This window comes from Achromobacter sp. Marseille-Q4962 (genome assembly GCF_943737005.1).
GTDB lineage: Bacteria > Pseudomonadota > Gammaproteobacteria > Burkholderiales > Burkholderiaceae_B > Achromobacter.
Window position 1 is genome coordinate 1 of sequence record NZ_CALSFU010000009.1, and the last position, 55,917, is coordinate 55,917.

Annotated in this window: 55 protein-coding genes (1 of these 55 only partly in view); 38 read left to right on the forward strand and 17 right to left on the reverse strand. The window is 68.4% G+C overall.

The window, feature by feature from the left end; translation table 11 throughout:
* Positions 1-1,604, reverse strand: a 1,604-nt coding sequence (locus NGJ44_RS09390) for an Rne/Rng family ribonuclease (protein ID WP_251863774.1), incomplete at its 3' end; no start/stop codon positions are given.
* 515 nt (positions 1,605-2,119) lie between these two features.
* Between NGJ44_RS09390 and NGJ44_RS09395 the strand changes: the two genes are divergently transcribed.
* From NGJ44_RS09395 to msrQ, 4 genes are all read left to right on the forward strand, one after another.
* On the forward strand, positions 2,120-3,085 hold the full coding sequence (locus NGJ44_RS09395; protein WP_053246789.1) for an RluA family pseudouridine synthase: 966 nt from the start codon (positions 2,120-2,122) through the stop codon (positions 3,083-3,085).
* A 1-nt stretch (position 3,086) separates the two neighbouring features.
* The gene (locus NGJ44_RS09400; protein ID WP_053246790.1) at positions 3,087-3,746 is read left to right on the forward strand and encodes an HAD family hydrolase; all 660 of its coding nucleotides are present in this window, start codon (positions 3,087-3,089) and stop codon (positions 3,744-3,746) included.
* 150 nt (positions 3,747-3,896) lie between these two features.
* Complete coding sequence (msrP, locus tag NGJ44_RS09405; protein ID WP_251863775.1) at positions 3,897-4,859, forward strand: protein-methionine-sulfoxide reductase catalytic subunit MsrP; 963 nt, start codon at positions 3,897-3,899, stop codon at positions 4,857-4,859.
* 6 nt (positions 4,860-4,865) lie between these two features.
* Positions 4,866-5,507: a protein-methionine-sulfoxide reductase heme-binding subunit MsrQ gene (gene msrQ / locus NGJ44_RS09410; protein ID WP_053246381.1), complete on the forward strand. Its 642-nt coding sequence runs from the start codon at positions 4,866-4,868 to the stop codon at positions 5,505-5,507.
* A 15-nt stretch (positions 5,508-5,522) separates the two neighbouring features.
* Here the strand turns inward: msrQ and NGJ44_RS09415 are convergent, their stop codons facing one another.
* Genes NGJ44_RS09415 through NGJ44_RS09425 form a run of 3 tightly spaced genes read right to left on the reverse strand, consistent with a single transcriptional unit; the run spans position 5,523 to position 7,624 of the window.
* Positions 5,523-6,308 carry an N-acetylmuramoyl-L-alanine amidase gene (locus NGJ44_RS09415; RefSeq protein WP_053246380.1) on the reverse strand — a complete coding sequence of 262 codons (786 nt, stop codon included), beginning with the start codon at positions 6,306-6,308 and terminating at the stop codon, positions 5,523-5,525.
* A 3-nt stretch (positions 6,309-6,311) separates the two neighbouring features.
* Positions 6,312-7,022 carry an SAM-dependent methyltransferase gene (locus NGJ44_RS09420; protein WP_053246379.1) on the reverse strand — a complete coding sequence of 237 codons (711 nt, stop codon included), beginning with the start codon at positions 7,020-7,022 and terminating at the stop codon, positions 6,312-6,314.
* Complete coding sequence (locus tag NGJ44_RS09425) at positions 7,019-7,624, reverse strand: Maf family nucleotide pyrophosphatase (RefSeq protein WP_251863776.1); 606 nt, start codon at positions 7,622-7,624, stop codon at positions 7,019-7,021. Before NGJ44_RS09425 ends, NGJ44_RS09420 begins: the two co-directional genes overlap by 4 nt.
* Positions 7,625-7,930: 306 nt before the next feature.
* Between NGJ44_RS09425 and NGJ44_RS09430 the strand changes: the two genes are divergently transcribed.
* From NGJ44_RS09430 to NGJ44_RS09520, 19 genes are all read left to right on the forward strand, one after another.
* A complete protein-coding gene (locus tag NGJ44_RS09430; protein ID WP_053246377.1) occupies positions 7,931-8,497 on the forward strand; it encodes a YceD family protein in 567 nt (188 codons plus the stop codon).
* A gap of 52 nt (positions 8,498-8,549) precedes the next feature.
* Positions 8,550-8,732 carry a 50S ribosomal protein L32 gene (gene rpmF, locus NGJ44_RS09435; RefSeq protein ID WP_006389284.1) on the forward strand — a complete coding sequence of 61 codons (183 nt, stop codon included), beginning with the start codon at positions 8,550-8,552 and terminating at the stop codon, positions 8,730-8,732.
* A 59-nt stretch (positions 8,733-8,791) separates the two neighbouring features.
* Positions 8,792-9,859 (forward strand): phosphate acyltransferase PlsX, encoded by a 1,068-nt coding sequence (plsX, locus tag NGJ44_RS09440; RefSeq protein WP_053246376.1) that lies wholly within the window; start codon positions 8,792-8,794, stop codon positions 9,857-9,859.
* Positions 9,859-10,845 (forward strand): beta-ketoacyl-ACP synthase III, encoded by a 987-nt coding sequence (locus NGJ44_RS09445; RefSeq protein ID WP_053246375.1) that lies wholly within the window; start codon positions 9,859-9,861, stop codon positions 10,843-10,845. Before plsX ends, NGJ44_RS09445 begins: the two co-directional genes overlap by 1 nt.
* Before the next feature lie 91 nt (positions 10,846-10,936).
* The gene (gene fabD, locus NGJ44_RS09450; RefSeq protein ID WP_251863777.1) at positions 10,937-11,872 is read left to right on the forward strand and encodes an ACP S-malonyltransferase; all 936 of its coding nucleotides are present in this window, start codon (positions 10,937-10,939) and stop codon (positions 11,870-11,872) included.
* A gap of 4 nt (positions 11,873-11,876) precedes the next feature.
* Positions 11,877-12,626 (forward strand): 3-oxoacyl-ACP reductase FabG, encoded by a 750-nt coding sequence (fabG, locus tag NGJ44_RS09455; protein ID WP_251863778.1) that lies wholly within the window; start codon positions 11,877-11,879, stop codon positions 12,624-12,626.
* Positions 12,627-12,805: 179 nt separating this feature from the next.
* On the forward strand, positions 12,806-13,045 hold the full coding sequence (gene acpP, locus NGJ44_RS09460) for an acyl carrier protein (RefSeq protein ID WP_003813816.1): 240 nt from the start codon (positions 12,806-12,808) through the stop codon (positions 13,043-13,045).
* A gap of 200 nt (positions 13,046-13,245) precedes the next feature.
* Positions 13,246-14,475 carry a beta-ketoacyl-ACP synthase II gene (fabF, locus tag NGJ44_RS09465; protein WP_053245481.1) on the forward strand — a complete coding sequence of 410 codons (1,230 nt, stop codon included), beginning with the start codon at positions 13,246-13,248 and terminating at the stop codon, positions 14,473-14,475.
* A 1-nt stretch (position 14,476) separates the two neighbouring features.
* Positions 14,477-14,971: a hypothetical protein gene (locus NGJ44_RS09470; protein WP_251863779.1), complete on the forward strand. Its 495-nt coding sequence runs from the start codon at positions 14,477-14,479 to the stop codon at positions 14,969-14,971.
* Positions 14,968-15,567, forward strand: coding sequence for an RNA polymerase sigma factor RpoE (gene rpoE / locus NGJ44_RS09475; RefSeq protein ID WP_053245480.1), 600 nt, complete (start codon positions 14,968-14,970; stop codon positions 15,565-15,567). The genes NGJ44_RS09470 and rpoE overlap by 4 nt, the downstream gene beginning before the upstream one ends.
* Before the next feature lie 12 nt (positions 15,568-15,579).
* The gene (locus tag NGJ44_RS09480) at positions 15,580-16,098 is read left to right on the forward strand and encodes a sigma-E factor negative regulatory protein (RefSeq protein WP_053245479.1); all 519 of its coding nucleotides are present in this window, start codon (positions 15,580-15,582) and stop codon (positions 16,096-16,098) included.
* Positions 16,098-17,177, forward strand: coding sequence for a MucB/RseB C-terminal domain-containing protein (locus NGJ44_RS09485; RefSeq protein WP_251863780.1), 1,080 nt, complete (start codon positions 16,098-16,100; stop codon positions 17,175-17,177). The genes NGJ44_RS09480 and NGJ44_RS09485 overlap by 1 nt, the downstream gene beginning before the upstream one ends.
* Positions 17,178-17,221: 44 nt before the next feature.
* Positions 17,222-18,688, forward strand: coding sequence for a DegQ family serine endoprotease (locus NGJ44_RS09490; protein ID WP_053245478.1), 1,467 nt, complete (start codon positions 17,222-17,224; stop codon positions 18,686-18,688).
* Positions 18,689-18,926: 238 nt separating this feature from the next.
* Positions 18,927-20,720 (forward strand): translation elongation factor 4, encoded by a 1,794-nt coding sequence (gene lepA, locus NGJ44_RS09495; protein WP_053245477.1) that lies wholly within the window; start codon positions 18,927-18,929, stop codon positions 20,718-20,720.
* Positions 20,721-20,743: 23 nt separating this feature from the next.
* The gene (gene lepB, locus NGJ44_RS09500) at positions 20,744-21,628 is read left to right on the forward strand and encodes a signal peptidase I (RefSeq protein WP_053245476.1); all 885 of its coding nucleotides are present in this window, start codon (positions 20,744-20,746) and stop codon (positions 21,626-21,628) included.
* Positions 21,629-21,639: 11 nt separating this feature from the next.
* Positions 21,640-22,401 (forward strand): ribonuclease III, encoded by a 762-nt coding sequence (gene rnc / locus NGJ44_RS09505; RefSeq protein WP_053245475.1) that lies wholly within the window; start codon positions 21,640-21,642, stop codon positions 22,399-22,401.
* Positions 22,398-23,288, forward strand: coding sequence for a GTPase Era (gene era, locus NGJ44_RS09510; RefSeq protein WP_053245474.1), 891 nt, complete (start codon positions 22,398-22,400; stop codon positions 23,286-23,288). The genes rnc and era overlap by 4 nt, the downstream gene beginning before the upstream one ends.
* Positions 23,281-23,868 carry a DNA repair protein RecO gene (gene recO, locus NGJ44_RS09515; protein ID WP_053245473.1) on the forward strand — a complete coding sequence of 196 codons (588 nt, stop codon included), beginning with the start codon at positions 23,281-23,283 and terminating at the stop codon, positions 23,866-23,868. Before era ends, recO begins: the two co-directional genes overlap by 8 nt.
* A 6-nt stretch (positions 23,869-23,874) precedes the next feature.
* On the forward strand, positions 23,875-24,813 hold the full coding sequence (locus NGJ44_RS09520; protein ID WP_251863781.1) for a LysR family transcriptional regulator: 939 nt from the start codon (positions 23,875-23,877) through the stop codon (positions 24,811-24,813).
* Here NGJ44_RS09520 and NGJ44_RS09525 read toward each other — a convergent pair.
* The 9 genes from NGJ44_RS09525 to NGJ44_RS09565 all read right to left on the reverse strand — a co-directional run bounded on the left by NGJ44_RS09525 (position 24,788) and on the right by NGJ44_RS09565 (position 33,557).
* Complete coding sequence (locus tag NGJ44_RS09525; protein WP_251863782.1) at positions 24,788-25,891, reverse strand: pyridoxal-phosphate dependent enzyme; 1,104 nt, start codon at positions 25,889-25,891, stop codon at positions 24,788-24,790. The genes NGJ44_RS09520 and NGJ44_RS09525 overlap by 26 nt on opposite strands.
* The gene (locus tag NGJ44_RS09530; RefSeq protein WP_251863783.1) at positions 25,882-26,874 is read right to left on the reverse strand and encodes a M14 family metallopeptidase; all 993 of its coding nucleotides are present in this window, start codon (positions 26,872-26,874) and stop codon (positions 25,882-25,884) included. Before NGJ44_RS09530 ends, NGJ44_RS09525 begins: the two co-directional genes overlap by 10 nt.
* A gap of 18 nt (positions 26,875-26,892) precedes the next feature.
* The gene (locus tag NGJ44_RS09535; protein WP_251863784.1) at positions 26,893-27,858 is read right to left on the reverse strand and encodes a Bug family tripartite tricarboxylate transporter substrate binding protein; all 966 of its coding nucleotides are present in this window, start codon (positions 27,856-27,858) and stop codon (positions 26,893-26,895) included.
* 128 nt (positions 27,859-27,986) lie between these two features.
* Complete coding sequence (locus NGJ44_RS09540; protein WP_251863785.1) at positions 27,987-29,285, reverse strand: NTP/NDP exchange transporter; 1,299 nt, start codon at positions 29,283-29,285, stop codon at positions 27,987-27,989.
* Positions 29,286-29,296: 11 nt separating this feature from the next.
* On the reverse strand, positions 29,297-30,205 hold the full coding sequence (locus NGJ44_RS09545; protein ID WP_053244818.1) for an aldo/keto reductase: 909 nt from the start codon (positions 30,203-30,205) through the stop codon (positions 29,297-29,299).
* Between the two features lie 148 nt (positions 30,206-30,353).
* The gene (locus tag NGJ44_RS09550; RefSeq protein ID WP_053244819.1) at positions 30,354-31,064 is read right to left on the reverse strand and encodes a Bax inhibitor-1/YccA family protein; all 711 of its coding nucleotides are present in this window, start codon (positions 31,062-31,064) and stop codon (positions 30,354-30,356) included.
* Between the two features lie 152 nt (positions 31,065-31,216).
* Entirely contained in the window at positions 31,217-31,531 is a 315-nt protein-coding gene (locus tag NGJ44_RS09555) for a hypothetical protein (protein ID WP_053244820.1), read from the reverse strand.
* Positions 31,532-31,567: 36 nt separating this feature from the next.
* Positions 31,568-32,029 carry a DNA polymerase III subunit chi gene (locus tag NGJ44_RS09560; RefSeq protein ID WP_251863786.1) on the reverse strand — a complete coding sequence of 154 codons (462 nt, stop codon included), beginning with the start codon at positions 32,027-32,029 and terminating at the stop codon, positions 31,568-31,570.
* Positions 32,030-32,051: 22 nt separating this feature from the next.
* A complete protein-coding gene (locus NGJ44_RS09565) occupies positions 32,052-33,557 on the reverse strand; it encodes a leucyl aminopeptidase (RefSeq protein WP_053244822.1) in 1,506 nt (501 codons plus the stop codon).
* Positions 33,558-33,622: 65 nt separating this feature from the next.
* On the opposite strand from NGJ44_RS09565, the gene lptF reads away from it, so the two are divergent.
* A complete protein-coding gene (gene lptF, locus NGJ44_RS09570) occupies positions 33,623-34,729 on the forward strand; it encodes an LPS export ABC transporter permease LptF (protein ID WP_053244823.1) in 1,107 nt (368 codons plus the stop codon).
* 103 nt (positions 34,730-34,832) lie between these two features.
* Here lptF and NGJ44_RS09575 read toward each other — a convergent pair whose 3' ends face one another.
* Positions 34,833-35,753: a LysR family transcriptional regulator gene (locus tag NGJ44_RS09575; protein WP_053244834.1), complete on the reverse strand. Its 921-nt coding sequence runs from the start codon at positions 35,751-35,753 to the stop codon at positions 34,833-34,835.
* A gap of 170 nt (positions 35,754-35,923) precedes the next feature.
* Between NGJ44_RS09575 and NGJ44_RS09580 the strand changes: the two genes are divergently transcribed.
* From NGJ44_RS09580 to NGJ44_RS09595, 4 genes are all read left to right on the forward strand, one after another.
* Positions 35,924-37,141: an ABC transporter substrate-binding protein gene (locus NGJ44_RS09580; protein ID WP_251863787.1), complete on the forward strand. Its 1,218-nt coding sequence runs from the start codon at positions 35,924-35,926 to the stop codon at positions 37,139-37,141.
* A gap of 93 nt (positions 37,142-37,234) precedes the next feature.
* The gene (locus tag NGJ44_RS09585) at positions 37,235-38,728 is read left to right on the forward strand and encodes a CoA-acylating methylmalonate-semialdehyde dehydrogenase (RefSeq protein WP_053244825.1); all 1,494 of its coding nucleotides are present in this window, start codon (positions 37,235-37,237) and stop codon (positions 38,726-38,728) included.
* A 96-nt stretch (positions 38,729-38,824) separates the two neighbouring features.
* Positions 38,825-39,769 carry a CysB family HTH-type transcriptional regulator gene (locus NGJ44_RS09590; RefSeq protein ID WP_053244826.1) on the forward strand — a complete coding sequence of 315 codons (945 nt, stop codon included), beginning with the start codon at positions 38,825-38,827 and terminating at the stop codon, positions 39,767-39,769.
* A gap of 196 nt (positions 39,770-39,965) precedes the next feature.
* Entirely contained in the window at positions 39,966-40,277 is a 312-nt protein-coding gene (locus tag NGJ44_RS09595; protein WP_053244835.1) for a DUF2325 domain-containing protein, read from the forward strand.
* 170 nt (positions 40,278-40,447) lie between these two features.
* Here NGJ44_RS09595 and NGJ44_RS09600 read toward each other — a convergent pair whose 3' ends face one another.
* Positions 40,448-41,110 carry a C40 family peptidase gene (locus tag NGJ44_RS09600; RefSeq protein ID WP_053244827.1) on the reverse strand — a complete coding sequence of 221 codons (663 nt, stop codon included), beginning with the start codon at positions 41,108-41,110 and terminating at the stop codon, positions 40,448-40,450.
* 290 nt (positions 41,111-41,400) lie between these two features.
* Here NGJ44_RS09600 and NGJ44_RS09605 point away from each other — a divergent pair, with 290 nt between their 5' ends.
* The 6 genes from NGJ44_RS09605 (at position 41,401) to ltaE (ending at position 49,327) form a co-directional block, all read left to right on the forward strand.
* Positions 41,401-43,290 carry a propionate--CoA ligase gene (locus NGJ44_RS09605; protein ID WP_251863788.1) on the forward strand — a complete coding sequence of 630 codons (1,890 nt, stop codon included), beginning with the start codon at positions 41,401-41,403 and terminating at the stop codon, positions 43,288-43,290.
* On the forward strand, positions 43,287-43,694 hold the full coding sequence (locus tag NGJ44_RS09610) for a heme-binding protein (protein WP_053244829.1): 408 nt from the start codon (positions 43,287-43,289) through the stop codon (positions 43,692-43,694). The genes NGJ44_RS09605 and NGJ44_RS09610 overlap by 4 nt, the downstream gene beginning before the upstream one ends.
* A 137-nt stretch (positions 43,695-43,831) precedes the next feature.
* On the forward strand, positions 43,832-45,058 hold the full coding sequence (locus NGJ44_RS09615) for an MFS transporter (RefSeq protein ID WP_251863849.1): 1,227 nt from the start codon (positions 43,832-43,834) through the stop codon (positions 45,056-45,058).
* 211 nt (positions 45,059-45,269) lie between these two features.
* Positions 45,270-47,249 (forward strand): acetate--CoA ligase, encoded by a 1,980-nt coding sequence (gene acs / locus NGJ44_RS09620; RefSeq protein ID WP_251863789.1) that lies wholly within the window; start codon positions 45,270-45,272, stop codon positions 47,247-47,249.
* Positions 47,250-47,388: 139 nt separating this feature from the next.
* Entirely contained in the window at positions 47,389-48,276 is an 888-nt protein-coding gene (locus NGJ44_RS09625) for a DMT family transporter (RefSeq protein ID WP_251863790.1), read from the forward strand.
* A gap of 37 nt (positions 48,277-48,313) precedes the next feature.
* A complete protein-coding gene (gene ltaE / locus NGJ44_RS09630) occupies positions 48,314-49,327 on the forward strand; it encodes a low-specificity L-threonine aldolase (protein ID WP_053244832.1) in 1,014 nt (337 codons plus the stop codon).
* A 7-nt stretch (positions 49,328-49,334) separates the two neighbouring features.
* On the opposite strand, the gene aptA is transcribed toward ltaE, so the two are convergent.
* Positions 49,335-50,660, reverse strand: coding sequence for an omega-aminotransferase AptA (gene aptA, locus NGJ44_RS09635; protein WP_053244831.1), 1,326 nt, complete (start codon positions 50,658-50,660; stop codon positions 49,335-49,337).
* A gap of 140 nt (positions 50,661-50,800) precedes the next feature.
* Complete coding sequence (locus NGJ44_RS09640; RefSeq protein WP_053244830.1) at positions 50,801-51,682, reverse strand: GntR family transcriptional regulator; 882 nt, start codon at positions 51,680-51,682, stop codon at positions 50,801-50,803.
* A gap of 140 nt (positions 51,683-51,822) precedes the next feature.
* Between NGJ44_RS09640 and NGJ44_RS09645 the strand changes: the two genes are divergently transcribed.
* The 4 genes in view from NGJ44_RS09645 to NGJ44_RS09660 are tightly spaced (at most 50 nt apart) and all read left to right on the forward strand, a layout consistent with a single transcriptional unit that may run on beyond the window.
* Positions 51,823-52,929, forward strand: a complete 1,107-nt coding sequence (locus NGJ44_RS09645) for a C45 family autoproteolytic acyltransferase/hydrolase (protein ID WP_251863791.1) — start codon at positions 51,823-51,825, stop codon at positions 52,927-52,929.
* 50 nt (positions 52,930-52,979) lie between these two features.
* Complete coding sequence (locus NGJ44_RS09650) at positions 52,980-54,554, forward strand: ABC transporter substrate-binding protein (RefSeq protein WP_251863792.1); 1,575 nt, start codon at positions 52,980-52,982, stop codon at positions 54,552-54,554.
* A gap of 6 nt (positions 54,555-54,560) precedes the next feature.
* Positions 54,561-55,505, forward strand: a complete 945-nt coding sequence (locus tag NGJ44_RS09655; protein WP_053245232.1) for an ABC transporter permease — start codon at positions 54,561-54,563, stop codon at positions 55,503-55,505.
* Positions 55,506-55,512: 7 nt separating this feature from the next.
* Positions 55,513-55,917 carry the 5' end (the start) of an ABC transporter permease gene (locus NGJ44_RS09660; protein ID WP_251863793.1) on the forward strand. It continues 420 nt past the right edge of the window, so only the first 405 of its 825 coding nucleotides appear in the window; it begins with the start codon at positions 55,513-55,515; the stop codon falls past the right edge of the window.

A 55,917-nucleotide genomic window follows, 5' to 3' on the forward strand; every position in this document is an offset into this window, starting at 1 on the left:
GGTTGCGACGGGGTGATGCCCTTGACCAGCGCCTCCGGACGGCTCTTCACCTCGTGTTCGCGCGGCTGCCAGGCGGCGTCGGTGGCGGGGGCTTCGGCCAGCTCGAAGCTGGTCTTCACCTCTTCGAGGCGCGGATCGTCGTGGCGCAGGCGCTCGATGTGGTGGTGCGGGGTTTCCAGGTGCTTGTTGGGGATGAGCACTAGGTTGACCTTCAGGCGGGCTTCCATCTTGGTGATGTCGGCGCGCTTTTCGTTCAGCAGGTAAGTGGCCACTTCGACGGGCACCTGGGCGTGGACCGCCGCGGTGTTCTCCTTCATGGCCTCTTCCTGCAGCAGGCGCAGCACGTGCAGGGCGCTGGATTCCGCGTCGCGGATCACGCCGGTGCCGTTGCAGCGCGGGCAGGTGATGTGCGAGCCCTCGTTCAGGGCGGGACGCAGGCGCTGGCGCGACAGTTCCATCAGGCCGAAGCGCGAGATCTTGCCCATCTGGACGCGGGCGCGGTCGAAATGGAGGGCGTCGCGCAGGCGCTGTTCGACGGCGCGCTGGTTCTTGCTGTCCTCCATGTCGATGAAGTCGATGACGATCAGGCCGCCCAGGTCGCGCAGGCGCAGCTGGCGGGCGACTTCGTCGGCGGCCTCCAGGTTGGTGCGCAGCGCGGTTTCCTCGATGTCGGCGCCGCGCGTCGAGCGGGCCGAGTTCACGTCCACGGACACCAGCGCTTCGGTGTGGTCGATGACCACGGCGCCGCCGGACGGCAGCTGCACGGTGCGCGAGTAGGCCGTCTCGATCTGGTGCTCGATCTGGAAGCGGGAGAAAAGAGGGATGTCGTCGCGGTAGCGCTTCACGCGCTGGACGTTGTCGGGCATCACCACGCTCATGAACGCGGTGGCCTGGTCGGCGATCTCGTCGGTATCGATGAGGATTTCACCGATTTCCGGGGAGAAGTAGTCGCGGATGGCCCGGATGACCAGGCTGGATTCGAGGTAGATCAGGATGGGCGCGGCGTTGTCGCGGGCGGCGCCGTCGATGGCCGTCCAGAGCTGCAGCAGGTAGGACAGGTCCCATTGGAGCTCTTCGACGCTGCGGCCGATGCCGGCGGTGCGGGCGATGATGCTCATGCCCTGGGGCAGGTCGAGCTGCTCCATGGTGTCGCGCAGTTCCTGGCGGTCTTCGCCCTCCACGCGGCGCGACACGCCGCCGCCGCGGGGGTTGTTGGGCATCAGGACCAGGTAGCGGCCCGCCAGGGAGATGAAGGTGGTGAGGGCGGCGCCCTTGTTGCCGCGCTCTTCCTTCTCGACCTGGACGATCAGCTCCTGGCCCTCGCGCAGTGCGTCCTGGATGCGGGCGCTGCGGACGTCCACGCCTTCCTTGAAGTAGCTGCGCGCCACTTCCTTGAAGGGCAGGAAGCCGTGGCGGTCTTCGCCGTAGTTGACGAAGCAGGCTTCGAGGCCGGGTTCGATCCGGGTGATGACACCTTTGTAGATATTGCCTTTGCGCTGTTCGCGGCCGGCGGTCTCGATGTCGAGGTCGATGAGCTTCTGCCCATCGACGATAGCGACGCGCAATTCTTCCTGGTGCGTCGCATTAAACAGCATGCGCTTCATGAGAGAGGTTCTCCGTTGTCATGACGCGCCGATATCGGCGCGTGACCTCGGGTCACTCGGGCTGCGGCTGAAGCGGGCAAGAAGGGCGCGGACCGTACCTGGGACGTGCGCCCAGGCGTATCCGCCGCGGGTCAGGCGGGCACGTCGTGCCGTGTGGCACGGGGTTCTGTCAGCAGGGGGGTCAGCTTCACTGTTTGTGGTTTGACGGGATGTGCTGTGAACGGCAGGTGCGATGGGAATGGATGCCCACGCGCACCTGGTGCTTTAAATCAAATAAGCGACGATTCTTGCAGTGCTTCAGAGCCGCTTGCGGCAGGCAACGGATCCGCGGAGACAGCGGGCAAAATGAATGCCACACCACTGTACGGCGGAGCGCGGTTGCGCCGGCGACCAAGAGACCCCGGGGTTGAATGAGCAGGCAGTACAATGGCGGCCCGCGCGCGCTCGACGGAGTTGCGTGTTGTGCATCTCTACGCCAGGCGGCTGGTTCAGCCCCTTCAGGCTGTCCCGATTATATGTCGCTTTCCGCAATGCGCAAAGAATCTTCCCCCTCAGCGGCCGCCCCGGCGGTCCGCCTCGTGCAGGTGCCCGCCGAACTGGCCGGGCAGCGCCTGGACAATTTCCTGGTGCGCCTGTGCAAGGGCGTGCCCAAGACCCACATCTACAAGGCGATCCGGGGCGGCGAGGTGCGCGTAAACAAGGGACGGACTTCGGCCGACTACCGCATCGCCGAGGGCGACACCGTGCGCATCCCGCCGCTGCGCCTGCCGGATCCCGGCCAGCCGCGGCCCGTGCCCGGCGCGGAGTTCCCCGTGGTCTTCGAGGACGACGCCATCCTGGTCATCGACAAGCCTGCCGGCGTGGCGGTGCACGGCGGCAGCGGGGTGTCGTTCGGCGTCATCGAGCAATTGCGCGCGGCGCGCCCGCAGGCCCGCTTCCTGGAGCTCGTGCACCGGCTCGACCGCGAAACGTCCGGCCTGCTCATGGTGGCCAAGAAGCGCAGCGCGCTGCTCGCCCTGCACGCCATGCTGCGCGAGGGCAAGGGCGGCAAGCACTACCTGGCCCTGGTCGAGGGCGACTGGGTCAACGACCGCCAGCATATCCGCCTGGGCCTGACCAAATGGACCACCCAGTCGGGCGAGCGGCGCGTCAAGGTGGACGCGCAGGGCCAGAAGGCGCACACCATCGTCACCTTGCGCAAACGCTACGGCAGCTACAGCCTGGTGGACGCCGAGCTGCGCACCGGGCGCACGCACCAGATCCGGGTGCACCTGGCGGCCAGCGGCCATCCCATCGTGGGCGACGACAAATACGGGCACGACGAGGTGCGCGCCGACTTCGCCCGCCGGGGGTTCAACCGCATGTTCCTGCACGCGCACACGCTGACGCTGCCGCATCCCCTCACCGGCGACATGCTGGAATTGCGGGCCGAACTGCCTCCGGCCTGCCTGAAACTGCTGAAACAACTGGAGTCGGCCTGATATGTATTCGTTGGTCGTATTCGACTGGGACGGCACCCTGATGGATTCCACGCACAGCATCGTGGCCGCCATCCAGGGCGCCTGCCGCGACCTGGACCTGCCCGTGCCTTCGGCTTCCTCGGCCAGTTGGGTGATCGGCCTGTCGCTCGAAAGCGCCCTGCGCAAGGCCGTGCCCGAGCTGACGCCGGCCATGATGCCCCGTTTCCTGGAGCGCTACCGCATCCACTACCTGCTGCGCGATCCCGAGCTTCGGCTTTTCGACGGCGTGCGCGAGCTGCTGGCCTCGCTGGCCGAGCGCGACGTGCGGCTGGCCGTGGCCACGGGCAAGAGCCGGGTGGGGCTTGCCCGGGCGCTGGCCGCCACCGGGCTGGGGCCGATGTTCGACGCCACCCGCACGGCCGACGAAACCTTCAGCAAGCCGCATCCGGCCATGTTGCACGAACTGATGGACGAACTGGACGTGGACCCCGCACGGGTGGTCATGGTGGGCGACACCTCCCACGACCTGCAGATGGCCTGCAACGCCGGCGTGCACGGCCTGGGTGTCACCTATGGCGCCCACACCCTGAAGGAGCTTCAGGGATGTTCGCCGCAGGCCGTGCTGGACAGCGTGCCGCTGCTGCACGAGTGGATCCACCGGCGCCTGGACGGCGCCGCGTAGCGGGCCCGGGCGGCGCGGAACGCCGGCGTCCGCCCGCGGTCTATTACTGCATGGCCTGCGGCGCGCTCGCGCGCGGCAGGACGAGATCACCGGCGGACGGAATCGGGCGCGCGCCGCTGCCCGGCGCCGGCCGCCTTACGGGAGCCCCCGATGCTGATACGCCGACCCGCCGATATCCCGCCTTCCGAGATCACGCCCGAGCCCGTCTGGCGGGCGCGCCGGGAACTCATGCTGCGCGGCGGCGCCGCCGCAACCGCCCTGGCGCTGCCCGCCTGGCTGCCGCGCCCGGCCCGGGCGGCCGGGCCGGGGGCTTTGCCGGGCAAGCCCAACGCCGGGCTCAGCGTGCTGGACAAGCCGACTCCCTTCAAGGATGTCACTTCCTACAACAACTACTACGAATTCGGCCTCGACAAGAGCGATCCGGCCGAGCATGCCGGCAGGTTGCAGACGCGTCCGTGGACGGTGAGCGTGGAAGGCGAGGCCGCCCGGCCGCGCACCTACGGTATCGAAGACCTGCTCGCGCTGGCGCCCATGGAAGAGCGGGTGTACCGGCTGCGCTGCGTGGAAGGCTGGTCCATGGTGATTCCCTGGGTGGGCTACTCCCTGGCCAACCTGCTCAAGCAGGTCGAGCCCACGGCCAACGCCAGGTTCGTGGAATTCACCACCGTCGTGCAGCACGAGAACATGCCGGGCGTGCGCAGCGGGGTGCTGGACTGGCCCTACGTCGAGGGCCTGCGCATGGACGAGGCCATGCATCCGCTGACCATGCTGGTGTTCGGCGTGTATGGCAAGGTGCTGCCCAACCAGAACGGCGCGCCCCTGCGCCTGGCCGTGCCCTGGAAGTACGGCTTCAAGTCGGCCAAGTCGCTGGTCCGGATCCGGCTCGTGGAGCAGCAGCCCGTGTCGTCATGGACCAAGGCCGCCCAGCAGGAATACGGCTTCTACGCCAACGTGAACCCCAACGTGCCGCATCCGCGCTGGAGCCAGGCCACCGAGCGGCGCATCGGCGAAGACGGCTTCTTCGCCCCCAAGCGCAAGACCCTGATGTTCAACGGCTATGGCGAGCAGGTCGCGTCGCTCTACCAGGGCATGGACCTGAAGGCCAATTACTGAGCGCCCATGCCTGATGCCGCTCCTGCCGCCGCGCGCGGCGCGCAGTGGTCCGCCCGGGCGGTGGGCCGGTTCAAGCCCGTGCTGTTCCTGCTCGGGCTGGCGCCGCTGCTGCGCTGGGTGTGGCTGGGGCTGCACGACGGCCTGACCGCCAACCCGGTGGAGTTCCTGACGCGCTCGTCCGGCACCTGGACCCTGGTCTGCCTGCTGGCCACCCTGGCCATCACCCCGCTGCGCCGCCTCGCCGGCCAGCCGGCGCTGGTGCGGGTGCGGCGCATGTGCGGCCTGTACGCCTTTTTCTACGGCGCCCTGCATTTTCTTGCCTGGGTCTGGTGGGACCGCGGCCTGGATCCCGCCTCCATGCTGCGGGATCTGGGCGAGCGGCCTTTCATCCTGGCCGGGTTTTCCGCCTTTGTGCTCATGTGCGCCCTGGCCGCCACCTCCACGCAATGGGCCATGCGGCGCATGGGTCGGCGCTGGCAGGCGCTGCATCGGGCGGTCTACCTGATCGGGCTACTCGCCATCCTGCACTACTGGTGGCACAAGGCGGGCAAGAACGATTTCACCCAGCCCGCGCTGTACGGCGCGGTGCTCGCGCTGTTGCTGGGATACCGGGTGGCCGCATGGCTGCGCGGCCGCGCCCGGCGCTGACGCAATGGGCCCGGGTCAGGGCAGGGCGAGCATGATGGCCGCGGTTTCGGCGTCGGGCTGTCCGTCGTGCCGCGAGGGCCGGTAGTGCATCTGGAACGCCGCCAGCACGTTGCTCGTTTCGCGGTCGGCCTGGCCTGTCTGGGGCGCGGCGTAGCCCAGGCGCTGCAACTGGGCCTGGAACCATGCGATGCCGGGCAGCGGCTCCTGCTGCAGCCGCGCCAGGTGGGCGGCGGCGGCGGCCTCGTCGTACCAGCGTCCTATGCCCTGGCTGGCCAGCCACTTCCAGGGGAATAGCGGGCCCGGGTCCACCTTGCGCTGCGGTGCGATGTCGCTGTGGCCCACGATGTTCTCGGGGGCGATGCCGTGGCGCTGGGCGATATCGCGCGCCAGCAGGACGAGCGAGCGCAGTTGCCGCGGATCGTAGGGGCGCCAGACGGCAACGCCGTCCGGCCCCGGCGTCCAGCCCGGATTCACCAATTCGATGCCGATGGACGTGCTGTTCATGGCCGTGATGCCCTGCCAGGCGCTGGCTCCCGCATGCCAGGCGGCGCGGTTCTCGTCCACCAGCTGCCAGGTCTTGCCGTTTTCCTGGATGAGGTAGTGCGCGCTGACCTTGCCGCGCGAGAGTTCTTCCAGCGAATGTACGTCGTCGAGCGTGGTGTAGTGCAGCACGATGCTGCGCACGCGGCTGCCCTGGCTGACCGCCGTTACGGACGTGTCCACGTCCAGCCCGGGCGGCCCGCGGTGGGCGCAGCCCGCCAGCAAGGCCGCGGCCAGCGCGATCAGGACATATCGCGGCATGGCTCAGCGCGCCAGGAACAGGAACAGGGTGGGCATCTTGTCCAGCGCCGGGGGCGGGCGCTGCTTCCATTCCGCCACCGTATGCGTGGCGATCCATTCGTCCGGCGTGGTGAGCGCGCGCGCCACGCATAGCCGCGTGTCGCCCCGCAGCGCCGAAAGCAGGGTGGAGAACATGGCCGCGTTGCGGTAGGGCGTTTCGATGAGCAGCTGGGTCTGGTTCTGTCGGGCGGACAGTTGCTCCCAGGCGCGCAGCTGCCGCGCGCGCTCGCCCGCGTCCACCGGCGCGTAGCCGTGGAAGGCAAAGCGCTGGCCGTCCAGGCCGCTGGCCATCAGCCCGAGCAGGATGGACGAGGGCCCCACCCAGGGACGCACGGTCAGCCCCATGCGGTGCGCGGCTTCCACGACCCTGGCGCCGGGGTCGGCCACGGCGGGGCAGCCGGCCTCCGAAACCAGCCCGATTTCCGCGCCCTGGCGCAGCGGCTCCAGCCAGGACTGGATCTGCCGCGCGTCGGTCTTGTCGTCCAGCGTGTGGATGGCGATTTCCTGCAGGGGGCGCGTCGTGCCCGCCAGCTTCAGGAAGGCGCGCGCCGTCTTGGCGTTTTCGGCGATATAGGTGTCGAGCCGGCCGGCCAGCGCCCGCGTTTCGGCGGGCAGCCAGCGCTCGATGGGGGCATCGCCCAGGCCGACGGGAATCAGGTGCAGCGCGCCGCTCATGCGCCGGCTCCCGGCGCTTCCAGCGGGTCGAGCCCGAACCCCGCCAGCATGCGGGTGAGCGCGATGAGGGGCAGGCCGATGATGGCGGTGGGATCGTCGCTCTGGATGCTTTCCATCAGCGCGATGCCCAGGCTTTCCGCCTTGGCGCTGCCTGCGGTATCGTAGGGCTCTTCGGCCCGCAGATAGGTGTCTATGGCCTGGGCCGAGAGCGTGCGGAAACGGCAGCGCGTCACCACGTCGGCCTTTTCCACCCGCTGGCCGTCCGTCACGGCCAGCGCGCTGTGGAATTCCACCGTCTGGCCGGACAGCGCCCGCAGCTGAGCCTGCGCGCGGGCGAAATCTCCGGGCTTGCCGATGAGCCGGCCATCCATCGTGGCCACCTGGTCGGAGCCGATCACGATGCGGCCGGGGCGCGTGGCCGCGACGGCCATGGCCTTGGCCACCGACAGCCGCAGCGCCAGCGCTTCGGGCGCTTCGCCCGGCCGAGGCGTTTCGTCGACATCGGGAGAAATGGCCTCGAAGGGCAGGCGCAGGCGCGCGAGCAGTTCCCTGCGGTAGCGCGAGCTCGAGGCGAGGATCAGGCGGGGCGTGTTCTGGGGCATGCGATATTTGACGATGTTGCGTAAGTCACAGTATTATCTAACGTTTTGCGGCAAATTTGCTTTGCCCTGGGTTTGCCGCGACGCTTTTTGCCGCGGCGCGGCCGTCGTGTTTTAAGCAGGGCAGGCTCCTGGGCCGTCGGTGCCGGCAGGGCTGCCGACCATCTGTGGACACGGTGGCGCGAGGGGCGCAGGCGGGGGCGCAAGCCGGACGGATCTGTTGCCGGATCTGGCGGCTGGCCTTGATTGCTGCCGCGGCTTGGCCTTGATTTCGTTTTTCTTTTTACCGCTGGAACGCCGGGCTCGGGCATGGATACTCGCATAGACGCTTTTGCTTTTGCCCGCCAGGGCAGGGAAGCGCACGGCGTCGTGCCTCTGGCGCGACTGCTGCGTTTTGCCGAGGGGCTGCCCGCGCAGCCGGAAGGCGAGGCGGGGCTCGTGCGCTGGAGCGTGCGCGGCGAGGAGGCGAAAAGCGGCCTGCTGCAAGGCGAGCCGTTGCTGCATTTGCACATCCAGGCCGATCCGGTCCTGGTCTGCCAGCGCTGCAACGAGCTGTTCACCTACCCGGTGGACAGCCGCGTGACGCTGCAGCTGGTCAAGTCGGAGGCCGACCTGGAAGACGAATTCGCTTCCGGCGAGGACGACGGCGCCGAAGAACAGGATTTCGCGTCCGGCCAGCCTGAAAAGGTGGTGGGATCGCGTCATTTCGACCTGCTGGCCCAGGTCGAGGACGAGCTCATCCTGAGCGTTCCTTACGTGCCCAAGCATGATGTATGCCCGGGCGCGCAGGCCAGCGAGGGCGGGGCTCCCCAGGAGCCGGCCGCCGAACGTCCGTCGCCGTTTGCGGTGCTGGAACAACTGAAGCACAAAGATTGAGATCAACATCGGGTCGCTTGGCGTACAATGCGCCCCGTTTCTAGGAGTCATCATGGCTGTTCAACAAAACAAGAAGTCCCCGTCCAAGCGCGGCATGCACCGCTCGCACGATTTTCTGGTGAACCCCTCGACCGCCATCGAGCCCACCACGGGTGAAACGCACCTGCGTCACCACATCAGCCCCAACGGCTTCTACCGCGGCCGCAAGGTCCTGAAGACCAAGGCTGACGAATAAGGCCCCCGGGCCGGACTCGTACCCGGACCATTTCGGCTGAGCGCTGATACCTGGCTCCCGTGATACGCATCGCCATAGACTGCATGGGCGGCGACTTCGGCCTGCCCGTCACGATTCCGGCTGCGATCGAGTTCGCCCGGCAATTTCCGGATACCCGGCTATTGCTGGTCGGGCTTCCCGACGCCATCGAAGCGGCGCTCTCCGAGCACCGCGGCGTGGACCGCGATCGCCTTGAAATCGTGCCGGCCACGGAGGTCGTCGCCATGGACGACCCCGTCGAGGTCGCCCTGCGCCGCAAAAAAGATTCCTCCATGCGCCTGGCCGCCCAGTCCGTCAAGGACGGGCGCGCCGATGCCTGCGTCTCCGCGGGCAACACCGGCGCCTGGATGGCTATTTCCCGCTACGTCCTCAAGACGCTGGAGGGCATAGACCGTCCCGCGATCGCCACCTCGATTCCCAACCAGACCGGCCGCGCCACCACGGTGCTGGACCTGGGCGCCAACGTCGATTGCAGCGCCGAGCATCTGCTGCAATTCGCCATCATGGGCGCCGCGCTGGCCCAGGCCGTCGACCATCGCGAGAACCCGTCGGTCGGCCTGCTCAACATCGGCGAAGAAATCATCAAGGGCAACGAGGTCGTGAAGGAAGCCGCCGAGCTTCTGCGGGCCAGTCCGCTCAATTTCTACGGCAACGTGGAAGGCAACGACATCTTCAAGGGCACGGTGGACGTGGTCGTCTGCGACGGCTTCGTCGGCAACGTGGTGCTCAAGTCCGTCGAAGGGCTGGCCAAGATGCTGTCCAGCGTCATCCGCGAAGAATTCAAGCGCAACCTGATCACGTTGCTTGCCGGGGCCGTCGCCAAGCCCGTGCTCAACCGCCTGCGCGAGCGCGTGGACAACCGTCGCTACAACGGGGCGGCGCTGCTCGGCCTGCGCGGCGTGGTCATCAAGAGCCACGGCTCGGCCGACGCCTACGCGTTCGGTTTCGCCTTGCAGCGCGCCCGCGAGGCCGTAGTGAGTAAACTGCTGGAGCGCACCGCGCAGACGGTCGCGCAGATTACCAAGCGCGTTCAATCGGGAGAGGGCGTGGCGCCGCCCGCGGGGAACGTGGCTGGAGACACCGCTTGATGGATACCGCAATGAAATACTCCGTAATCGCGGGCACCGGCAGCTTCCTGCCGGAACGCGTGGTTTCGAACGACCAGCTTGCCGCGGAACTGGCAACGCGGAACATCGCCACCTCCGACGAATGGATCGTCGAGCGCACGGGCATCCGGCAGCGCCACCTCGCCGAGCGCGGCGTCACCACCAGCCAGCTCGCCACCGAGGCCGCGCGCCGCGCGCTGGCCGACGCCGGGGTGGACGCATCCGAGCTCGACCTCATCGTGCTGGCGACCTCCACCCCCGACTACGTATTCCCGAGCACGGCCTGCCTGGTCCAGGCCAACCTGGGCGCCAAGGGTTCGGCGGCGTTCGACGTGCAGGCCGTGTGCAGCGGCTTCGTGTACGCCCTCACCACGGCCGACAGCTTCATCCGCGCCGGGCGCGCGCGCCGCGCCCTGGTCATCGGCGCCGAAGTGTTCTCCCGCATCCTCGACTGGAACGACCGCAGCACCTGCGTGCTGTTCGGCGACGGCGCGGGCGCCGTGGTGCTCAAGGCCGCCGACGAGCCGGGCATCATGGCCGCGCAACTGCACGCCGACGGCAGCCAGACCCGCATCCTGAGCGCGGCGGGCAACGTGGCCTACGGCGACGTCACCGGCGATCCCTTCCTGCGCATGGACGGCCAGGCCGTCTTCAAGCAGGCCGTCACCGTGCTCGACCGTTCCGCGCGCGACACCTGCGCCGAGGCCGGCGTGCAGATCGACGACGTGGACTGGCTGATCCCGCACCAGGCCAACGTGCGCATCCTGAATTTCCTGGCGCGCAAGCTGGGCGTGTCCACGGACAAGGTGGTCATCACCGTGGACAGCCATGCCAACACGTCGGCGGCCAGCGTGCCCCTGGCCCTGGACGTGGCGCGCCGCGACGGTCGGGTCAAGCGCGGCCAGCTCGTGCTGATGCAGGGCGTGGGCGGCGGTTTCACCTGGGGTTCCGTGCTGGCGCGCATGTAGCCGCCGAAAGGCAGGGCGGCCGCCGCGCCGTGTTTGCCAGGTGGCCGCGCCTGACAATCCTTAAAGATCCAAAATCACTACACGGTCAATCATGAAAATCGCATTTGTCTTTCCGGGCCAGGGCTCGCAGTCGGTCGGCATGCTGGATGCCTGGAGCGGCGTGCAGCCGGTTGCCGATACCGTGGCCCGCGCCTCGCAGGCGCTGGGACAGGACCTGGGCGCCCTCATCGCGCAAGGCCCGGCCGAAGAACTGAACCTGACCACCAACACGCAGCCCGTCATGCTGACCGCCGGCGCGGCTTTCTACGCCGCCTGGCGCGCGGCCGGCGGACGCGAGCCCGACGTGGTCGCGGGCCACAGCCTGGGCGAGTACGCCGCGCTCACCGCCGCGGGCTCGCTGTCGCTCGAAGACGCAGTGCGCCTGGTGCGCGTGCGCGCCGATGCCATGCAGGCCGCGGTGCCGGTGGGCACGGGCGCCATGGCGGCCATCCTGGGCCTGGACGACGACGCCGTGCGCGCCGCCTGTGCGGCCGCCGCCCAGGGCGAAGTCGTCGAGGCCGTGAATTTCAACGCGCCCGCCCAGGTCGTCATCGCCGGGCACAAGGCGGCCGTCGAACGCGCCTGCGAGCAGGCCAAGGCCGCGGGCGCCAAGCGCGCGCTGCTGCTGCCGGTTTCGGCCCCGTTCCACTCCAGCCTGCTCAAGCCCGCGGCCGAGGTGCTGGCCAAGGCGCTGGCGCAGGTCCAGGTGGCCGCGCCCCGGGTGCAGGTCATCAACAACGTGGACGTGGCTTCCCCGTCTGAGCCCGGCGCCATCCGCGACGCGCTGGTGCGCCAGGCCTGGCATCCGGTGCGCTGGGTGGAAACCCTGCGCGCCATGAAGGCGCAGGGGGTCACGCACGTCATCGAATGCGGCCCCGGCAAGGTGCTGGCCGGCCTCACCAAGCGTATCGATCCGGAACTCACCGGGCTGGCCATCACCGATCCGGCTTCGCTGGAAGCGGCGCTGGCCGCGGTCAATGGAAACTGACACCATGGACAACACCTCGAAGGAACTGCAGGGCAAGATCGCCCTCGTGACGGGCGCCACGCGCGGCATCGGCCGCGCCATCGCCGAAGAGCTGGCGGCGCGCGGCGCCACGGTCGTGGGCACCGCCACGTCCGAGGCCGGCGCCGCCGCCATCACCGAGGCGCTGGCGCCGCACGGCGGCCGCGGCGTGGTGCTGGACGTGACCGATGCCCAGGCTTGCGACGCGCTCGTCGAGGCGCTGGGCAAGGAGGGCGGTCCGCACATTCTCGTCAACAATGCCGGCATCACCCGCGATACGCTGGCCATGCGCATGAAGGACGAAGACTGGTCGGCCGTGATCGACACCAACCTGGCGTCGGTTTTCCGCCTGTCGCGCGCCGTGCTGCGCAGCATGATGAAGGCGCGCTGGGGCCGCATCATCAACGTCACCTCGGTGGTGGGCGCGTCGGGCAACGCGGGTCAGGCCAACTATGCCGCCGCCAAGGCGGGCGTGGCGGGCATGTCGCGCGCCCTGGCCCGCGAGCTGGGCAGCCGCAACATCACGGTGAACTGCGTGGCGCCCGGCTTCATCGATACCGACATGACCCGCGCCCTGGGCGAGAACCAGACGGCGGCCCTGCTCCAGCAGATTCCGCTGGGCCGCCTGGGCTCGCCGGCCGACATCGCCCATGCGGTGGCCTTTTTGTCCAGTCCCCAGGCGGGTTACATTACCGGCACGACGCTGCACGTCAACGGCGGCATGTACATGCAATAAGTCACGATCCGCGCGGAATGCCTGGCTTTCCGCGCGTGTCACAACGAAGCGCCGCATTGCGGCGCTCCGGCGCCAGCCGGCGCGGGAGCGGTCAGGCGGTGTTATTTTTGTCAGGCCAGGCGTCGCATTCCTCTGCGCTTGGCTATAATTCGCGGGATTTTTCCCATTTGGAGATCTGCATGGAAAGCATCGAACAGCGCGTCAAGAAGATCGTCGCTGAACAACTTGGCGTGAACGAAGCCGAGATCAAGAACGAGTCCTCCTTCCTTGACGACCTCGGTGCCGATTCGCTCGACATGGTCGAACTGGTCATGGCGCTCGAAGACGAATTCGAGACCGAGATCCCCGACGAAGAGGCCGAAAAGATCACGACCGTGCAACAAGCGATTGACTACATCAATTCGCACGGCAAGCAGTAAGCCTGTACGCAGTCAGCCTGTATTCACCCGGGTTTCCGATCGCAACCATCGGAAGCCGCCGGGGCTCGGGGCGGTTTCAGGAGTTTGCCGTGCGGCTCGCGCGGGTCAGGGCGCTTTGAGGCCCGGCCCGCACATTGGCGCGCCGCGCGTGCAACGCCTCCCGAAAACCGCCTTTCTTTTGTCAGTTTGAGGAGTCATCCGTGAAGCGACGAGTCGTCATCACCGGCCTGGGCATCGTTTCCCCCGTGGGAAATGACATTGCCACCGCCTGGGACAATATCGTCAACGGACGTTCTGGCGTCAGCCGCATCACCCGTTTCGATCCCTCGGCCCTCACCACGCACATCGCCGGCGAAGTCAAGGATTTCGACGTCACCGCCTATCTTCCCGCCAAGGAAGCCCGCCAGATGGATACCTTCATCCATTACGGCATGGCTGCCGGCATGCAGGCGTGGCGCGATGCCGGCCTGGAAGTCACCGAAACGAACGCCGACCGCATCGGCGTGATCGTGGGCTCCGGCATCGGCGGCCTGCCGCGCATCGAGGAAACCCAGATCGAATACCTGTCCAAGGGACCGCGCCGCATTTCCCCGTTCTTCGTGCCGGGCTCGCTGATCAACCTGATCTCCGGCCATCTGTCCATCATGTACGGGCTGAAGGGGCCGAGCTACGCGGTGGTGTCGGCTTGCACCACGGGACTGCACTGCATCGGCGATGCCGCCCGCCTCATCGAGTACGGCGATGCCGACGTCATGATCGCCGGCGGCGCCGAATCCACCGTTTCTCCGCTGGGCATCGGCGGGTTCGCCGCCATGCGCGCGCTGTCCACCCGCAACGACGATCCGCAGACCGCCTCCCGTCCCTGGGACCGCGACCGCGACGGCTTCGTGCTGGGCGAAGGCGCGGGCGTGCTGGTGCTCGAGGAATACGAGCACGCCAAGAAGCGCGGCGCCCGCATCTACGGCGAATTCGCCGGCTACGGCATGAGTTCGGACGCCCACCACATCACGGCTCCCGACAAGGACGGCCCGCGCCGCGGCATCATCAACGCGCTGCGCAACGGCGGCATCAACCCCGACGACGTGCAGTACGTCAACGCGCACGGCACCTCCACGCCGCTGGGCGACAAGAACGAAACCGACGCCCTGAAGCTCGCCTTCGGCGACCACGCCAGGAAGCTGGTGGTGAATTCCACCAAATCCATGACCGGCCACCTGCTGGGCGCAGCCGGCGGCATCGAGGCCGTGTTCACCACCCTGGCCGTGCATCACCAGGTTTCGCCCCCGACGATCAACATCTTCAACCAGGATCCGGAATGCGACCTGGACTATTGCGCCAACGAGGCGCGTCCGATGAAGATCGACGTGGGTCTGTCCAACTCCTTCGGTTTTGGCGGCACCAACGGCTCGATGGCCGTTCGCCGGGTCTGATTTGGCCGGCTCCTCCGGAGAACGCCGGACCGGCCTCGTGGCCATGGGCAGGCCCGGCGGCCTGAAGGCCCTGTCGGGCGGCGCGCTTTGCGTGGCCGTCGCCTGCGTGGCGCAGGCCGCCTTGTTCGCGGGTGCGGGCGGGACGACGCTGGCCTGGCTGGCCCTGCCGGCGCTGGCCGCGGGCCTGTTACACTTGACCGGCAGCAGCCCGTCCCCGGTATCCGCGCTGCGTCCCTCCACCGGCGCCGGGCCCTGGCAAGTCCGCCTGTCCCGACGCTGGCGGGACGCCGTCCTCCTGGAGCAGCATGCCGGACCGGCCTGGCTGACACTGACCATGCGGGTTCTGCCCGCCGGGAGCGCAGCCTTCGAGACCACCATCGTCACTTTCACCGTCTGGCGCCATGCCTTGCGGCCTGAAGCCTGGCGCCGCCTGCGCCTGCTGGCCGCGGCGTCGCGCCGGCACGCGCCTGCGGTCCGCCTGCGGGAGGCCTCATGAGCGAGCGCGAAGTCGACGCCGAACTCGTCGAGCGCGTCCAGCGCGGCGACAAGAAGGCCTTCGACCTGCTGGTGCTCAAGTACCAGCGCAAGATCCTCCGCCTGCTGGCGCGCATGATCCGCGATCCCGCGGAAATCGAGGACGTGGCCCAGGAGGCCTTCATCAAGGCGTACCGGGCGCTGCCCCAGTTCCGGGGCGACAGCGCCTTCTACACCTGGCTCTACCGCATCGCCATCAACACCGCCCGCAACTGGCTCGCCTCCCAGGGGCGGCGCCCCAGCGCGCCCAATGCAATAGAAACGGAAGACGGTGAAACTTTTAACGAAACGGACAACCTAACCGACATAAGCACGCCGGAGTCCATGATGGCCAGCCGCGAGATCGCCGAAACGGTGAATGCCGCCATCGCGGAGCTGCCCGAGGAATTGCGCACAGCAATCGTCCTGCGTGAAATCGAAGGTATGAGTTACGAAGACATCGCCCAGAGCATGGATTGCCCGATAGGTACGGTGCGCTCCCGCATTTTTCGTGCGCGCGAAGCCATCGCCACCCGTCTGCGTCCGTTGCTGGACACCGATGCCGAGCGTCGCTGGTAAGGAGTGGCAGTCATGCAAACAGCAGCCAAGTCCGTCGAGACCGACCCGACCTCCTGGGAAGAGTCGCTTTCCGCCTGGATGGATGGGGAAGAAGAGTCCGACGATATTTTTCCCGGCCTGTTGTCCAAAGAGGGACGGCAGACCTGGGACACCTATCACCTGATAGGCGATTCCCTGCGCAACGCCGACCTGGCGCTGACGCCCAGCGCGGACTTCCAGGCGCGCCTGGCGCGCGCCCTGGACGCCGAGCTGCCCATCGTGGCGGCGCCGCGGCGCCGGTCGCCGCTGCGCCTGGGCCTGTCCGGCCTGGCGGTGGCCGCCGCGGTGGCCACCGTGGCCTGGGTGGCCCAGCCCTATCTCGCGGGCTCCGGTCCGGAAACCCGGGTGCTGGCCGATGCGGGCGGCAATCCGTCCCTCGGCGCTCAGGCGGCCGATGACGCCGGCCTGCGCGACTACCTCGAAGCCCACCGGCAGATGGCCGGCCCCAGCGCGGTGCGCCAGGTTTCCTTTGAAACGAGGACGGGGCGTTGATGGCCCGCAGGCTTCCGATCCGCTGGCTGCCGGCCGGACGCTCCGACTCCGGGCATGTCCACCGCGCCGGCTGGTTCGCCGCCTCGCTGCTCCTCCTCTCCTTCTTCGCCGCGCACGCCAGCGCGCTCGCCGCGCCGCCGGGCGGCGCCGCGCCTGCCGAGGACATGGCGCAACTGCTGTCCCGCATCCAGGACGCCGCGCGCCAGAAAGACTATTCCGGCGTGTTCATGTACCAGCAGGGCGAATTCATCCAGTCTTCCCGCCTGGTCCACGTGGTGGACGGCACGGGCGAGCGCGAGCGCCTGGAGATCCTGGACGGCCAGCCGCGCGAATACCTGCGGCACAACGAAGACGTCCAATGCCTGGTGCCCGACCACAAGACGGTGCTGCTGGAGCGCCGGCGCGGCGACCGCTTCCCCGGCCTGCTGCTGGGCGACCCCGCCCGCCTGTCCGAGCAGTACGACATTCGCGCCGAAAAGACGCTGCACCGCGTGGCGGGCCGGCAGTGCCGCCTCATCACCATCGAGCCGCGCGACAAGCTGCGCTATGGCTACCGGCTGTGCGCCGACGTCGATACCAGCCTGCTCCTGAAGGCCCAGACGCTCAACGCGGCCAAGGGCGTGGTGGAGCAGGTGTCCTTCACCTCCCTCAGGCTGGGCTCCGAGGTCGATCCCCAGGACCTGGCCTCCCGCTGGAGCACCCGCGACTGGAAGGTCATGGAATCGTCCATGACGCCGGTCGATCTCTCCGCGCTGGGCTGGCGCATCCACGCGCCCAAGGGGTTCAGCGTGGTCATGCAGGTTTCGCGCACCATGGGGCACGGCGCGCCGGTCAACCAGATGGTGCTGTCCGACGGGCTGGCCGCCATTTCGGTTTTCATCGAGCCTTATGACAACCAGCGCGGGCATCATCCGCCGGCCGGCGCGTTGCAACGCGGCGCGCTCACGGTCTACGCTACCCGCATCGCGGATTTCTGGCTGACCGCCGTGGGCGAGGTGCCCGTGGCCACGCTGGAGCAGCTCGCGGAATCGACGGAATACGTGCCCGCGGCGCAGGCGCCGGCGGCCGGAGTCAAATAAGACCAGTCCTGTACTGGCAGGCAGCAATTGCGGAGTGTTCATCTATGAAATTTCTGACGGTGTCGAACCTGGGTTTCCGGCGCGCGCTGGCGGCGCTGGCCGCGGCGGGCATGCTGTTGTCGGCCGCGGCTCCCGCGAGCGCGGCTCCCCTGGTGAGCCTGCCCGATTTCACGGCCGTCGTGGAGAAAACCGAGCCGGCCGTGGTCAACATCCGCACCACGGCCACCGTGCCGGTGCGCGGCCCCACGAGCGGAAGCGATCCCTACGAGCTGTTCCGCTGGTTCTTCGGGCCCGACTTCCAGCCGCCCGGCATGCCGCAGATCCCCTCGCCGCGCCAGCGTCCGCAGCCGCAGCCCGAGGAGCGCACGGTGCCGCGCGGCGTGGGTTCCGGCTTTTTCATCTCCGATGACGGCTACATCCTCACCAACAACCACGTGGTGAGCGACGCCACCGACATCTACGTCACGCTGACCGACGGCCGGGAATTCAAGGCCAAGGTCATCGGCACCGACGAGCGCACCGACGTGGCCCTCATCAAGATCGACGCCAAGGGCATGACGCCGCTGGTCATCGGCGACCCCAAGACCCTCAAGAAGGGCCAGTGGGTACTGGCCATCGGCTCGCCGTTCGGGCTGGATTCCACCGTGACCGCCGGCATCGTCAGCGCCATCGGCCGCGACACCGGCGAATACCTGCCGTTCATCCAGACCGACGTGGCCGTCAACCCGGGCAATTCCGGCGGCCCGCTGATCGACCTGGACGGCGACGTGGTGGGCATCAATTCGCAGATCATTTCGCGCAGCGGCGGCTTCATGGGCATTTCGCTGGCCATTCCCATCGACGAGGCCATGCGCGTGGTCGAGCAGCTGCGCACCACCGGCAAGGTCACGCGCGGCCGAGTCGGCGTGCAGATCGGCGAAGTGGGCAAGGAAGTGGCCGACGCCATCGGCCTGCCCAAGGCCGAGGGCGCGCTGGTGAGCAGCGTCGAGCAGGACGGCCCCGCCGACGAGGCCGGGGTGCAGCCGGGCGACGTGATCCTGAAGTTCAACGGCGAAACCATCAAGCGCTGGTCCGATCTGCCGCGCATCGTGGGCGAAACCAAGCCGGGCACCCGCGCCACCATGGAAGTCTGGCGCAAGGGCAAGACCGTGACCCTGACCGTCAAGGTCGGCGAGATTCCCACCGAAAAGGCCGCCGGCGCGGGCAAGCCGGACGCCGGGCCGGCGCTCGCGGCCACCAACGCGCTGGGCCTTGCCGTGTCGGACGTGCCCGCCGACGTGCAGCGCAAGCTGCGCATCAAGGGCGGCGTGCAGGTGAAGGCCGCCGAGGGCGCGGCCGCCAAGGCGGGCCTGCAGGAAGGGGACATCGTGCTGGCGGTCAACGACAGCGACGTGACGAGCGCCAGGCAGTTCGCGGAGCTGGTGGCCAAGCTGGACAAGAGCCGTTCCGTGGGCCTGCTGGTGCGCCGCGGCGACCAGACCCAGTGGGTGGCCGTGGCTCCCAGCAAATAAGCCTCAAGACCGGCTAAAATGCCTGGTTGCCGCAAAGAGGGGGCGCATGGCGCCCCCTCGTTTTTGCCCGGTTGCTCCCGCGGAAGCGGCCCGTTCCGGCGTCTGCCGGCCTGCGGCGGCCCGGGCAGTCCAGTACGGGCCCGGACCTGCGGCCCGGGCCCGTTTCGTCAACCGCGCGTTCGTGCGCGGCGGATCTTCCGCGGCATTGAGCCGAATTCCGTCCCTCTTTAATTCACGTATGCAGCATATCCGCAATTTTTCCATCATTGCCCACATCGATCACGGCAAATCGACCCTGGCCGATCGCCTGATCCAGCGCTGCGGCGGATTGGCGGATCGGGAAATGTCCGCGCAGGTGCTCGATTCGATGGACATCGAACGCGAACGCGGCATCACCATCAAGGCGCAGACCGCCGCCCTGCAATACAAGGCGCAGGATGGCAAGATCTACAACCTCAATCTCATCGACACCCCGGGGCACGTGGACTTCTCCTACGAGGTCAGCCGCTCCCTGTCGGCCTGCGAGGGCGCGCTGCTGGTGGTGGACGCCTCGCAGGGCGTGGAGGCGCAAACCGTCGCCAACTGCTACACCGCCATCGAGCTGGGCGTGGAAGTGCTGCCGGTGCTGAACAAGATGGATCTGCCCCAGGCCGATCCCGAGGGCGCGCGCCAGGAAGTCGAGGACGTCATCGGCATCGACGCGTCGGAGGCGGTGCTCGCCAGCGCCAAGACGGGCATGGGCATCGACGAGATCCTCGAAGCCATCGTGGCCAAGGTGCCCCCGCCCAAGGGAGACACCGAGGCGCCGCTGCAGGCGCTCATCATCGATTCGTGGTTCGACAACTACGTGGGCGTGGTGATGCTGGTGCGCATCGTCAACGGCACGCTCAAGCCCAAGGACAAGATCCTGCTGATGGCGTCGGGCGCCACTCACCTGTGCGAGCAGATCGGCGTCTTCACGCCCAAGTCCGTGCAGCGCCCGCAGTTGTCCGCCGGCGAGGTGGGCTTCGTGATCGCGGGCATCAAGGAGCTCGAGCATGCCAAGGTGGGCGACACCATCACGCTGGCGAACAAGCCGGCCGCCGAGCCGCTGCCCGGCTTCAAGGAAGTGAAGCCCCAGGTGTTCGCCGGCCTGTATCCGGTGGAAAGCTCCGAGTACGACCAGCTGCGCGATTCGCTCGAAAAGCTCAAGCTGAACGACGCGGCCCTGATGTTCGAACCCGAGGTTTCGCAGGCCCTGGGCTTCGGCTTCCGCTGCGGCTTCCTCGGCCTGCTGCACATGGAAATCGTGCAGGAGCGCCTGGAGCGCGAATTCGACATGGACATCATCACGACCGCGCCTTCGGTCGTGTACGAGGTCGAGCAGCGCGACGGCACCGTGATCACCGTGGAAAGCCCTTCGCGCATGCCCGAAGTAGGCAAGATCGCCGAGATCCGCGAGCCCATCGTGAAGGTCACGCTCTTCATGCCGCAAGACTACGTGGGCCCGGTCATGACGCTGTGCAACAACAAGCGCGGCGTGCAGACCAACATGAGCTACCACGGGCGCCAGGTGCACCTGACCTACGAAATGCCGCTGGCGGAAATCGTGCTCGACTTCTTCGACCGCCTCAAGTCGGTGTCGCGCGGCTATGCCTCGATGGACTACGAGTTCCTGGAATACCGTCCGGCCGACGTGGTGCGGGTGGACCTGCTCATCAACAGCGACCGGGTCGACGCCCTGGCCATCATCGTCCACCGCAGCAACGCGCGCGCCCGCGCCCGCGACGTGGTGAGCCGCATGCGCGGCCTGATCCCGCGCCAGATGTTCGACGTGGCGATCCAGGCCGCCATCGGCGCCGAGATCATCGCCCGCGAAACCGTGAAGGCCCTGCGCAAGAACGTGCTGGCCAAGTGCTATGGCGGCGACATCACGCGCAAGAAGAAGCTGCTTGAAAAGCAGAAGGCCGGCAAGAAGCGCATGAAGCAGGTAGGCAGCGTGGAGATTCCGCAGGAAGCATTTCTTGCGATCCTGCAGGTCGAAGACAAATAGAAACCTAGTAAGGCGGTTAGCTGATGAGTTGGAACTTTGCCCTGATCCTGTTCGTTCTGCTGGTGCTTACCGGCGCAATCTGGGTGCTGGACCTGGCGGTGCTGCGCAAGGGGCGGGAGCGCCGCGCGCAGGCGGCCATGGCCCAATACGATACGGCCCTCATCGGCGATGCCCAGGAGGCCGAGCGCCTGCGGCGCGAAGCCGGCGACGCCGCACGCCGCGTGCCGTGGTGGGTGGAGTACGCCGTCAGCTTCTTTCCGGTGATTCTCTTCGTGTTCTTCCTGCGTTCGTTCGTGGTGGAGCCGTTCCGCATCCCGTCCGGCTCCATGCTGCCCACGCTGCAGTCCGGCGACCTGATCCTGGTGAACAAGTTCAGCTACGGCATCCGCCTGCCCGTGATCGACAAGAAGATCATCGATGTGGGCGAGCCGCGGCGCGGCGACGTGTTCGTGTTCCGCTACCCGGTGGACCCGGACGTCGATTACATCAAGCGCATCGTGGGCCTGCCGGGCGACGAGATCGCCTACCTGGACAAGAAACTCTACGTCAACGGCAAGCTCGTGCCGCACGTGCGCGACGGCGACTACTTCGAGCCCGACCGTGTCTCCTATATCGCACAGTACACCGAAAAACTGGGTGATGTTGAGCATGAAATTCTTCTGGATGAAGGTAAATCGCAAGAATATGCCCCGATCTGGGGTTTTCCTGGAAAAGAAAACTGTCAGTACAGCCGGAATGGAGTACGCTGCAAGGTGCCGGCCGGCCATTTCTTCGCCATGGGCGATAATCGGGATAACAGCGCCGACAGCCGGTACTGGGGTTTCGTGCCTGAAGCCAATATCGTGGGCAAGGCCTTCTTCATCTGGATGAACTTCAGCGATCTCAGCCGCATCGGCCGATTCAACTGATTCCACTCGTCATGTCGCTAGCCACGCTAGAAAACCGCCTGGATCACCATTTTGGCGACCAGGCACTGCTCGAACAGGCGCTGACGCATCGCAGCCACGGCGCGCGCCACAACGAGCGGCTGGAATTCCTCGGGGATTCCGTGCTGAATTTCGTGGTGGCGGCCATGCTCTTCGAGAAGTACACCAAGATCGACGAGGGCGACCTGTCGCGCCTGCGCGCCAACCTGGTGAAGCAGGCGTCGCTGGCCGACATCGCGCAGCGACTGGAGCTGTCGCAGTATCTGCGGCTGGGCGAGGGCGAACTGAAGAGCGGCGGTTTCCGGCGCCCCTCCATCCTGGCCGACACGGTCGAGGCCATCTTCGGGGCGGTGTTCCTGGACGCGGGCTTCGACGCCGCGCGCCGCGTCATCGTGCGCCAGTACCAGCCGGTGCTGGCTTCCATGGATCCCAAGACCCTGGGCAAGGACGCGAAGACGCTGCTGCAGGAATACCTGCAGGGCCGCAAGCTGGCCCTGCCGGCCTATACGGTGGTGGCCACGCACGGCGCGGCGCACAGCCAGCAGTTCGAGGTCGAGTGCGCCATCGCCGCGCTGGAAATCAAAGTCACGGCGGCGGGCGCGAGCCGGCGGGCGGCGGAGCAGTCCGCGGCCAAGCTGGCGCTGGAGGCCGTGCAGGCCCTGGGCCCGGCCGCCAAGAGCGCCCGCAAGTCGGGCAAGGCGCGCAAGACCGCGCAATTGTCGCTGCCGGTGGCAGTGGCGCAAGAGATCAAATGAGCGATACCCCTTTCCGCACCGGCTTCGTCGCCATCGTGGGACGCCCCAACGTGGGCAAGTCCACCCTGACCAACGCCCTCATCGGTTCCAAGATTTCCATCGTCTCGCGCAAGGCGCAGACCACCCGCCATCGCATTCATGGGGTGCTGACGCGCGAGCGCGAGCAGTTCGTGTTCGTGGACACGCCGGGCTTCCAGACGCGCCACGGCGGCGCCATGAACCGCATGATGAACCGCGTGGTCACGCAGGCGCTGGCGGACGTGGACGTGGTGGTGCACGTGGTCGAGGCCGGCAAGTGGTCGGAAGGCGACGCCAAGCTGCTGCCGCTGCTGCCGGCACCCGAGCGCACCATCCTCGCCATCAGCAAGATCGACGCGCTCAAGAACCGCGACGAGCTCTTCCCCTTCGTGTCCAAGATCATGGCGCTGCATCCGTACGGCGCCGTGGTGCCCGTGAGCGCCACCCGCAACCAGCAGCTCGACCAGCTGCTCGACGAGATCGCCGCCCGCCTGCCCGAAGGCGAGCCCATGTTCGAGGAAGACACGCTCACCGACCGGCCCATGCGCTTCATCGCCGCCGAGCTGGTGCGCGAGAAGATCTTCCGCCTGGTGGGCGACGAGCTGCCCTACGGCTGTACCGTGGTCATCGAGCAATGGGAAGAAAACGACCGCGGCGCGCGCATCGCGGCCTGTGTGGTGGTCGAACGGGAAAGCCACCGGCCCATCCTGCTGGGTGCGGGCGGCATGCACATGAAGCGCATCGCCACCGAGGCGCGCCAGGACATCGCCAAGCTGCTGGACAAGCCCGTGCACCTGGAGGTGTACATCAAGGTGCGCAAGGGCTGGTCCGAGCGCGAAGGCGCGCTGCGCGACCTGGGCTATGAGTAGAAGGGCGCCGCGCGTCCAGGACCATCCGGGCTACATGCTGCACGCGACGGCCTGGCGCGAGACCTCGCTCGTCATCCAGACCTTCACTCGCGACCACGGCTGCGTGGCCATGGTCGCCAAGGGCGCCAAGCGCCCATACTCCACGCTGCGGCCGGTGCTCTCGGCCTTCCAGCCCCTGCTGCTTTCCTGGACCGGCAACGGCGAGGTCAAGACCCTCACCCGCGCCGAGATCGTGGGCGTGCGCCTGCTCAACGGCACGGCGCTCATGTCCGCCTGGTACATGAACGAGCTGCTGCTGCGCCTGCTGCCGCGCGAAGACGCGCATCCGCTGCTCTTCGACGCCTACGATACGGCCCTGCAGCAACTGGCCGGCGGCTCCCGCGCGGCCGGCGCGCTGCGGCGCTTCGAATGGACGCTGCTCAACGAGACGGGATACGGGGTGGACAGCGAGCCGCCCGATTTCGACGACCCGGCCGTCGAGCCCGGGCTGCGGCGCGACCTGCGCACCCGGCTCGAAGAAAACCTCGCCGGACGCCCGCTTTCCACCCGGCGGGTGCTGCTGGACCTGCAGCGCCTCTAAGCGGCCATGAGCTTCACGCTGCGCCAGATCGAGACGTTCCGCACGGTCTACGAGACGGAGAGCGTCACCGCGGCGGCGCGCCGGCTCGACGTCTCGCCCGCCACGGTCAGCGCCACGCTGGCCGCGCTGGAGGCCGCCCTGGAGCTGCGTCTGTTCGAGCGGGTGCGCCAGCGCATGCGCCGCACACCCGAAGCCACCCTGCTGTACGAGGAGATCCGGCGCCTGAACCTGGGGCTGGAAAGCCTGGGCCGCAAGGTACGGGCCATCCGCGGCGTCGCGCAGCCACGCCTCAGGGTGGGCTGCATCCACGCCTATGGCGGCGCGGTGCTCAGCGGCACGCTGTCGCGGTTCCGCGAGCGCTATCCCGACACGCCGCTCTACCTGCAGATCCGCGATTCCAACACGCTGCGCGACATGGTGGTGTCGGGCGAGCTGGACCTGGCCGTAGTGGCCGACGAGTCGGAACTGGAGGGGCTGCGCGGCCACCGGCTGGCCTGCCTGCGTGCGGTGGCGGTGTTCCCCCGCGCCCATCCGCTGTCGCGCCTGCAGACGGTGGACTTGGCGCAGCTCGCCGAAGTGCCGCTCATCGCGCTCAACGCCGAGGACGGCTCGCGCAAGCGCCTGGATGCGCTGGCCCGGCAGGCCGGGACGCCGCTGCGCCCGGCGATCGAGACGCCGTATTCGCACACCGTGTGCCAGCTCGCGCTCGCGGGCCATGGCGTGGGCGTGGCCAATCCGGCGACGGCCGTGGGGTTGGAGCCCGCCGGCCTGGCCCACCGGCCCTTGGCGGCCGCCGTGCATTTCGAATGCCACATGATCCTGCACGACGGCAGGCCGCTGTCCGAGGCGGGGCGCTACTGGGCCACCTGCCTGCGCGCGGCGCTCTCCCCGCTGGCGGAAGCCTTCGGCATCGAGGCGCTCAGCCCCGCCGCCCATCCGAGGTGAGCACCGCCACCACCCGCGATTCCGCATCCAGCGCCCCGGCCAGGCGCAGCGCCGGCAGCGCGGCCAGCGCGGCGGCCGACGACAGCTCGGCCGCGATGCCCAGGCTGGCCAGCATGTCCCGCGCGCGCCCGGCGGCCTGGTCGCCGGCTTCCACCGGCATGCCGCCCGTCCGGGCCAGCGCGGCGAGCGACTGCAGCGTGCAGGTGCCGCCGGCGGTCGAATACTGTGCCGTGTCGCCCAGCCACTGGCCGCGGGCGTGCCCGGCGGCGCGCGCCCGCGACAGCCGCGCAAAGGGTTCCACGGCATGCAGGCGCGGCAGGCGCTCGATGGCGCCGGCGCGCCGCAGCGCTTCCCAGCCCAGCGCAATGCCCCAGATCAGGTCGCCGCGCGCGGCGGGCACCACGATGTCGGTGGGCAGCCCGCAGGTTTGCAGAATCTCGGCCGCGATGGGCTTGTAGCCCTCCACGCCGTAGGCGTGCGTGCCCACCGGCGGATTCAGATAGTTGGTGCCGGCGAACGCGCCTTCCTCGCGGCACAGGCGGGCCACGTGGGGCCAGCGCGCCAGGCTGTCTTCGAATTCGGTCAGCCGCGCGCCGAAGGCGAGCATGGCCGCGCGCTGCAGAGGGGGGCAGCCGCGCATGATGGCGATGTCCGCCTCCAGGCCCGCGGCCGCGCAATAGGCGGCCAGGGACACGCCCGCATTGCCGCTGGAGGCGGCCGCCACCCGCCGCGCGCCCGCCAGTTTCGCGCGCGATACCAGCTGCGCCGACATCCGGTCCTTGTGGCTGCCCGTGGGATTGGCGCTTTCGCATTTGATCCACAGACGGCCGACGTGGGCGGCGCCCGCCAGCGCCGGCATGTCCAGGCAGGGCGTCGCACCCTCGCCCAGGGTGATCGCGTCCAGCACCGGCAGGGGCAGGGCGGCCGCGCCGGCCGGCGCCGGTTCGTACAGGCATTCCAGCGAGGCGGGGTCGCCGGCGCGCAGGCAGGCGGGGCACCCTTCGAAATAGTCTCCGGGCGGCAGGACCTGCGCGCAGCGGATGCAGCGCAGGCCCGTGAGGCGGGGATTCATGAGCATGGTCGGTACAAGTCGGGAAGAGAATCCAGGGAAAGCGCGCGTGCGACCTGGGCGAGGCAATCGCCGGGATGGCTGCGGGCGATGGCCCGCAGGCAGACGACGGTGCCGGGCTGGGACGGCAGCACGGCGCGGGCCGGCAGCTCGGGGCGCGCGGGTTCGATGAGCGTGCCCAGCGCCTGGCCAGCTTCCAGCGTCTGCCCGAGGCAGGCTTCCGGAATGAAGACGCCGGCTTCGGCCGCGCGCAGCGTGGCCGCGTCCGCGTTCAGGTCGTATAGGGCGGGGGAGGCGGCCGGTGCGCGGGGGCCGCGGTCGAGCAGGCCCAGTTCCGCCAGGCAGCCCAGCAGCCCGTCGCGGCACCGCGCGACCAGCGCCTGGCTGGATTCGCGTCCGCCGCCGATCTCGGCGCTCAGGCGCAGCACCCCGTGCCGGCTGGCCGCCGCGGGCATGGAGCCGGGCTCCCCGCCCCGGAAGAAGATGCAATGCGGCAGGCCGAAGGCCCGGGCCAGCGCCGGCAGCCGCGCGTCGTAAGGGTCGTCGCCCTGCCGCGTGATGACGGAGGCGGGCAGGTAGCGCAGGGACGCGCCGCCGCTGTGCACGTCGATGAGCGTCTGGATGCGGGGCAGCAGCCGCGCTTCCAGGGCCGCCGCCACGCTTTCGGTGTAGCCGCGCGCCGGCGCGCCCAGGAACGCGCGGTTCAGGTTGCCGCCGTCGGAAGGCGAAAGGCGGGCGCCGGCCAGCGAGGCTTCCGCGTTCGCCGCCGGCAGCAGGTACACCGTGCCCCGCCGCAGCAGGTCCGGAAGCCGATGCCACAGTTCGAGAATGGCGGCCTGGCCTTCCCATTCGTCGCCATGCACGCCGGCCATCAGCGCCACGGCGGGGCCCGGGCCGGCGTCTATTCTGAGCACGGGAGTGGCGATGCGCCGATACGCGGAGTCGTTGGTGGCCGCGGCGCAGGAAAAATCCTCTCGTTGCGTGGTAGCCATGGATATGCGCTCCGCCTTTCAGTCCAGCGTGGTGCCGGCGGCTTTGATGAGGTGTTCCCACTTCGGCATTTCGCGCCGTATCTGGTCGCGCACCGCTTCCGGCGGTCCGTCCAAAGGTTCCTGCGAGCGGCTGCGCAGCTCCTGGGCGACGGCGGGCGAACGCAGCGCGCGGTTCAGCGCATCGTTGAGCCGGGCAATGGCGGCGGGCGGGGTGCCAGCCGGCGCCATCAGCGCGCTCCATGCCGACTGCTCGTAGCCCGGATAGCCCTGCTCGGCCACCGTGGGCACGTCGGGGTTGGACGCCGCGCGCTGGCGGGTGGTGACGGCCAGTGCGCGCAGGCGCCCGTCCTTCAGGTTGCCGATGAGGGGAGGCAGGTTTTCCATCATTGCGTCCACGTGGCCGCCCAGCAGGTCCGATAGCTGGGCGGAGGTGGCCTTGTAGGGAATCTGCCGGACCGCGGCGCCGGTCTGGGCGATGAACAGTTTCACTCCGACCTCGCTGGTCGTGCCGGGGTCCGCCGAGGTCATGGTGAGGCGGTCGGGCCTGGCCTTGCTGGCGGCGATGAAGGCGGGCAGGTCGCGGTACGGCGAGGCAGCGTTGACGACGATGACGTTGGGCGTCTCGGCCACCAGGCCGATGGGAGCGAAATCCCGGTCCAGGTCATAGAGCTGCTGCTTGAACAGATAGCGATGCAGCACCAGGGTGCCGACGTGGGCGTACCCGATGGTGTAGCCATCGGCGGGCGCGCGCGCCAGCGCCTGGGTGCCGATGCGCCCGCCCGCGCCGACGCGGTTTTCCACCACCACCGGCTGGCCCAGCTCGCGGCTCATCTCCTGGCCGATCAGGCGCGCCGTGATGTCGGCGTTGCCGCCCGCCGCGGCGGGCACGATGAGCGTGATGGCGCGCTCGGGGTATTCGGCCCGGGCGCCGTGCGCGCCCAGGCACAGGAATAGGGCAGCGAGCCCGAAGAGCTTGCGTGTCATGGCGGTTCCCCTTGATGTTTTGGCGTACGCCATTGTGGCGGCCACGCCCGGCAAGGTTGTTCGCCTGGCTGATATGGATGTTCAGGAAAAGCGAATCGGGGCAGGCGCAGCCCAGCGTCAACACGCTTTCAGGGCGTGCCTGCGTCCGGGCGCGCGGCGTCGGCCCGGCGTCCGAGCCGGTAGCCCAGCGCCGCCGCGGCCAGCGCGCAGGCCGCGCCCATCAGCGCGATCAGCGCGGCGCCGTAGCCCAGCGCGTCCACGCCGGCCTTGACCCAGCCGCTGGCCGCGTCGCCGCCGCGGTACACCACGGTATCGATCGCGTTCTTGGCCTTGTACTTGTCTTCGGCCGGCACCACCGTGAAAAGCATTTCGCGGCCGGGCTTGACCAGGGCGTATTCGCCCACGCGGCGCACGATCATGGCGGCGGCCAGCACGCCGAAGACCGGATGGGCGGCAAGCGCCAGGAAGGCGATCCCCACCGTCAGCGGCGCCGCCGCCAGCAGGAAGCGCACGCCCAGGCGCGCCGCCGCGCGCCCCGTGAAAAACACCTGCGACAGCAGGGAGAGCGCCTGCACGGTGAAATCCAGCGCGCTGAAGATGCGGATACGCTGGGCGGCGGTGGGAAACGCATCCGCCACGAGCCGGGCCTGTTCCATGTACAGAAATGTGTTCAGGGCCGAAAGCAGCACCACGAGCGCCGCCATGCCCAGCAGGAAGGGAGACTGAGCCAGGCGCGACAGGCCGGCGAACAGCGAGCCGCCCAGGGGCCGGCGGATGTCGTCGCCCGGCTGCGCGCCGTCGCGCGCCGCCCGCCAGCGCAGCAGCCAGCGCTTCAGGGGCAGGGTGGCGCACAGCAGCCCCGCGGACAGCAGGAGCAGGCCGGCCGGGCCCAGGGCGCCGGCCAGCAGTCCGCCCAGCAAGGGGCCGCACAGGCCGCCGGCGCTGGCGCCCGCGGCGATGAGCGCGAACAGCCGCTTGGCCGATTCCATGCGGAACACGTCGGCCATGAGGCTCCATCCCAGCGAGACGACGAACAGGTTGAACACCGATAGCCACACATAGAAAACCCGCGCGATCCACACGCTGTCGGGCCGGGTGTGCAGGGCGGCGCCGAAAGCCGCCATGGCCAGCGCGAAAATGCCGTAGATCCAGGTGAGCAGGCGCGCGCGGGGCGCCCGCGCCGAAAACCAGCCGAACAGCGGCACCACCGCGAGCGTGGCGGCGAAGGTGGCGGTGAAGAGCCACTGCAACTGGTCCACGCCCGCCTGGATGCCCAGGGTTTCGCGTAGCGGCCGCAACATGAAGTAGCCGCAGAACAGGAAGAAAAAGAACGCGAAGCCGCAGGTGGCGGGCGCGAGTTCCCCGCGTCCCAGTCCCAGCAGGCGTTCGGCGCGCGACGGTTCGGGCGCGGCGGGAGGCTCGTCCATGCGCCGGGCCGTCAGGCGAACAGGGCCGCGATGCGTTCGCGCCCGGCCGCGCCGGGCAGCGGCCCGAAGCCGGCGCGAGCGTTGTCCGCCATGTTGGCGGGCTTGGAGGTGGCGGGAATCGCGCAGGTGACGGCGGGGTGTGCCACGATGAATTTCAGGAAGAGCTGCGCCCAGGAGGCGCAATCGAATTCCGCGGCCCAGCCGGGCAGCGGCTTGCCGCGCACCTGGCGGAACAGCGCGCCGTCCTGGAAAGGGCGGTTGATCAGCACGGCCACGCCTTGCGCCAGGCAGGCGGGCAGCAGCCTGCGCTCGGCGCTGCGCGCGCCGACCGACAGGTTCACCTGCACGAAATCCGGTTTTTCGCGTTCCACCAGGGCGGTCAGTTCGTCATGCGCGTGGTCGGCATAGTGCGTGATTCCGATATAGCGCGTGACGCCCTGCCGCTTCAGCTCGCGCAGCAGGGCAAGCTGGTTGGCGGTGTCGATGAGGTTGTGGATCTGGATCAGGTCCAGCGTGTCGGCGCGCAGCGCGCGCCGCGATCCGGCGACCTGCTCCAGGGCGGCGTCCCGGCCTCTCGCGCCGATCTTGGTGGCGAGGAAGACGCGTCGGCGCCCCCCGGCGCGCTCCACCAGCGTTCCGGTCACGGCTTCCGCGCGGCCGTAGCTGGGCGCGGTGTCGATCAGTGTGCCGCCGGCCTGCAGCAGCGCGTCCAGCACCTGCGCCAGCGGCGCCATGGCCGCGGCGTCGTCCGGCGCGACATCGAAGGTGTCGGCGGTGCCCAGGCCGATCACGGGCAGGGCCTCGCCGGTTGAAGGGATCTTGCGCTGCAGCATGCCGTCCGGGGCGGCGGGAACAGGGGGGCTGGCCGCCGCCAGGGCGGCGCAGGCGGCGGCTTGCAGGAACTGGCGGCGGTCTGGCATGGGCGTTACTCCCGACGACGAAGCGGCCGCGCCGGCGTCGGCCGCACGGCCCGCGGATCCGGCTGGCGTTGCCTCCTTTTTACAGGCGCCGCGCCGGAAAGAAAAAGGGCCCGCATCGTCGCGGGCCCCTCATGCCTGGCTGTGCCGCTTATTCGCGGTCGCCGCCGAAAATGCCCAGCAGCATCAGCAGGTTGGAGAAAACGTTGTAGACGTCCAGGTAGATGGCCAGCGTGGCCGAGACGTAGTTGGTTTCGCCGCCGTTGACCACGCGCTGCAGGTCCACCAGCATGAAGGCCGAGAAGATGACGATGGCCAGGACGGAAATCGTCAGCATCAGGGCCGGCAGCTGCAGGAAGATGTTGGCCAGCGCGGCCACCAGGATGACCACCGCGCCGATGAACAGGAATTTCTGCAGGCTGGACAGGTCGCGCTTGATGGTGGTGGCCAGTGTGGCCATCGTGCCGAACACGATGGCGGTGCCGCCGAAGGCCGTCATGACGAGCTGCGAACCGTTGCCCATGCCCATCACGAAGCCCAGCAGGCGCGACAGCATGACGCCCATGAAGAAGGTGAACGCCAGCAGCAGCGCCACGCCCAGCGAGCTGTTCTTGTTTTTCTCGATGGCGAACATCAGGCCGAACGCGCCCACCAGGAACACGATGGCCGAAAGCCCCGGGCTCGCGCCCATGGCCTGGTTGATGCCGGTGTACAGGCCGACCGCCGCGCCGAGCACGGTGGGGACCAGCGACAGCGCCAAGAGCCAATAGGTGTTGCGCAGCACCTTGTTGCGCACGACCTCGCCCGGCGCGCCGGCGAGCGCGCCGGAACGGTTAAAAGGGGACGGACGATATTCGTTCATGGAGGACTCCTGTGTGCGGCAAGATGGGTATTGCCCGATAAGCTTAGATGCCAAGGATACCTTACAGTTCCCTTAATAATCCAGTGCCGCGCCAAATGGACGAGACGGGGACGAGGCGCGGGACGAAACGTGGCGAGGGCGCGCGGACGGCCTCAGCCCCGTCGGGTGCCCTGCATGACCCGCGCCACGATGGCGGGCAGTTCGGCGTCCATGCGGGCCTGGATCTGTTCGACCGCGTCGGCCAGCGCCTGTTGCATCAGGGCTTCGACCTCGGCCTGCAGGCGGGCCGCGAGCACGGAGGCGTCGGGCGGGGGGGCGACGGGTTCGGGCGCCGGCCGCGGGGCGGCGGACACCTGTTCGGTCAGCACGGGGAACGGATCGCCGGCGGCGCCGGCCGCGGGAGCAAGCGCCGGCTCGGCCCGCTCGGTGAGCGTGGGGATGCCGGCATCGTCGCGGTGTAGGGGCATGGTGGACCTCACGGTCGGGAAAAGACGCGGCGGGTGTCAGGGGGCGGACGCGCGGCGGGCCAGGTCGTGGCTGCGCGGGACGTGCCCCGCGCCCTGGTAGGCGCGCCAGCGCTGGCGCGCGGCCTGCCTGTCGTCGTGGTCGTCGGACACGATTTCCAGTACGCGCTCGAAAGCGTCGAAGCCGGGCGGGCAGCCGTCGTCCAGGTTGAGCAGCCAGGGCCTGGGAGCATCGCCGGGCGCGGCCTTGGCGGCCGCCTGCTGCGGGTCGGCGGCGGTGAGGACCACCGGCGTATCGGGCGCGAGCGGGTCGTTCGCCAGCACGTGCGGCACGAAAGAGGTGTCGTCAAACGCCCAGAGCATGCGGTCGAAGGTCGCCAGGCGGGAGCCGTCGCTGCAATACACCAGCAGCCGCTGGCCCGCCAGATAGCGCTTGCGCGCCACCTGGCAGGCCGTGCGCAGGCGGTCGGGCGCGCCGAAGGCGAAATCGATGCGCGTCATGCCCGGGCTCCGGCCTCGCGGTTCAAACCTGGTCCAGCAGGTACTGCATCAGGAGCGGCACGGGGCGGCCGGTGGCGCCCTTGTCCTTGCCGCCCTTCCAGGCGGTGCCCGCGATGTCCAGATGGGCCCAGCGGTACGCCTTGGCGAAGCGCGACAGGAAGCAGGCCGCCGTGACCGCGCCGGCCGGGGGGCCGCCGATATTGGCCATGTCGGCGAAGTTGGACTTGAGCTGCTCCTGGTAGGCATCGTCCAGCGGCATGCGCCACGCGGGGTCCAGCGACTGCCGGCCCGCGGACAGCAAGGCCTCGGCCAGCGCGTCGTCCTTGGTGAAAAGGCCCGAGTTGACGTGGCCCAGCGCCACCACGCAGGCGCCGGTGAGCGTGGCGATGTCGATCACGGCCGAGGGCTTGAAACGCTCGGCGTAGGTAAGGGCGTCGCACAGCACCAGGCGCCCTTCGGCGTCGGTGTTGAGGATTTCGATGGTCTGGCCCGACATGCTGGTGACCACGTCGCCCGGCTTGTTGGCCGTGCCGCTGGGCAGGTTCTCGCAGGCCGGGATGAGGCCCACCACGTCCAGCGGCAGGTTCAGCTCGGCCAGGGCGCGGAAGGCGCCCAGCACGCTGGCGGCGCCGCACATGTCGTACTTCATTTCGTCCATGGTGGCGGCCGGCTTGAGCGAGATGCCGCCGGCATCGAAGGTGATGCCCTTGCCGACCAGCACTACCGGGCCCTGCGCGCCCTTGCCGCTCTTCTTGGCGGGAGCGCCGGCGTGGCGCAGCACGATGAAGCGCAGGGCTTCGTCCGAGCCCTTGGCCACCGAGAGGAACGAGCCCATGCCCAGCGCCTCGACCTTCTTGCGGTCCATGACCTCGACCTTGATCGACTTGAATTCGCGGGCCAGGCGCTTGGCGGTTTCGCCCAGGTAGGTGGGCGTGCACAGGTTGCCGGGCAGGTTGCCCAGGGTGCGGGTGAGCGCCATGCCGTTGGCGATGGCCGCGCCTTCGCGCAGGCCGCGCTGGGCCTGGGCGGCCTCGGCGCGTTCGACGATCTGCACGATTTTCTTCAGCTTGGGGCGGGCGTCGCGGTCGGGCTTGCCGAAGGTTTCGTCGTAATGGTAGGAGGCGGCGCCGGCCGCGACGGCGGCGCTGCGCGCGCGGGCCGCGAGCGGCACGCCTTCGATGGGGTTGGCGGCCAGCGTGGACACGCCCTCGGCGAGCTGCGCGGCCACGCAGGCGGAGGCGAAGGCCTGTTCGGCCGAGGCGTGCGCACGGGCCGAATACTCGTCCTGCTTGCCCAGGCCGACCAGCACCACGCGCTGGGCGCTCACGCCCGGCAGGTTGCGCAGCACCAGCGTGGCGCCGGCGCGCCCGCGGAACTCGGCCTTGACCACGGCGCGCACGGCGCCGTTGCTGGCGCGGTCGATCAGGTCGGCGGCCGGCGAGAGCACGCTGTCCGCATAGATGCCGATGCCCAGCGCGGCGGTTTTGATTTGGTGCAGGGAAGCGGTGGTCTGTGTGCTAAATTCCATGAGGGTTTCCCGTGTGCGTCTGTTTCTCAACGTGGCGGTCGGCTCATTATCCCGCATATTCTCCCATGTCTCTATTCAAGCGCTCTGTCGTCAGCGAGATCACCAGTCACGCTGGCGTGGTCTTCTCCACCCTCATCGTCGTATGGCTCAGCGTGCTGCTGGTGCGCCTGCTCGGCGAAGCGGCGGGGGGCAACATCGGGGCGGACGTCGTCGTGGTGCTGGCCGCGCTGTCCACCATCACCGCGCTGCCGACCATTCTGGCCGTGTCGATCTTCATCGCGGTGCTGACCACGGTGACGCGCAATTACCGCGAGTCCGAAATGGTGGTGTGGTTCGCCAGCGGGTTGTCGCTGGCGGACTGGCTGCGCCCGGTGCTGCGCGTGGCGGTGCCGGTGGCGCTCGCGGTGTCGGCGCTGACCTTGGTCGCCTCGCCCTGGGCCTACCGCCAGATCGGCGAATACCGCGAACGCTTCGAGCAGCGCTCCGACCTGGCCAAGGTTACCGCGGGCCAGTTCGCCGAATCCAGCGGCGGCAAGCGCGTGTTCTTCGCCGAGAATCCCGAGCGGCCCACCGACGAACTGGGCAATGTGTTCGCGCGCGAGATCGGGCCCGAGTGGCTGAGCGTGCTGACCGCGGCCAGCGCGCACACCGAAACCAAGCCCAATGGCGACCGCTTCCTGGTGCTGGGCGAAGGGCACCGCTACGACCTGAAGCCCGGTACGCCCGAGATCCGGCTGGTGCATTTCGAGAAATACGGCATCCGCCTGGAGAGCAAGTCCGGCGGCGATCCCGTGGCCGAAGCCCGCGCCGCGGCGGAGCGATCGTCCAAGGCGCGCTCCACGGGGCAGCTCATCGCCGACAACACCAACAGCAGCTGGTCGCAGGTAATGTGGCGCCTGGCGCTGCCGCTGGCCGCCCTGAACCTGGCGCTGCTCGCCATTCCGCTGGGGGCGGTCAATCCGCGCCTGGGCCGTTCGGGCGATCTGCTCATCGCCGGCCTGGTGGGCCTGCTCTACATGAATCTCATCAATCTCTCGCGCGCCTGGATTTCCAACGGCAAGCTCAGCTTCGGCGTGGGCGTCTGGCTGATCCACGGCATCGTCGCGGCGCTCACCGCCTTCCTGCTCATGCGCCGCCTGCGCGTGAAAGCCCCGCGCAATCAGAACGGCTGAGTGCGCGCCAGGCGCAACCCGCAATGAACGGCGGCATGCGGCCCACGGCCGGGCCGCCCCGGCGGGGCGCGGCCCGGCCGTCAGGCGCCGGCTCCCGCGCGGCCTACGGCAGGTATTTCATCCTGCCCTTGCGGCCCGAAAGCAGGTCTTTGTTGCGCAGCACCGATTTGCGGATGAATTCCCACAGCGCATGCACGCGCTTGAGTTTGCGCAGGTCTTCGTGGCAGTACATCCAGAACGAGCGGGTGATCTCCACCTCGTTTTCCAGCACGGGCGCCAGCCGCGGGTCTTGTGCGGCGATGAAGCACGGCAGGATGGCCAGCGATTGGCCCTGCAGGGCCGCGTGGTATTGCGCCACCACGCTGGTGCTGCGCAGCACCACCTTGCTGGCGGGCAGCAGGTCTTCGAGATAGCGCAGGCGCTCGCTGAAGAGCAGCTCGTCCACATAGCCGATGAAGGTGTGCGAGGACAGGTCCTCGCGCGAACGTATGGGTTCGTGGCGCGCCAGGTAGCCGGGCGTGCCGTACAGGCGCAGCGTGTAGTCGCAGAGCTTGCTGCACACATAGGGCCCGCGCTGCGGCCGCTCGATGGTGATGGCCAGGTCGGCCTCGCGCTTGGAGAGGCTGACAAAGCGCGGCACGGGCAGGATGTCCAGCGTGATGTGCGGATAGCGGCGCTGGAAGTCGGCCGCCAGCGGCGTCAGCACATAGCTGCCGAAGCCTTCGGTGGCGCCGATGCGCAGGTGCCCGGACAGGGCCTGGCCGATGCCGGACAGGTTTTCGCGCGCGGTGTGGACCGCGCTTTCCATCTGCTCGGCGTGCACGAAGAGGCGCTGCCCGTCGTCGGTGAGCACGAAGCCGGCGCTGCGCGATTTCTCGAAAAGCAGGGTGTCCAGCTCGGCTTCCAGGGCGCGGATGCGCCGCGACACGGTGGTGTGCTCCACCCCCAGGCGGCGGGCGGCTGCGCTGGCGCGCTGGGTGCGCGCCACCTCCAGGAAATACCTCAGGCTGTCCCAATCGAGCACGTTTTCCCCGCGGTTTCGGTATGTGCATGAATGCACAAGGAATGTGCATTTCTGGTGTTGCTTGTTGATTTTCACACATCTACACTGGACCGGCAGCTCCCGGGCGCATTCCGGAGAGCGGTAGGCCGCAAAGACGGCGCCACAACGCATAACACTCAGGAGACAAATCCATGAAACTGCACGCACGCGGGCTGGCCGCAGGCTTGTGTCTGGGCGCCGTTCTGGGCGCTTCCGCGCAGGCCGCCGACAAGCCTCCGGTGAAGATCGGCATTTTGACGGACATGTCGGGCACGTATGCCGCCATGGGGGGAGCGGGCTCGGTGGCGGCGGCGCAGCTGGCCATCGACGATTGCCTGGCGGCCGAGTGCAAGGGCATGAAAATCGAGCTGGTGTCCGCGGACAACCAGAACAAGGCCGACGTGGGCGCGGCCCGCGCGCGCGAATGGTTCGACCGCGACGGCGTGACGGCCATCGCCGACCTGACCAATTCCGCGGTGGCACTGGCGGTGCAGGGCATTGCGCGCGAGAAGAACAAGGTGGTGATGTTTTCCGGGCCGGCCACCACGGCGCTCACCAACAAGGATTGCTCGCCGGTGGGTTTCCACTGGATGTTCGACACGTATTCGCAGTCCGCGGGCGGCGCCAAGGCCACGGTGAGGTCGGGCGGCAAGTCCTGGTTCTTCATCACGGTGGACTATGCGTTCGGCCATTCGCTGGAGGCCGATACCGCCAAGGCCGTGCGCGCGCTGGGCGGTACGGTGGCGGGCAGCGTGCGGCATCCGCTGAACGCTCCCGATTTCGCTTCCTATCTGCTGCAGGCGCAGAGTTCCAAGGCGCAGGTGGTGGCGCTGGCCAACGGCGGCCAGGACACGGTCAACGCGGTCAAGCAGGCGCGCGAATTCGGCATCGTGGCGGGCGGCCAGCGGCTGGTGTCGCTGTTGATCTTCCTGTCCGACCTGCGGGCGCTGGGGCTGGAGAACGCGCAGGGGCTGTCGTATGTCGACGGTTTCTACTGGGACTATGACGACGCCACGCGCCAGTGGTCGTCCCGCTTCGAGAAGGCGTTCCGCGGCCTGAAACCCACCATGACGCAGGCGGGCGTGTATTCCAGCGTGCTGCACTACCTGCGCGCCGTGGCCGCCACTGGCAGCACCGACGGCAAGACCGTGGCCGACAAGATGCGCGAGCTGCCCATCAAGGACCCCATCATGCGCAACGCGTCCATCCGCCCCGACGGCCGCGTGATTCACGATATGTATCTCTATGAGGTGAAAAAGCCCGGCGAATCCAAGGGCGGGTGGGATTACTCCAAGCTGGTGGCCACGATTCCCGCCGCCGAGGCTTTCCAGCCGCTGGCGGATTCGACGTGCCCGCTGGTCAAGAAGTAGGAGCCGAAACGGGAGCCGGCCGCGCCGGCCGGCTCCGTGCATTCATGAACGCGGATCCGTCCGCATCGACACAGGCAGTGTGAGGAGCATCAAATGAGCGAAGTCCCCCGCGTTCCGCTATTGATCGGCGGCAAGCTGGTCCAATCCAAAACCACCGAGTGGCGCGACGTGATCAACCCCGCCACGCAGGAAGTCGTGGCCAAGGTTCCGTTCGCGACGCGCGAAGAGCTGGACCTGGCCGTTTCCAACGCCAAGGAAGCCTACAAGACCTGGCGCAACGCCGGGCAGGGCGCCCGCATGCGCGTCATGCTCAAGTTCCAGGAGCTGCTGCGCGCCAACACGGCCAAGCTGGCCGAGATGATCACCCGCGAGCACGGCAAGACGCTGCCCGACGCCGAAGGCGAGGTGGGCCGGGGCCTGGAAGTGGTGGAGCACGCGTGCTCCATCGCCAACCTGCAACTGGGCGAGTACGCAGAGAACGCGGCGTCCGGCATCGACGTCTATACCCTGATCCAGCCGCTGGGCGTGTGCGCCGGCATCACGGCTTTCAATTTCCCCGTGATGCTGCCGTGCTTCATGTTCCCCATCGCAGTGTCCTGCGGCAACACCTTCGTGCTCAAGCCCTCGGAGCAGGATCCCTCGTCGTCGCTGTTCCTCGCCCAGCTCGCGCTGGAAGCCGGCCTGCCGCCGGGCGTGCTGAATGTGGTGCATGGCGGGCCCGAGATCGCCAACGGCCTGTGCGAGCATCCGGACATCAAGGCGGTGTCCTTCATCGGCTCCACGCGCGTAGGCACCGAGATCTACCACCGCGCGTCGGCGGCCGGCAAGCGCTGCCAATCCATGATGGGCGCCAAGAACCACTGCGTGATCCTGCCCGACGCCGATCCGGACGTGGCGCTCAACCAGCTTGTGGGCGCCGCCTTCGGCGCCGCCGGCCAGCGCTGCATGGCGGCTTCGGTGGCGGTCCTGGTGGGCGAGGCCCGCAACTGGCTGCCCGATTTCGTCGAGCGCGCCAGGAAGCTCAAGGTCAATGTCGGCACCGACCGCGAGGCCGACCTGGGCCCGCTGGTGTCGCCCAACGCGAAGAAGCGCGTCGAGAGCCTGATCCAGAAGGGCGTGGACGAAGGCGCCCGGCTGCTGCTGGACGGCCGCAACATCAAGGTGGCGGGCTTCGAGCAGGGCAATTTCGTGGGGCCGACGGTTTTCGACGGCGTGACGGAAAACATGACCATCTACACCGAGGAAATCTTCGGGCCGGTGCTGTCGGTGGTGGGCGTGGAAACGCTGGAGGAAGCGGTGGCGTTCATCAACCGCAATCCCAACGGCAACGGGGTGGCGCTCTTCACGCAGGACGGGGGCGCGGCGCGTTACTTCCAGAACAACATCGACGTGGGCCAGGTGGGCATCAACATTCCCATTCCGGTGCCCGTGGCCTGGTTCAGCTTCACGGGCTCGCGCGGTTCCAAGCTGGGCGACCTCGGGCCCAACGGCAAGCAGGCGGTGCAGTTCTGGACCCAGACCAAGACGGTCACGGCGCGCTGGTCGTCCCACGGCAAGAGCGTCAACACCACCATCACCATGCGTTGAAACAGGGACGCCTTGCAATTAAGCTTATGCAAATAAGTAATATTGAAAGGCTTCCTTATTACTTATAATTGGCCCCTTGTTACCAGGGGCCAATCAATGAACCTCCAGCAATTTCGCTTCGTGCGAGAGACCATCCGGCGCGACTTCAACCTTACCGAAGCCGCCCGGATGCTCTATACCTCCCAGCCCGGGGTGTCCAAGGCCATCATCGAGTTCGAGGACGAGCTCGGCATCAAGATCTTCGAGCGCCACGGCAAGCGCATCAAGGGCCTGACCAAGCCGGGACTGGCGGTGTCCCAGGTCATCGACCGCATCATGCGCGAGGTCGACAATCTCAAGAAAGTCAGCGACGAATTCGCCCGGCGCGACGAGGGCGGGCTGGTCATCGCCTGCACGCACACGCAGGCGCGCTACCTGCTGCCGCGCGTGATTCCGGCGTTCCGCCAGCAGTTTCCCAAGGTGCACCTGTCGCTCGCGGAGGGCAGTCCCGCCCAGCTCGCCGAAATGGTGCTGCACGAGCAGGCGGACCTGGCGCTGGCCACGGAATCCCTGGCGCTCACGCCGGGCCTGGCCACCCTGCCCGTCTATGCCTGGGAGCACACGGTGGTGGTGCGCCCCGACCATCCGCTGGCCGAGCTGACATCCAGCGCCGCGCGCCAGATTTCCCTGGAACAGCTGGCGGAATATCCCATCGTGACCTACGACCGCGCCTTTACCGGCCGCACGACCATCGACGAGGTGTTCGCCAACCAGGGCGTGCATCCCGACATCGTCCTGGAAGCCATCGACGCCGACGTCATCAAGACGTACGTGGACGTGGGGCTGGGCATCGGCATCATCGCCGGCGTGGCCTACGATCCGCGCCGCGACGCCAACCTCGTGGGGCTGCCCGTGGGGCATCTGTTCGGCACCCACACCACGCGGGTGGGCGTGAAGGCGGGCGTATTCCTGCGCGACTACGTCTATACCTTCCTGGAGATGCTGGCCCCCTCGCTGACCCGCGCGGTCGTCACCGAGGCGGTGCAGGGCACGCCCAGATAGGACAGGCCCCGGCGGCATCGATTTCCCTGGCGGGGCGCGCAAGCGCCCCTTTTTTTCGCTCTGCAGCAAGACGTGGGGCTATGCGGTGGAGCGGGCTCATAAAAACAATTAAATAAGAATGTCTCTCATTTGAGTTGACTAAAAAATGGGAATCATTATCATTACATCCAGACTCAACGACCCAGTGAGGTTCATCATGACGGCAGGACTGAGTGCAGTGATCGTCGGCGCGGATCGCCTCGGCAACATTCCCGACCTACTCAAAGGTCACAACATCTCCATCACGCACCACATCAGCGGGCGCGACCCCTCCCACCAGAAAAAGACGCTCCAACTGCCTTCGGGCACGCAGCTCGTCATTCTCCTCACCGATTTCCTCGGCCACAACGTCATGAAGACCTTCCGCAACGCCGCGCAGCGCGGCGGCATCCGGGTCGTGGCGTGTCGCCGTTCCGTATGCAGCATGCAGCAGGCCCTGAAACAATGCGGCCTGTGCTCCATGCACTGAGCGCGCCGCCGGCACAAAGAAAACTGGGGAGGCCGCAAGGCCCGCGGGTCGCGGTTCGCGCGGATCGCGAAGAGAGAATCGAAAAGCCGCCAGACTGGAACAGTCTGGCGGCTTTTTGGTTATCGTGGTCCGGAGCGCGGCCGGCGCGCAGGCGTGTGCGGCTCGGCGCGTCAGTTGGCGGCGGCGCGGGCGGAGGCCAGCAGGCTGTTGTCCAGGCGGCGCGCGCCGTTGTAGCGTTTGCTCCAGTAGGCCATGTTCATGTTCTCGACCCGCACCACGCCGCCGGCGCTGGGAGAGTGAACGAAGCGATCGTCGCCCAGGTAGATGCCCACGTGCGAGTAGCGGCGGCCCATGGTGTTGAAGAAGACCAGGTCGCCGGCCTTGAGCTCGTTCTTGCGGACCGAGATACCCTGCTGGGCGATGTCGGCGGCGCTGCGCGGCAGTTTCAGGCCCAGCGAGCGCTCGGCGGAATAGGCCACCAGGCCGCTGCAGTCGAAGCCGGTATCGGGGCTGTTGCCGCCGAAGCGGTAGCGGATGCCCAGGTAGTTGAGCGCTTCGCTTACGAGGGGATTGTCGCTGCCGACGCCCGATTGCACCTGGCGGCGGTCGCGCTTGAATTTCTGCACCACCAGCATGCCGATGGGGTCATCGGCGGTGGCGATCCATTCGGAATCGTAGGGGTCGGTATCGGACGAATAGGCGGTTGACTTTTGCTGAGTGCTTGCGCAACCGGCCATGACTCCCAAGCACGCCATCAACGCCAGCAAGCGCGCGCCGCGGCTTGCCTGGCCGAAGATACATGCAGATAGCGCGCGTTTGGAGTGTCGATGCATTCGCCTGGGATGACTCGCCGGAAATATCGAAAACGCAGGGAAACCCCCCGTTCTTGACCGATCTTCCAACAAGACCAACGGATATGTGTACAACTTCGCGGGGATTCTACCAAACTTTAATGACCGGTACGCTATGGTAACCAGCCACTTCGCCCGCGGGGCGTCAGGTCGGGCAGAATGTCTTGATATACGGCAAGCCTCATGCAAGGTTCGCCTTCCACAATGGCCGAGAAAAATTACAAAACCACGCAATCAGCCATATGGCGTAGGGAAGATAACAGGAGACAGGCATGCAAAAAACCCGGGATTTCCATTACCGCTCGGTCCATGACCGCGACGCCTTCTGGCGCGAGGAGGCCAGCCGCATCCACTGGGAGACGCCGTTCGAGTCGGTGCTCGACTTCTCGCGCCCGCCGTTCGCCAAGTGGTTCGTGGGCGGGCGCACCAATCTCTGCTACAATGCCGTCGACCGATGGCTGCCCACCCAGGCCGACCAGCCCGCCCTGATCTGGGTCTCCACCGAGGTGGAGCGCGAGCGCAGCTACACGCGCCAGGAGGTCTACGAGGAAGTGAACGCGGCGGCCGCGATGCTCAAGGAGCTGGGCGTGGCGCGCGGCGACCGTGTGCTGCTCTACATGCCCATGGTGCCCGAGGCCGTTTTCACCATGCTGGCGTGTGCGCGCATCGGCGCGGTGCATTCGGTGGTGTTCGGCGGCTTTGCCTCGGTGAACCTGGCGCAGCGCATCGACGATGCCGCGCCCAAGGTGGTGGTGTGTACGGACGGCGGCTCGCGCGCGGGCAAGGCGGTTCCGTACAAGCCGCTGTTGGACCGGGCGCTGCAACTGTGCAAGGCGCCGCCCGCCTCGGTGGTGGTATTCGACCGCGGGCTGGCGCCCTTCGAGCCGGTGGCCGGGCGCGACCTGGACTACGCCACGCTGCGCGCGCGCCACCAGGGCGCCCGCGTGCCGGTGCAGTGGCTGGAATCCTCCGAGCCCAGCTACATCCTCTACACGTCCGGCACCACCGGCAAACCCAAGGGCGTGCAGCGCGACACGGGCGGCTACGCGGTGGCGCTGGCCTCGTCCATGGAATACATTTTCGACGGCAAGCCGGGCGACACCTTTTTCTGCACCAGCGACATCGGCTGGGTGGTGGGGCATTCCTACATCGTGTATGGGCCGCTCATCGGCGGGCAGGCCACCGTGCTCTACGAGGGCACGCCGGTGCGGCCCGACGGCGCCATCCTGTGGCGGCTGGTCGAGGAGCACGGCGTCAATACGCTGTTCTCGGCGCCCACGGCGGTGCGCGTGCTCAAGCGGCAGGACCCGGCGCTGTTGAAGAAGCACGACCTGTCCACGCTGCGCGCCGTCTACCTGGCCGGCGAGCCGCTGGACGAGCCCACGGCCCAGTGGATTTCGCAGGGGCTGGGCAAGCCCATCATCGACAACTACTGGCAGACGGAGTCCGGCTGGCCGATACTCTCGGCCCAGCCCGGCGTGGAGAAAGCGCCCACGCGCTTCGGCAGCCCCTCGTTTCCGGTGTATGGCTTCGACGTGCGCATCGTCAGCGAAACCACCGGCCAGGACCTGGGTCCGGACACCAAGGGCGTGGTGGCGATCGAGCCGCCGCTGCCGCCGGGCGCCATGTCCACCATCTGGGGCGACGACGAGCGCTTCGTGCAGACCTATTTCACGTCCATCCCCGGACGCCAGGTGTATTCCACCTTCGACTGGGGGCTGGTGGACCAGGACGGGTATTGGTTCATCCTGGGGCGCACCGACGACGTCATCAACGTGGCAGGGCATCGCCTGGGCACCCGCGAGATCGAGGAGTCCGTCAACAGCCACGGCGGCGTGGCCGAATGCGCCGTGGTGGGCGTGGCCGATCCGCTCAAGGGGCAGGTCGCCATGGCGTTCGCGGTGCTGAAAAATCCCGCGGGGGCGGACACCGAGGAGGGCGCGAGCACCCTCGAAGGCGATATCATGCGGCTGGTGGAAGAACAGCTCGGCGCCGTGGCGCGCCCCGCGCGGATCCGCTTCGTGGGCGCCTTGCCCAAGACGCGCTCCGGCAAGGTGCTGCGACGGGCCATCGTCGCGGTCTGCGAAGGGCGCGATCCGGGCGACCTGACCACCATCGAAGACCCAACCGCCCTGGAACAAATCAAGGAATCGCTGCAATGAAGACCAAACCGGTGCTGAGCGCCGACGATGTGAAGAAGATCCTGGCCGCGGCCGAGGCCCACGCCACCAAGAACAAGTGGGCCGTCGCGATCGCCGTCGTGGACGACGGCGGCCATCTGCTGGGCATGCTGCGCCTGGACGAGGCCGCGCCCGTTTCCTCGCACATCGCTCCCGCCAAGGCCCGCACCGCGGCCCTCGGGCGCCGCGAATCGCGCGCGTACGAGGAAATAATCAACAACGGCCGCTATTCCTTCCTGTCGGCGCCGACCCTGGAAGGCATGCTGGAAGGCGGCGTGCCGGTGGTGGCCGACGGGCAGGTCGTGGGCGCGGTGGGCGTTTCGGGCGTGAAGTCGTCCGAAGACGCCGAAATCGCGCGGGCCGGTATCGCAGCGCTGGGCCTGTGAGCGCAGCGCCGCGCAACGGCGCGCCGGAGGACACGCCCGCGGGCGGGCCTTCCGGCGCGCCGGACGCCCCGGGGCGCGGGGAAGACGACAGCCCGCTCAACCCCGGCGTCGCCAAGCGCGAAGTCTGGGCCTGGGCCATGTACGACTTCGCCAATTCGGGCTATACCACCGTCATTCTCACGGCGGTGTTCAGCACCTACTTCGTCGGCGTGGTGGGGGGCAGCGCGCCCTGGGCCACGCTGGCCTGGACGGCGGCCCTGTCGCTGTCCTACCTGGCCATCATGCTGACCATGCCCGCGCTGGGCGCGCGCGCCGACGCCCGCGCCGGCAAGCGGCGGCTGCTCTTCACCAGTACCGCGGGCTGCGTGGCCGCCACCCTGGTCCTGACCCAGGCCGGGCCGGGCGACGTCTGGCTGGCGCTGGCGGCGGTGGCCGTTTCCAACTACTGCTATTGCGTGGGCGAATCCGTGGTGGCGGCCTTCCTGCCGGAACTGGCCCGGCCGCAGGCCCTGGGCCGGGTGTCGGGCTGGGGCTGGAGCTTCGGCTACTGCGGCGGCATGCTCACGCTGGGCCTGTCGCTGGTAGTGGCCACGCGCGCCGAAAGCCGCGGCCTGGCGGCCCAGCAGTTCGTGCCCTGGATCGTCGTCGTGACCTGCGCGGTGTTCGCGGCGGCGGCGCTGCCCTCGTTCCTGCTGCTGCGCGAGCGGGCCGTTCCGCGTCCCCAGCCCCAGGCCATGGACCTGCTGCGGCGGCTGGCCTACGCCTGGCGCGAAACGGGTACGCATTTCCCGGAGTTCCGCCGCCTGCTGATGTGCATCGCCTGCTACCAGGCCGGCATTTCCGTGGTCATCACGCTGGCAGCGGTGTACGCGTCCGAGGTCATGGGGTTCACCACGCCCCGCATCATGCTGCTGGTGTTCACGGTGAACATCGCGGCCGCGGCGGGCGCATTCTGCTTCGGCTACGTGCAGGACCGCATCGGCCACCGGCGCGCGCTGGCCATCACGCTGTCGGGCTGGATCGCCATGGTGCTGGTGGCCTACGCGGCGACCACCGCCCCGGTTTTCTGGATCGCCGCCACGCTGGCCGGCCTGTGCATGGGCACGACGCAGAGCGCGGGGCGGGCCATGGCGGGGGCGCTGGCCCCGCCGCGCCGGCTGGCGGAATTCTTTTCGCTGTGGACCTTCGCCGTGCAACTGGCGGCGGTGGTCGGCCCCATTACCTACGGCCTGGTGACCTGGGCCACCGAGGGCAACCACCGGCTCGCCATTCTGGTGACGGGCCTGTTTTTCGTGGGCGGCCTGGCGCTGCTGGCGCGCGTGGACATGAAGGCCGGCCTGGCGCGCCGCGATACGCACGCCTGATCCGGCCCGCCTGCCGGGCCGGCGGCTGCTATCCTTATGGCATGCCAGCGCGGCGGCCCGCCAGCCGCCGCGCGACACGTTTCGCGCTTGCGCCGTTCTGCTTGTGTCTGCCGCTCGCATTTTTGCGTAAGGTGCCCGTAAGAGCGTGGCGATACGGTTGCCATTGGAAAAATAGCTGCATACACAAAATCAACCGATTGGAGACAACATCATGTCCAAGGCCATTGAATCCGTCCTGGTGGAAACCCGCGTTTTCCCGCCGCCCGCCCGCGCGGTCGAAGGCGCGGCGATTTCCGGCATGGATGCCTACCGCGCGCTGTGTGCGCAGGTCGAACAGGATTTCGAGGGATTCTGGGCGGGCCTGGCCCGTGACAACCTGCAATGGACCAAGCCCTTCACGCAGGTGCTCGACGAATCCGACGCGCCCTTCTACCGCTGGTTCGGCGATGGCGAGCTCAACGTCTCGGCCAATTGCCTGGACGTGCACCTGAAAAACGGCAACGCCGACAAGACCGCCATCATCTTCGAGGCCGACGACGGCAAGGTCGAGCGCGTCACCTACCGCGAGCTGCTGGCCCGCGTGTGCCGCTTCGCCAACGGCATCGCCAAGCTCGGCTACAAGAAGGGCGATCGCGCCATCATCTACATGCCCATGTCCATCGAGGCCGTGGTCGCCATGCAGGCCTGCGCCCGGCTGGGCGTGACGCATTCGGTGGTGTTCGGCGGCTTTTCGGCCAAGAGCCTGCAGGAGCGCGTGGTCGACGTGGGCGCCTCGCTCATCATCACGGCCGACGAGCAGGTCCGCGGCGGCAAGGTCATCCCGCTCAAGCCCGCGGTGGAGGAAGCCATCGCCATGGGCGGCTGCGAGGCCGTGTCCAAGGTCATCGTGTACCGCCGCACGGGCGGCAAGGTGCAGTGGGTCGAGGGCCGCGACCTCTGGATGCACGACGTGGAAGCCGGCCAGCCCGACACCTGCGAGCCGGTGCCCGTCAACGCCGAGCACCCGCTCTTCATCCTCTACACCTCCGGTTCCACCGGCCGGCCCAAGGGCGTGCAGCACGCGTCGGCCGGCTACCTGCTGTGGGCGCTGCTGACGGTCAAATGGACCTTCGACGCGCGCCCCGAGGACGTGTACTGGTGCACGGCCGACGTGGGCTGGGTCACGGGCCATACCTACATCACCTATGGTCCGCTGGCCGCCGGCCTGACGCAGATCGTGTTCGAGGGCGTGCCCACCTACCCGAACGCCGGCCGCTTCTGGGACATGATCGCGCGCCACAAGGTCACCACCTTCTACACCGCGCCCACCGCCATCCGTTCGCTCATCAAGGCGTCCGAGGCCACGCCCGAGGCGCATCCGCGCAACTACGACCTGGACAGCCTGCGCATCCTCGGCACGGTGGGCGAGCCCATCAACCCCGAGGCCTGGATGTGGTACCACAAGAACGTGGGCCGCGAGCGCTGCCCCATCGTGGACACGTGGTGGCAGACCGAGACCGGCGGCCACATGATCACGCCGCTGCCGGGCGCCACGCCCACCAAGCCGGGTTCCTGCACGCTGCCGCTGCCGGGCATCGCCGCGGCCATCGTGGACGAAACCGGGGCCGACGTGGAACAGGGCAACGGCGGCTTCCTGGTCATCAAGCGCCCGTGGCCCGCCATGATCCGCAACATCTGGGGCGATCCGGAGCGTTTCAAGAAGAGTTATTTCCCGCCGGAGCTGCGCGGCTATTACCTGGCGGGCGACGGCGCGCAGCGCGACGCCGACGGCTATTTCTGGATCATGGGCCGCATCGACGACGTGCTGAATGTGTCCGGCCACCGCCTGGGCACCATGGAAGTCGAGTCGGCGCTGGTGGCGCACGAGCTGGTGGCCGAGGCGGCCGTGGTGGGGCGTCCCGACGACACCACCGGCGAGGCCGTGGTGGCCTTCGTGGTGCTCAAGGGCGCGCGCCCCGAGGGCGAGCAGGCCCAGGCCGTGGCCAAGCAGCTGCGCGACTGGGTGGCCCGCGAAATCGGGCCGATCGCCAAGCCCAAGGACATCCGGTTCGGCGACAACCTGCCCAAGACGCGGTCGGGCAAGATCATGCGCCGGCTGCTGCGCGTGGTGGCCAAGGGCGAGGAGATCACCCAGGACGTGTCCACGCTGGAGAACCCGGCCATTCTCGACCAGCTTTCCAAGTCGCTGTGAGCTCCCGCGCCGTGTCCGCGACACGGACGCGGCCGCCCGCGCCGGCCCGCGGGCCGGCGGCGGGAGCATAATGTGAGGCGCCCGACCGGCTTTCCCGTTCGGGCGTCTTTGTTTTCTTGCGGCACAACGGAGTTTCGCCTTGAATCCCAGCAGTTTCGATCGCACCGGCCTGGTCCTGATGTTTGCCACCATCGTGGTGTGGGCGGGAAGCTGGATTGCAATGAAGCTCGTGGTGCCGTACATCGGTCCGTTCGATTTCGTGGCCCTGCGCTACGTGGTGGGCAGCCTCGTGCTGTTCGCCCTGGCGATCGCGCTGCGCCGGCCGCTGGCCATGCCGCCCTTCGGGCTGACGCTGCTCATCGGCCTGACGCAGACGGCCGGTTTCCAGGGTTTCGTCCAGAGCGCCCTGGTGTCGGGCGGCGTCGGCAAGGTTTCGCTGATGGCCTACACCATGCCTTTCTGGGTGGTGCTGCTGGCCTGGGGGCTGCTGGGCGAGAAGCCCGGCACGCGCCATGCCGCGGGCATCGCGCTGGCGGCGGCGGGCCTGATCTGCTTCATCGAGCCCTGGGGCGGCATGGGCGACGTCAAGCCCGTGCTGCTGGGCCTGGGCAGCGGCTTCTGCTGGGGCGTGGGCACGGTGCTCTCCAAGCGTATGTTCGACCGCCACGCGCCCGACATCATGACGTTCACGGCCTGGCAGATGCTGTTCGGCGGGCTGGTCATGGTGCCGGTGGCCTACCTGGTGCCGCAGGAGCCCGCGCATTGGGGCTGGCCGCTGGCGGCGGGCATGACCTACATCATTCTCATCGCCACCGCGGCGGGCTGGCTGCTCTGGCTCGAAGTGGTGCGGCGCGTGCCGGCCTCGATCGCCGGCCTGTCCAGCCTGGGCGTGCCGGTTACCGCCATGCTGCTGGCCTGGGCCATTCTTTCCGAAAGGCCCACCCTGGTCGAGCTGGCCGGCATGGGCCTCATCCTGGCGGGCATCTGGGTCGTCAGCCGCGCGGGGCCGGCCCGACGCGCCGCCTGAACCTGATTTTTCCTCCCCGGTCTTACAAGGAAATTCCATGATCGACCTGCGCAGCGACACCGTAACGCGCCCCACCGCGGCCATGCGCGAGGCCATGGCCACGGCGCCCGTGGGCGACGACGTGATGGGCGACGACCCCAGCGTCGCCGAGCTGCAGCGCGCGGTGGCCGAACGCGCCGGCAAGCAGGCCGGCCTGTTCTTTCCGTCCGGCACGCAGAGCAACCTTGCCGCCCTGATGGCGCATTGCGCGCGGGGCGACGAATACCTCGTCGGCCAGCTCGCCCACACCTACAAATACGAGGGCGGCGGCGCGGCGGTGCTGGGCAGCATCCAGCCGCAGCCCATCGAGCACGCGGCCGACGGCACGCTGCCGCTGGACAGGCTGGCCGCCGCGCTCAAGCCCCGCAACGATCCCCATTACGCGCGCACGAAGCTGCTGGCCCTGGAAAACACGTTCCACGGCAAAGTCATCCCGCAGGACTACGTGAGGGCGGCCACGGGCTGGGCGCGCGCGGAAGGCCTGTCCACCCATCTGGACGGCGCGCGCGTATTCAATGCCGCCGTGGCCAGCGGCCTGCCGCTGGCCGAGCTGTGCGAGCCTTTCGACACGGTTTCCATCTGCTTTTCCAAGGGGCTGGGCGCGCCCGTGGGCTCGGTGCTGGTGGGCAGCGAAGAACTCATCGGGCGCGCGCATCGCTGGCGCAAGATGCTGGGCGGCGGCATGCGCCAGTCGGGCGTGCTGGCCGCGGCCTGCCTGCATGCGCTCGCGCACCATGTGGACCGCCTGGCGCAGGATCACGAAAACGCGCGCGCGCTGGCCGAGGGGCTGCGCGGCATCGAGGGCGTGCGGGTGCATGCGCAGGACACGAACATGGTGTTTGCCGAATTCGACCGCGCGCGCAGCGCGGGCCTGGAAGACGCGCTGCGGCGGCAGGGCATACTGGTGCGCGCCGTCTACGGCGGGCCGACGCGGCTGGTGACCCACCTGGACGTCTCCGCCGAGGACGTCCGGCGCGTGGCGCAGGCAGTGGCCGGCCACCTGGCGCAGTAGCCGCGCCTCAGGGCTGGGCGCGCAGCACGTCGGCCAGCACGCCGAACAGCTCGTCGATCTGCGCCTTCTCGATGACGAGGGGCGGCGACAGCAACATGGTGTCGCCGGCCGAGCGGATCAGGCAGCCGCGCTCCAGGCAGGCGCGGTGCGCGGCGTAGGCGCGCTGTCCGGGCTTGCCGTCCTGCGGCGCCAGCTCGATGGCCGCCAGCAGGCCGATGTTGCGGATGTCCACCACGTGCGGCAGGCCCTTCAGGCTGTGGGCCGCGTCTTCCCAATAGGGCCACAGCGCGCGGGCGCGGCCGAACAGGCCCTCGCGGCGGAAGATGTCCAGCGTCGCCAGGCCCGCCGCGCACGCCACCGGATGACCCGAATAGGTATAGCCGTGCGACAGTTCGATGGCGCTTTCGGGCCCCTGCATGAAGGCTTCGTAGACAGGCTTGCGCACCAGGGTCGCGCCCATGGGGATGGCGCCGTTGGTCAGCCCCTTGGCGCTGGTGATGATGTCCGGCGTGACGCCGAAATACGAAGAGGCGAAGGCGCCGTCGATGCGGCCGAATGCGCAGATGACTTCGTCGAAGATGAGCAGGATGCCGTAGGCATCGCAGATCTGCCGCAGTTTCCGCAGATAGCCCTCGGGCGGCACCAGCAGCCCGGTGGATCCGGCCACAGGCTCCACGATGACGGCGGCGATGGTGGAGGCGTCGTGCAGCGCCACGATGCGTTCCAGCGCATCGGCCAGGTGGGCGCCCCAGCCGGGCTGGCCGCGGGAATAGGCCATCTGGTCGCGGTCGTAGGTGTGCGGCAGGTGGTCCACGTAGGGAAGCAGGTTGCCGAACGGTTTGCGGTGGCCGCCGATGCCGGAAACCGACAGGCCGCCGAAGCCCACGCCGTGATATGAGCGCTCGCGCCCGATGAGGCGCACGCGCTGGCCTTCGCCGCGCGCGCGATGGTAGCCCAGCGCGATTTTCAGCGCCGTGTCCACGGCTTCCGATCCCGAATTCGAGAAGAACACCTGGGTGAAGCCCTCCGGGGCTTCGTCGCACAGCGCCTGGGCGAGTTCGAAGGCCAGCGGGTGGCTCATCTGGAACGAGGGGGCGTAGTCCAGGTCGTGCGCGGTGCGTGAGATGGCATCGACGATTTCCGGACGCCGGTGTCCCGCGTTGACGCACCACAGGCCCGCAATGCCGTCGAGCACGCGTGAGCCGTCGGGCCGGATGTAATGCATGCCTTCGGCGGCGCTGAACAGCACCGGCGCCCGCTTATAACGGCGGTTGGCGGTAAAGGGCATCCAGTAGGCGTCGGGATGGATTTCGGAAACGGCGGTAGAGGGCATGGGTAACCTGCGGAAAGGCCAAGAGGTTCTTCATTTTGTATTAAACGAATTATAAATACAATATGGAAAACCCAGGGCGTGCCGCGAACCCGCGTGCGCACGCGGCCGCCGGCGGCGGAGGCGCGGGGGAAGCAGGGGGCTCAGGATGCCTGCAGCGAGGTCTTCAGGTGGCGGCGCATGAGCTGAGAGGCCCATTCCAGGTCGCCGGCCTCGACCGCCTCGATGATCTGCAGGTGCTCGCGGCTGGAGCTGACGAAGCGGGCGTCGCGGTAAAAGGCGGCGTGCTCTTCCAGGCGCCGCAGCTGGTTCTGCTGCTGCACGGCCTGCAGGATGTAGCGGTTGCCCGAGAAGCGCGCCAGCATCTCGTGGAACGAGGCGTTCAGCGCGAAGAATTCGGTGGCGGATATCTCGGCGTCGGGCCGCGCGATCAGGGCTTCGTGGGCCGCGCGCATGCGCGCCAGGGCGTCGCGGTCGGCATGGAAGCCCGGCTCCAGCAGCCCGGCGCATTCCACCGTCATGCGGAAGCGGTAGCTTTCGGCCAGCGCCTCGGGGCTTTCCAGCGAAGGCGCGAACTGCCAGCCGTGGCCCTTGCGCTTTTCGATCAGCCCGTCGGCCGAGAGCCGCAGCAGCGTCTTGTTCAGCACGCTGCGCGGCGCGTCGTAGCGCTGGATCAGTTCGCGCTCGGTAAAAGTTTCCGGCAGGCTGCGGCTGGCGCGGTCGTCGATGAGGCGGCGGTACAGCTCTTCCTGCGTAGGGCCGGCGCCCTCGATGGCGGGCGGCTGACCGGCGACGTGCTCGGCCACCGTGTAGCCGCTGTTGGGGCGATGGCGGATGAGGCCCTGGCCCGCGAGCAGCCGCAGCGCGCCACGCACCGGCGTGCGAGACACGCCGTACGAGGCCGCCAGCGTTTCTTCCGAAAGATGCTCGCCGGGCCGATGGCGCCCGCCCACGATGTCGCGCGCGATCTGGCGGGCCAGGTCGACTTGCAGGGGCGTGGGGCGGAAAGCGGCGGCTGGGGGCATGGGTCGGGCGCGCGGTGTCTTGCGGAAAGGGGCAATGGTAACGGAGGGCGGGCGCGGCGCACGCCGCCCAGGGGAAACCCTGATATTGAACTTTTATCTATGTTAGTACAAAATTTCGCCATCTTGTTCGGAGCAATCGCGTGACCCTGCCTACCCCCTTTCCCCTGGTCGACGTCCAGGGCAGTCCCTACGAACGCGGCCGCCAGCATGGCGCCGCCGTGCCGGAGCGCGTCGCGCGCAGCGTGGCCTTGTACCGCGGGCAGCTCGAGCGCCGCGGCGTGGGCGCCGACCGCCTCAGGGCGCTGGCGCGCGCCATGGTGCCGGTGGTGGGCGACTACGACGCCGGCTACCTCGAAGAACTGCGCGGCATTGCCGATGGCGCCGGGCAGGCGCTGGAAGACGTGGTGGTCATCAACTGCCGCACCGAAATGATGTTCGGCCACGCGGAAATCGGCCGCGCGCGCGCCGGGCTGGACGACGGATGCACCGGCCTCGTCGTGCTGCCCGAGGCGGCGGCCGGCGGCAAGCTCATGCACGCCCACAACTGGGACTGGCGCGAAGAATGCGTGGACACGGGCATCGTGGTGCGCATGCGCCGCGAAGACGGCCCCGACCTGCTGATGTTCACCGAGGCGGGCAGCCTGGCGCGCCACGGCTTCAACAGCGCCGGTGTGTCGCTGTCGGGCAATTTCCTGTCCTGCGAGCAGGACTACCAGCGCCCGGCCGAGGTGCCGCTGGTGCTGGTGCGGCGCAAGATGCTGGAAGCCGTCAACATCTGCAACGCCATGAAGGTGCTGTGGGCCTCGCGCCGCTTCTGCTCCAACAACCTCATGTTGGCCCAGGCCGCCGGCGAGGCCGTGAACCTGGAGTGCGCGCCGGACGAGATCTTCTGGATCACGCCGGAAAACGGCCTGCTGGTGCACGCCAATCACTGGATCAGCGCGCCGGCCCGCGTCAAGCTGCAGGATCGCGGCCTGGCCGCCAATCCGGATTCGATCTACCGGCAGCGGCGGGTGCAGGCCATGCTGGAAAACGCGCGCCGCCAGGTGGACTGGCACACGGTCAAGCGCATTCTGGCCGACGATTTCGCCGCGCCCGACGGCGTGCTGCGCTCGCCCAAGCCCGCCAGCTTCGACAGTATCTCCGCCACGGTCGCGACCACCCTGATGGAGCCCGCCAGCGGCCTGATGTGGATCGCGCGCCAGCCCTATGCGGGGCGCAATTACGCCGAGTACCGCCTCTTCTGAGGCCGACCGCTCACTGACGGCGGCCCAGGCCGCTCTTGGAGGTGCATTCCATGACACATTTCCCCATGACTGGTCCGGCCCGTCTTGCCGGCGCGCTGTGCGCGGCGGCGTTCGCCGCGGCGAACGCGCCGGCCGCCGCCCAGGCCGCGCCCGCGCCGCCCGAAATCCGCTACGCCGAGGGGGCGGGCACGCCCACGTCGCTGCCGGGCGGCCGGGGCCGCAATACGTCCACCGACAACGTGCTGGCGCACGTGGTGGAGTCGCTGGTGGCGCTGCGCGCCGACATGAGCGTGGCGCCCATGCTGGCCGACAGCTGGACGCTGTCCGAGGACAAGCGCGCCTACACGTTCAAGCTGCGCCATGGCGTCACGTTCCACGACGGCAGGCCCCTCACCTCGGCCGAAGTGAAGTGGAGCTACGACTACCTGACCGGGCCGGCCTCGGAGTACGCGTGCAAGAACCTGTACGACGGCAGCAAGGGCGCCAAGGTGGTGGCGGTGGAAACGCCGGACCCTTCCACGGTGGTGATGCGCCTGGCCGAGCCCTATGCGCTGTTCCTCGATCAGATGGCCAGCGTGCAATGTCCCATGGCCGTGCTCAGCCCGTCCAGCGTGGATGGCGAGGGCAAGTGGATCCGGCCGGTCGGCACCGGGCCCTATGTGTTCGCCGACTGGAAAAAGGAGCAGTACGTCGAGCTCAGGCCCTATGCGGCCTACCAGCCCCGGGAGGAAGCGCCCAGCGGCATGGCGGGGCGCAAGCAGGCACTGGCCGGGGTGCGCTTCGTGGTGATTCCCGACGCCGCCGCGCAGAAGGCCGCGCTGATGGCGGGCCAGGTCGATGCGTACAACGCCGACGAGGACAACCTGCCCGCGCGCGATCCGCGCTGGAGCATCGTCACCGAGCAGGGCCTGGACACCGTGACCCTGCTGATGCAGACGCGCGACCCGCTGCTGGCCAAGCCGGAAATGCGCCGCGCCATCGCGCTAGCGCTGGATTTTCCCGCCATCGCGCGGGCGTTGAGCAATGGCAACGCGCCGTACAACCCGTCGCTGGTGCCCACGTCCAGCACATACTATGGCGCCGCCGAGCGCGCCGGCTACGAAAAGAACCTGGACGAGGCCAGGAAGCTGCTGCAGGCCGCCGGATACCATGGCGAGACGCTCAAGCTGCAGACCAGCAAGCGCTACCCTTATCTCTATCGCGTCGCCGTGGTGACGCAGCAGCTGCTGAACAAGGCGGGCATCAAGTCAGAGCTGGAGATGCTCGAATGGGGCGCCCAGGTGTCGAATTTCCGCGAGGGCAGGTTCCAGCTCATGGCCTTCGCCTATTCCGCGCGCACCGAGCCGGCGCTGCTGTTTCGCGACGTGATCGGCGACAAGTCGCGCACGCCGATGGCGCAATGGGAAAGCCCCGACGCGGCGGCCATCCTGGACGGCATCGAGGCCGAGCCCGACCCGGCCCGGCGCCAGCAGGCGTTCGACCGCCTGCACGCGCTGATGCTGCGCGACGCGCCGCTGCTCATGTACTACAACAAGCCGGGCTATGTCGTGGTTTCCAGCAAGCTGCACGGCTATACGGGCTGGCCGCTGCGCAAGCCGCGATTCTTCAACGTGACCAAGAACTGAGGCGTCGTGCTGGGCTACATCATCAAGCGCATCGCCGCCGCGGTGCCCACCGTCATCGTCGTGACCGTGCTGGTTTTCGCGCTGATCCGCGCCATTCCCGGCGACCCGGCGGCGCTCATGCTGGGCGACATCGACAACCCGGCGCTGCTGGCCGAGATGCGGCACGGGCTGGGGCTGGACCGGCCGGTGGCCGAGCAGTTTCTCATCTGGGTGCGCCACGTCTTCAGCGGCGACCTGGGCATGTCGATTGCCCGGCGCGAACCGGTCATGCATCTGGTGCTGAGCCACTTCGCCGTGACTGCCCAGGTAGTGCTGAGCGCCACGCTGCTGGCCTGCCTGGTGGCGGTGCCGGCAGGCATGATCGCGGCCTGGCGCCAGAACCGGCGCGCCGACACGGCCATCGTCTCGACCTCCATTCTGTTCGTCTCCATGCCCAGCTTCTGGGTGGGCATCCTGCTCATCTGGCTGTTCGGCGTAAAGCTGAACTGGCTGCCCGTCTACGGCTTCGAGTCGGTGGCGCAGGCCGGGCCGTCGGCGCTGCGCTATCTCGTGCTGCCGGTGTGCGCCATCGTGCTCACGGAGATCGCGGCCATCACCCGCATGATGCGCGCCAGCACCATCGAGACGCTGCGGCTGGAGTACGTGGCGCACGCGCGCGCCAAGGGGCTGCCCGAGCGGCGCGTCATGCTGCGCCACGTGCTGCCGAACTCCTTCGGGCCCACGCTGACCGTCATCGGGCTGATGCTGGGGCACCTGTTGTCGGGCGCGGCGGTAATCGAAACCGTGTTCACGCTGCCCGGCATCGGCCGCCTGCTCGTGGAAAGCATCTATGCCCGCGATTATCCGGTCGTGCAGGGCTGCCTGCTGTTCATCGCGCTGCTGTATGTGGGCGTCAACCTGCTGGTGGACCTGCTTTATCCGCTCTTCGACCCGCGCGTGAAATTGCAATAGGACGGACATGAACATCTTCAAGAACACCAATGCGCTGCTGGGCGGGCTGCTGGTCGGGGCAGTGGTGCTGATGGCCCTGGTGGGGCTGGTCTATACCCCGCACGATCCGCTGGAGGGCGACCTGCTGGCGCGCTTTTCGCCGCCGTCGGCGCAATACTGGCTGGGCACGGACGAGTTCGGCCGCGACGTGCTGTCGCGGCTCATGGCCGGGGCCGGCGTGAGCGTGGCCGTCAGCCTGTGCTCGGTGGCCCTGGCCCTGGCGCTGGGCACGGCTGTCGGCGTCACGGCGGGATACGCGGGCGGCTGGGCGGACCGCGGCATCATGGTGCTGGTGGAATCGGTCATGGCCTTTCCGGGGCTGCTGCTCGCGCTGGGCATCATGACGGTGCTCGGCCCGTCGAAATGGGGCGTG

Coding starts and splice junctions, on each gene's coding strand:
- NGJ44_RS09395 (WP_053246789.1), top strand. CDS start 2,120: ATGTCGCTTTCCGCAATGCGCAAAGAATCTTCCCCCTCAGCGGCCGCC.
- NGJ44_RS09400 (WP_053246790.1), top strand. CDS start 3,087: ATGTATTCGTTGGTCGTATTCGACTGGGACGGCACCCTGATGGATTCC.
- msrP (WP_251863775.1), top strand. CDS start 3,897: ATGCTGATACGCCGACCCGCCGATATCCCGCCTTCCGAGATCACGCCC.
- msrQ (WP_053246381.1), top strand. CDS start 4,866: ATGCCTGATGCCGCTCCTGCCGCCGCGCGCGGCGCGCAGTGGTCCGCC.
- NGJ44_RS09415 (WP_053246380.1), bottom strand. CDS start 6,308: ATGCCGCGATATGTCCTGATCGCGCTGGCCGCGGCCTTGCTGGCGGGC.
- NGJ44_RS09420 (WP_053246379.1), bottom strand. CDS start 7,022: ATGAGCGGCGCGCTGCACCTGATTCCCGTCGGCCTGGGCGATGCCCCC.
- NGJ44_RS09425 (WP_251863776.1), bottom strand. CDS start 7,624: ATGCCCCAGAACACGCCCCGCCTGATCCTCGCCTCGAGCTCGCGCTAC.
- NGJ44_RS09430 (WP_053246377.1), top strand. CDS start 7,931: ATGGATACTCGCATAGACGCTTTTGCTTTTGCCCGCCAGGGCAGGGAA.
- rpmF (WP_006389284.1), top strand. CDS start 8,550: ATGGCTGTTCAACAAAACAAGAAGTCCCCGTCCAAGCGCGGCATGCAC.
- NGJ44_RS09445 (WP_053246375.1), top strand. CDS start 9,859: ATGGATACCGCAATGAAATACTCCGTAATCGCGGGCACCGGCAGCTTC.
- fabD (WP_251863777.1), top strand. CDS start 10,937: ATGAAAATCGCATTTGTCTTTCCGGGCCAGGGCTCGCAGTCGGTCGGC.
- fabG (WP_251863778.1), top strand. CDS start 11,877: ATGGACAACACCTCGAAGGAACTGCAGGGCAAGATCGCCCTCGTGACG.
- acpP (WP_003813816.1), top strand. CDS start 12,806: ATGGAAAGCATCGAACAGCGCGTCAAGAAGATCGTCGCTGAACAACTT.
- rpoE (WP_053245480.1), top strand. CDS start 14,968: ATGAGCGAGCGCGAAGTCGACGCCGAACTCGTCGAGCGCGTCCAGCGC.
- NGJ44_RS09480 (WP_053245479.1), top strand. CDS start 15,580: ATGCAAACAGCAGCCAAGTCCGTCGAGACCGACCCGACCTCCTGGGAA.
- NGJ44_RS09485 (WP_251863780.1), top strand. CDS start 16,098: ATGGCCCGCAGGCTTCCGATCCGCTGGCTGCCGGCCGGACGCTCCGAC.
- NGJ44_RS09490 (WP_053245478.1), top strand. CDS start 17,222: ATGAAATTTCTGACGGTGTCGAACCTGGGTTTCCGGCGCGCGCTGGCG.
- lepA (WP_053245477.1), top strand. CDS start 18,927: ATGCAGCATATCCGCAATTTTTCCATCATTGCCCACATCGATCACGGC.
- lepB (WP_053245476.1), top strand. CDS start 20,744: ATGAGTTGGAACTTTGCCCTGATCCTGTTCGTTCTGCTGGTGCTTACC.
- rnc (WP_053245475.1), top strand. CDS start 21,640: ATGTCGCTAGCCACGCTAGAAAACCGCCTGGATCACCATTTTGGCGAC.
- era (WP_053245474.1), top strand. CDS start 22,398: ATGAGCGATACCCCTTTCCGCACCGGCTTCGTCGCCATCGTGGGACGC.
- recO (WP_053245473.1), top strand. CDS start 23,281: ATGAGTAGAAGGGCGCCGCGCGTCCAGGACCATCCGGGCTACATGCTG.
- NGJ44_RS09520 (WP_251863781.1), top strand. CDS start 23,875: ATGAGCTTCACGCTGCGCCAGATCGAGACGTTCCGCACGGTCTACGAG.
- NGJ44_RS09525 (WP_251863782.1), bottom strand. CDS start 25,891: ATGCTCATGAATCCCCGCCTCACGGGCCTGCGCTGCATCCGCTGCGCG.
- NGJ44_RS09530 (WP_251863783.1), bottom strand. CDS start 26,874: ATGGCTACCACGCAACGAGAGGATTTTTCCTGCGCCGCGGCCACCAAC.
- NGJ44_RS09535 (WP_251863784.1), bottom strand. CDS start 27,858: ATGACACGCAAGCTCTTCGGGCTCGCTGCCCTATTCCTGTGCCTGGGC.
- NGJ44_RS09540 (WP_251863785.1), bottom strand. CDS start 29,285: ATGGACGAGCCTCCCGCCGCGCCCGAACCGTCGCGCGCCGAACGCCTG.
- NGJ44_RS09545 (WP_053244818.1), bottom strand. CDS start 30,205: ATGCCAGACCGCCGCCAGTTCCTGCAAGCCGCCGCCTGCGCCGCCCTG.
- NGJ44_RS09550 (WP_053244819.1), bottom strand. CDS start 31,064: ATGAACGAATATCGTCCGTCCCCTTTTAACCGTTCCGGCGCGCTCGCC.
- NGJ44_RS09555 (WP_053244820.1), bottom strand. CDS start 31,531: ATGCCCCTACACCGCGACGATGCCGGCATCCCCACGCTCACCGAGCGG.
- NGJ44_RS09560 (WP_251863786.1), bottom strand. CDS start 32,029: ATGACGCGCATCGATTTCGCCTTCGGCGCGCCCGACCGCCTGCGCACG.
- NGJ44_RS09565 (WP_053244822.1), bottom strand. CDS start 33,557: ATGGAATTTAGCACACAGACCACCGCTTCCCTGCACCAAATCAAAACC.
- lptF (WP_053244823.1), top strand. CDS start 33,623: ATGTCTCTATTCAAGCGCTCTGTCGTCAGCGAGATCACCAGTCACGCT.
- NGJ44_RS09580 (WP_251863787.1), top strand. CDS start 35,924: ATGAAACTGCACGCACGCGGGCTGGCCGCAGGCTTGTGTCTGGGCGCC.
- NGJ44_RS09585 (WP_053244825.1), top strand. CDS start 37,235: ATGAGCGAAGTCCCCCGCGTTCCGCTATTGATCGGCGGCAAGCTGGTC.
- NGJ44_RS09590 (WP_053244826.1), top strand. CDS start 38,825: ATGAACCTCCAGCAATTTCGCTTCGTGCGAGAGACCATCCGGCGCGAC.
- NGJ44_RS09595 (WP_053244835.1), top strand. CDS start 39,966: ATGACGGCAGGACTGAGTGCAGTGATCGTCGGCGCGGATCGCCTCGGC.
- NGJ44_RS09600 (WP_053244827.1), bottom strand. CDS start 41,110: ATGCATCGACACTCCAAACGCGCGCTATCTGCATGTATCTTCGGCCAG.
- NGJ44_RS09605 (WP_251863788.1), top strand. CDS start 41,401: ATGCAAAAAACCCGGGATTTCCATTACCGCTCGGTCCATGACCGCGAC.
- NGJ44_RS09610 (WP_053244829.1), top strand. CDS start 43,287: ATGAAGACCAAACCGGTGCTGAGCGCCGACGATGTGAAGAAGATCCTG.
- NGJ44_RS09615 (WP_251863849.1), top strand. CDS start 43,832: ATGTACGACTTCGCCAATTCGGGCTATACCACCGTCATTCTCACGGCG.
- acs (WP_251863789.1), top strand. CDS start 45,270: ATGTCCAAGGCCATTGAATCCGTCCTGGTGGAAACCCGCGTTTTCCCG.
- ltaE (WP_053244832.1), top strand. CDS start 48,314: ATGATCGACCTGCGCAGCGACACCGTAACGCGCCCCACCGCGGCCATG.
- aptA (WP_053244831.1), bottom strand. CDS start 50,660: ATGCCCTCTACCGCCGTTTCCGAAATCCATCCCGACGCCTACTGGATG.
- NGJ44_RS09640 (WP_053244830.1), bottom strand. CDS start 51,682: ATGCCCCCAGCCGCCGCTTTCCGCCCCACGCCCCTGCAAGTCGACCTG.
- NGJ44_RS09650 (WP_251863792.1), top strand. CDS start 52,980: ATGACACATTTCCCCATGACTGGTCCGGCCCGTCTTGCCGGCGCGCTG.